Raw genomic sequence first — 54,877 nt, 5'->3', positions numbered from 1 at the left:
CACAATTACGCTGGATTCGAATTCCGGCCTGATCCGTCCGGATAGTGGAACAGCTACCTTTGTTGGTGACGTGGTCATCACCACGGCGGATGGGCTCAAGGTTACGACGGATCTGCTCAATACCTCGTTGGACGAAGTCCGGGGCGATACGCCGGGGCAGGTGAACGGAACCGGTCCGATCGGTAACTTTTCCGCGGGGCGTATGACCTTTGGCACTGAAAAAACGGACGGGCCGGTCCATATTGTTTTTACAGATGGTGTGAAGCTGGTATACGAGCCTGAAAAAGCAGAAAGATAACTTGTGTTCGATTTTCGATTTGTTCCTTTGTGCCTCGCCTTGATCGCGGGCGCCGCGCCCGTGACTGCGCAAGAGGCGCAGGTGGCTTTTGGGTCCGCGAATGCCGATCCGAGCCTGCCGGTCGAGGTGACATCGGAAACCCTGAACGTCAATCAAGAGGACGGATCGGCCGAGTTCATCGGGAATGTCATCGTCGTACAGGGTGAAATGCGCCTGACAGCCGAACGCGTGCTGGTTATCTACAATCAGGAACGCTCGGCGATCGAGCGAATGGAGGCGACCGAGAATGTGGTTCTGGTCAGCCCGCCGGATGCAGCGGAAGGCGACTGGGCTGAATACAAGATCGGCTCGGGTGAGATTGTCATGAAGGGCAATGTCCTGCTGACACAGGGCCCCAGCATCATCAGTGGCGATCAGATGAACGCCAACCTGACATCGGGCACTGCGACAATGACCGGGCGGGTCAAAACGATCTTGCAGCAGGGAAACAACTGATGGCGCGTCCCGACCTGAAACTGACCGAGGGCAGTTCCGGGCTGCGCATCGAGAAGCTGCGGAAGTCCTACAAAAAAAAGACGGTGATCCGCGATGTTTCGATGACGTTGGGCCGGTCCGAAGTGGTGGCGCTGCTGGGGCCGAACGGGTCTGGTAAAACCACAACGTTCTATTCAGTTGCGGGCCTTGTGTTCCCAGAGGCGGGAAAAGTCACGATAGACGGCCAGAATGTGACTACGTTGCCGATGTACCGGCGGGCACGGATGGGGATCGGCTATTTGCCGCAGGAGATGTCGATCTTTCGCGGCATGAGCGTCGAGGACAACATTGCTGCCGTTCTGGATATCACGGTCTCTCATGCGCATAAGCGCAAAGAGCGTTTGGAAGAGCTGTTGTCTGACTTCTCGATCGAACACTTGCGCCGGGCCCCGGCTCTGGCGTTGTCAGGCGGCGAGCGCCGCCGTGTTGAGATCGCGCGCTGTTTGGCCGCAGACCCCAAATACCTGCTGCTGGATGAACCGTTTGCAGGCGTTGACCCGATCAGTGTTGGGGATATTCGCCATCTGGTCGCGGATTTGAAAAAACGCGGTATTGGTGTGCTGATCACCGATCACAACGTCCGGGAAACGCTGGAAATTGTCGACCGGGCCTATATCCTGCATGACGGTCAGGTTTTGATGTCCGGCACACCTGATGAGGTTGTCGAAAACGAGAATGTGCGCCGCGTCTATCTGGGCGAGAATTTCCGCATTTCATAACCTTGCGCGGAGTTGTGCCAATTGCATGGCGGAAATCGCGTATATACACATCTGTTTTGATTGACTCTTCCCTCGTCTCTTGCCTCAATTGGCTTATGGCATTTACCCGGTTCCAGTCTGGATCTCGATGTCCCTTCTTCGAAGGGCTGGAAACAAGGCAACCGCGGAAAATGTCTCTACCCCCCACCCGATAAAAACAAGCTCGCCGCGTTTCGCGGCGTCAGAATGGGTGTGAATTGTGAAGGAGATCACATGCGTTACCAAATCAGCGGAAAACAGATCGACATCGGTGCGGCGTTGCAGACACACGTGCAGACCGAACTGAATGAGGTCGTGGGCAAGTATGCGCAGCGGCCTACGGATGCCAACGTCGTCTTTTCCCGTTCGGCGCATGAATATGTATGCGAAACAACGGTGCACCTGTCCACTGGCCTGACGGCGCAGGCCAAGGCCCATGCAACCGAGATCTACGCGGCATTTGAGGCATGCTGTGATAAAATGGAAAAACAGTTGCGTCGTTACAAGCGCCGCCTGAAGGACCACCACAAGGATCGGGCCGAACCGGTTGAACTCTTTGGGGCGTCCTCTTATATCCTCGCTTCTAATGAATCGGAGTCGGTCGAAGAACCCGAATCGCTTCAGCCAATGATTGTGGCTGAGATGGAAACAAAAATCCCATCTTTGAGCGTTGGAGAGGCCGTTATGCAAATGGAACTTGCCGGTGCGCCAGTACTGGTGTTCAGAAATGAAAACAAGGACGGATTGAATGTCGTTTATCGTCGCGAAGACGGTAATATCGGCTGGATTGATCCGTAACAGGCAAGGATACGGGGCTGCACCCGCTGATGCGGGTGCGTGCCATGGAGCGTGATCATGGAGCTTTCGAGCATACTGAAGCCTGAAGCGGTGCGTGTATTGTCCGCGGCTTCCAGCAAGAAGCGGCTGTTTCAGGAAATCGGTGACGTCGCCGCGGCGACGCTGGGCATCGATCCTCAGGAAGCAGTTGATTTCCTGCTGGAGCGGGAAAGCCTTGGACCGACCGGTGTCGGCCATGGTGTGGCGCTGCCGCATGCGCGCCTGCCCGATCTTGATTCGGTTTCAGGTGTTTTTGTCATGCTTGAGAAGCCCATCGATTTCGGTTCAGTTGATCGCCAGCCTGTGGACATCGCCTTCGCGCTGTTTGCACCGGAAGAGGCGGGTGTTGATCACCTCAAAGCTCTGGCGCTGGTGTCTCGCACATTGCGGGATACTTCGGTTTGCACCAAGCTCCGGGCGAACCCTGATCCGGTAAAGCTCTATGCGATCCTGACTGAGGCGCAGTCTATGCAAGCCGCCTGATTAACAAAAAAAGCCCCCGAAAACCGGGGGCTTTTTTCTTTTCATTTGACCGGATCAACCACCGGTTCCCATTTCCAGCGTCCACCAGATTTTACCACCGCCTTCCTGATGCCAGGCGAATCCCATTTGGGTGGCTTTGGCGTCCATGATGACAGACCTTGGTCCAGGTTCCTGCATCCATGCGGCAAGTGTTTCCGTCTCGGTCTCGTAGGTTTCGGAAATGGCTTCCCCAAGGAACGTTCCGAAATAGCCGACACGCGCTGCCCGGTCGATTGGTGATGAACCGTCTGACCCAAAATGCCAGGGCCGGTTCTGCCGCGACATATCCTTCGAATGTGTCGCTGCCGCTGCGTTCAGCTGCGCGTTCAGCTGTACGGGCTGCAACCCCTGAGCCTGACGCAAAGCATTGACCGAATCAAGCATGCGGAACTGCAGCTTTTCCGGATTGCCGCGGATCTTGTACACGGTCGGCAATGGGCGACCATCAGATCCCAGAGTGGTTGAGCCAGTGTTGGTACATGCCGCAAGTGCGACAAAGCAAATCAACAGTAAAGAAACGATGCGCGTCATGTTCGACCTGATTATTGTATCTCAACAGGGCATAGCGCGCCTGCTTGTTCTGAGCAAACGCGCAATGGCCACAACTTGCGTGATTCTGCCGGTTTGGTTTGCGACTGAAGCATTCTGGCAATAGAATGCCTCTGATTTCAGACCTCACCTAAACACAGGACCCGTCGTCATGGTCAAGAAGCGCATTCATTCGCCCACCCGCAGGGGGTTTCTGGCAGGGGCTACCGCCACTCTGGCTACACCGGCACTGGCGCAATATATCCCGGGCGACCCGCTGCGCCCTGCACCCGAAACCGAACCGGCGGTTCGCCGCAACGTATCCGGGTTCCGGGCATTGGATTGGCAACCGTATTTCTCGAACACCAGAAATGGCGCCATATTGGTCGACACCGTCTCAAGAGCGCTGCATTACTGGTCGGATGACCAAACAGTCTATAAATTGTACCCGTCGTCGGTTCCGCTGACCGAAGAACTCACCCGGCGCGGGCGCACCAGTGTGATCCGCAAGGTCGAAGGCCCAAGCTGGTCTCCGACGCCGTCGATGAAGAAGAGAAATCCGGAATGGCCGGACTACATTCCTCCGGGTCCTGATAACCCATTGGGAACACACGCTTTATACCTGAGCTGGAAGTATTATCGCATTCACGGGACGCACGATACACGCAAAATCGGCCGCAGATCTTCGAACGGCTGCATCGGCCTTTTCAACGAAGACATCGCCGAGCTGTTTTCGATGGCGAAGGTTGGCACGCAAGTGTTGCTAATTTGACGACATTTTCGTGTACGAACCCGCTCACCGGTCAAGTTGCAATTGCATTCCCGCTCTAATGCTGATTAGAAAAAACTACGAGGTAAGTCTTAGATGTGCGGCTCTGGATATTGGAGCCGTGCAAATTCTGGAGGTTAATATGAAGAAACTCGTTCTCGCCGCAGCTCTGACTGCAGCAGCTTCGACTGCATATGCTGGCAACCTGGAAGAGCCGGTTGTTGAAGCACCAGTTGTTGTTGAAGAAACTCAGGGTTCGTCGCAGGGCATTCTGCTGCCGCTGATCCTGCTGGTCGTTGTTGCTGCTGCTGTTGCTGCAAGCTAATCCGACACGGAATTCATGAAAAAGGCGGTGGAGCAATCCACCGCCTTTTTTAATTCCAACAGGTCTTCAAGCCTGTTGCGCGCCGGGGGGATACTGACAGGCCAGTATCAAGCCGAGCTTGACGTTCTCATAGGAAATGCGGGTTGCGTTCTAGAAACGCTTTACGCCAGCCACCCGCACAAATTATCTTCGATCACCTTTCCAAGTGCCGCGATATGGGCGTCGTCATCGTTAAGGCATGGAATATAGGTAAACGTCTCCCCGCCTGCTTCTTCGAAGCTTTCTTTTATTTCTTCGTTAATCTCTTCAAGCGTTTCGATGCAGTCCGCAGAAAACGCCGGGGCAATAACTGCAATGTTCTTTTTGCCTTGCTTCGCCAGGTCGGCCACGTGATCCACCGTGTAAGGTTTCAACCATTCTTCGGGGCCGAAGCGCGACTGGAAGGTCGATACCATTTGATCATCTGTCCAGCCCAGCCGCTCCTTTAACAGCCTCGTCGTTTTAGCGCATTGGCAGTGATAGGGATCGCCCTGCTGAAGATACCGCTCGGGCATCCCGTGATATGAGCAGACAAGAATGTCGGGCTTTGTCTCCATAGCCTCGTATGCGCGTTCAACAGACTGTGCCAGCGCATCGATATAGACGGGTTCATCGAAATAGGCCGGAACGGTTCGCGTCGCGGGCTGCCAGGCTTCGTCCATCAGTGCGCGAAAGAACTGGTCGTTGGCGGTGGCCGTCGTTGCGCCAGCGTATTGAGGGTAAAGCGGAAAAAACAAGATGCGATCGCACCCTGCGGCTACCATCGCGCGCACTTTGGATTTGGTCGACGGGTTGCCGTAACGCATACAGAAATCGACCATGACCTGATCACCGTATCGTGCGTGCATCGTCTGGCTTAGCTTGGCGGTCTGGTCCTTGGTGATGGTCATCAGCGGGCTTTCGCCCTTTTCCTGGTTCCAGATCGATTTGTAAGCCTCGCCGGAACTGAAAGGTCGCTTGGTCAGGATGATCGCCTGTAGAATCGGTTGCCATTTCCACTTTGGATAATCGATGACACGCTGGTCCGACAAAAACTCATTCAGATATCGGCGCATCGGCCAATATGTGTAGTCGTCCGGCGTGCCCAGATTGGCCAGCAATATGCCGACGCGCCCCATCCTGATCTTGGGGTGATCCGTAGGAGCGTGAGCGGGTCGCGTGGCATCAAACATATGAGGCTTCCTGAATTTCTTGCGTTAGGGCCTGAAATAAGGGGATTTGGTCGCGCGTCAATCGGGCAGTTTGCCCTCGTCCGTGCGCAAGGCGTCAGCCAAACGTGCTTGCGCCGACCCAGGACGCAGTGGTTTGGGTTGACTGTCGTGGGGGGACCATCCGGTCAGGCAGATCAGTTCGAACGTGGCTGCCAGACGTCCCGATACTGTGGTGAAATGAGACGCGTAGATGTTTTGCGCGGCCTCAAATACTGCGCGTTTGGTCGGGTGTTTCAGTCGCCCGGATAACGCATTGGCCTCACCCATATGCCGCAGATCGTGCATCAGGTGCCAGATGTCACGGTACTCAGCCGTGAGCGGCACCGAGTCTGCGACTGGCAAGGCCAGACCTGCCCGCTGCAACAAACCGCCCATGTCCCGCAGCTCGGCCATTGGAGCGATGCGGGGGCTGAGGCCACCGGTAACGTCAATCTCGGCCTGACCCAACGCCGCGCGCAATTCGTGCAGCGTTTCGCCGCCCAGACAAACAACCAGCAACAACCCGTCGGGTTTCAGCGCGCGGTGGCATTGGATCAACTGGCCCACCGGATCGTTTGCGCAGTGCAGTGTCATGGCGTGGATAACAAGGTCATGTACGCCGGGTTGCAGTGCCAGCACGTCGTCATCCGCAATGATCGAGGCTTCGGGAAACGCGTCCGTCCAAAGCTGCGGGTATGCGGTCACGATCGCTGCCGCCGTAAAGGTTTTGTTAACCATGGAGAGCCGATCCTGAACCTCGTCCATCGCGGCGCGGTGCAGAAAAAGGGCGTCATCCTGCACGCGGCTGCGATGACGCAGAATGGCGGCACGGTCAAAAAGTGAGGGTGCAGTGGGTTCGGGCAGTTTCATAGCTGGCAAGTATCGCATCGCGCAACGGATTCAAACCGCACTTGCGCTGATTTATCCACCACGTTGCATGGGGTGCGGCGACCTGACCGAGTCCGATTTTGGCCTGTGTGGCCCATGCTGGCGGGAAACGCCATTCATTGGCGGCACGGTCTGTGAAAGTTGCGGTCTGCCCCTGATCGGGGGGCAGGACGAGTTTCGGACCGAGTGCGATGATTGCCTGAAGACCGCGCGCCCCTGGAGGGCAGGCCGCGCCGCGCTTTTGTATGACGGCAAGGCGCGGTCACTGATCCTGGCGTTGAAACATGGTGATCGGCCCGAACTGGCCCGCCCTGCCGCGCAGTGGATGGTGCAGGCAGGGCGCCCATTGTTGCGACCGGATATGGTGATTGTTCCGGTTCCTTTGCATTGGTCTCGATTGCTGAAAAGGCGATACAACCAGTCAGCGCTGTTGGCGCAGAACCTGGCGCGCGAGACAGGATTGGAATGTGTGCCCGATCTGTTGATTCGCAAAAACAAGACGCCGGTACTGGACGGCAAAACAGCTGCCGAGCGGGCACAGATTTTGGGCGACGCGATATGCCTTCACCCCCGAAATGCCCGCCATCTGACGGGCCGGAACGTTTTGCTGGTGGACGATGTGATGACGTCCGGGGCAACACTGGCCGCATGCACTCGTGCCTGTCAGGCGGCGGGGGCAAATCATATTTTCGTGTTGGCTCTGGCGCGCGTTGCCAAGGATGCCTAATTCGCCCAAGATTGCGCGAAATCCGAAGGGAACGGCAAATGAAGTCGATAGAGATCTATACATCGCCACTGTGCGGGTATTGTCATGCAGCCAAACGCCTGCTGAAGCAGAAAGGTGTCGAGTTCAAGGAGATCGACGTGCTGATGCACCCCAAACGCAAACCTGAAATGATTCAACGTGCCGGAGGCAAACGCACGGTCCCCCAGATTTTCATCGGCGCCACGCATGTCGGCGGTTGCGATGATTTGTACGAGTTGGAGCGTCAGGGCAAGCTTGACCGTCTGCTCGCGGCCTGATGAAAACCGCGCTGCTGCAAATCACCTCGTCGGACGATCCGGCAGAAAACCTCGGGATGGTCCGAGGTATGATGGCCGAAGCGGCAGAACAGGGCGCCCGCTTTGTTCTGACGCCAGAGGTTACGAATTGCGTTTCGACCAGCACCACACGGCAGCGCGCGGTTTTACAACATGAAGAAGATGACATCACTTTGACGGGCCTGCGCGAACAGGCTGCTGATCTGGGTGTTTGGCTTCTGATCGGCTCGTTGGGGCTCAAGACTCATGACAATGACGGTCGTTTTGCCAATCGTTGCTTTATGATCGGACCGCAAGGTCAGATCGTGGCGCGGTATGACAAAATCCATATGTTCGATGTGCAGGTCACCGAGACCGAGACGTTCCGCGAATCAAAGAATTACCGCCCAGGCGAAAAAGCGGTTATCGCAGAAACGGATTTCGGCAAGGTTGGTCTGACCATCTGTTACGATATCCGCTTTCCATATTTGCACGCGGCACTGGCGCAGGCGGGCGCGCGCATTCTGACCGTCCCGGCCGCGTTCTCGCCGGTCACAGGTGCCGCGCATTGGGAAGCCTTGCTGCGCGCACGTGCAATCGAAACCGGGTGTTGGGTGCTGGCCCCGGCCCAAACAGGGGAACATCCAAAAACCGGCGGTAAAACACGCTATACTCACGGTCACAGCATGGTCGTCGACCCGTGGGGAAAGGTGCTGATCGACGCAGGGACCGATCCAGGCATTCACATTTTCGATTTGGATGATAGTTCTGTGACTGAGGCACGGCGACGTGTCCCTTCACTGCACCACCGCCGTTCCTTCGACGGACCCTGACAGAACGGAACAATGACAGACGACACCAATGCCCTTGCGGTCACGCTGTTCAGCGAGATCCTGACCGCCGACCAGCTATTGCGGAACCGGCTTAGCCGGGTGCTGCCCAAGGGCATGGAAATCTCGCATTTCTCGGTTCTGAACCACCTGGCTTTTGTCGCGGATGAGCGTAGCCCGGCGCAGCTGGCCAACACGTTCCACGTGACCCGAGGGGCGATGACCAACACCTTGGCCAAGCTGGAATGGGCTGGATACATCCACATCCGACCCGATTGGGACGATGCCCGCCGCAAGATGGTCGCGATCAGCCCCGCCGGTAAACGCGCGCGGGATCAGGCGATTTCCTCGATTGCTCCGTTGATCAACCGCGTAGTTGGAGAGTTGGGGGACGACCGTGTTCGGTCGACATTGCCAGTGCTGCGCGATCTGAGAAAACAGCTGGAAGGGGAATAACCCTCAGCCCGGCTTCACACTCGCCGTCACATAGTTCACGCTTAGATCCCGGTCCGAGATCGACCAACTCCAGAGGATCGGGTTGAAGACGAACCCCTTGCGGTCCACCGGGTCCATCCCCGCCTGACGCAGCAGGTCGAACAACTCATCAGGGGTGATGAACTTGTTCCACTCATGCGTGCCGCGCGGCAGCCAGCGCATGACGACCTCGGCCCCGAAAATGGCCATGGCATAGGATTTCGGGTTGCGGTTGATGGTTGAGCAGATCAGCAGCCCACCCGGCTTGAGCAATTGTTGCGAGGCGGTCAGGAAACCCTGTGGGTCGGCCACATGCTCGACCACTTCCATGTTCAGGACCACGTCGAACTGCTCACCTGCAGCGGCCATGTCTTCGGCTGTGGTGTGGCGATAGTCGATCTCCAAACCGGATTGCTCGGCATGGATACGCGCAACAGGCAGGTTGCCTCCGGCGGCATCGGCCCCGACGACCTCGGCCCCCAGACGCGCCATGGGTTCGCTCAGCAGCCCACCGCCACAACCGATATCCAGCAGGCGCAGGCCTTCGAACGGCATAGGCGACTTTAGGTCGCGATCGAATTCTCCGGCGATCTGCTGTGTGATATAATCCAAACGGCAAGGATTCAGCATGTGCAAGGGTTTGAATTTCCCATGAGGATCCCACCATTCTGCCGCCATCGCTTCGAATTTTGCGATCTCGGATGGATCCACCGTGTTCGGATGCGCTTGCATTCCTGTCTCCGTATGCTCTTTTACGCTTAAGGACTATATAGGGCCATAATGGACAAGTACCCGGACCAAAAGCGCGCAGTTCAATATCTGTACCCGCCGATCGATCCGTTCGACCAGCGTATGGTCGATATGGGCGACGGGCACCGTATCTATGTGGAACAATGCGGTAATCCCGAAGGCATTCCGGTGGTGATCCTGCATGGCGGTCCGGGTGGCGGTTGCAGCCCTGCAATGCGTCGCTACTTTGATCCGCATGCGTACAGGGTGATTCTATTTGATCAGCGTGGGTGTGGCCGGTCTCGCCCCACGGCTTCGGTTGAAAACAACACGACTTGGCATTTGGTGGCCGACATTGAACGGTTGCGCGAACTGTTCGAGATTGATGAATGGATAGCTTTTGGCGGCAGCTGGGGCGCGACGCTTGCGCTGATCTACGCGCAGTCGCATCCCGACAGGGTCAGCCGCTTGGTGCTGCGGGGTGTGTTTCTGGCAACTCAGGCTGAACTTGACTGGTTTTATGGCGGCGGAGTGGGGCGTTTCTGGCCGGAGCAGTGGCAGAAGTTCACCGCGCTTTTGCCCGAGGCCGAGCTGAAGGACACCATCACCGCCTACAATAAACGCCTGTTCTCGGGGGACCGCGCGACCGAGACCCTGTATGCGCGGGCATGGTCGCACTGGGAAAATGCGCTGGCGTCGATCCACACGAACGGATCAGTGGGCGAAAGCCCCGGCGAATACGCCCGTACATTTGCCCGGCTCGAGAATCACTATTTCTACAATAAGGCGTTCCTGGAAACGGATGGGCAGATCCTAGATCAAATGGACCGGATCGCTCATATCCCGGGACACATCGTGCAGGGGCGATACGACATGATTTGCCCGCCGCAGGCCGCCTGGTCGCTGAGCGAACGCTGGCCGAATGCCGAGATTAAGATGGTACGTCAGGCCGGTCATGCGCTTTCTGAACCCGGGATCAGCGCAGAACTGATCCGGATCATGGATCGCGTGGCGGAGGGTTTGGCATGACACGCATCGACCGCCGTGCCTTGTTTGCTTCGGGTGCCGCGGCCGCGCTGCTTGCTGCGACAGGCGCGTCCCTGGCGGACAGACCCGAGAAAGGCGGCACGCTGCGATTGGCCGTGCCGCGCGACGACAGTCTTGAGCAGGTGGCACGCGGTGCGGTTTTCGACACGCTGACCGAGATCGCCCCGGATGGCACTTTGCGGGGCGAGCTTGCGACCGGCTGGCAAACCGACGCCGATGCGAAGGTCTGGAGCTTTGATCTGCGCAATGATGCGGTGTTCCACGACGGCGCGCCTTTGGACATCTCAGACGTTGCGACCGTATTGGCCGAAGTCGGGTATACCGAGGCATTGACCGCCAACCGTTTGCGGCTGGAACTGGCCGAGGCAAATCCGGGCCTTCCATTCCTTTTGGCGGAAAGTCGTTTTGTCATTGCCCGCTATGGCGAAGGAGTCACGCCGCTACACAGGGCCAACGGTACGGGTTGCTACCGTGTCGAGCGCGCCGAAGACGGGCGACATTTCCTGGGTCGCCGTGTTTCGGGACATTACAAGGACGGTCAGGCCGGTTGGGTCGATGCATTCGAAGTGATCGTTATTCCCGATGCCCGTGTCCGCGCCGAGGCATTGCGCGATGGCTACGTCGATATTGCGGCTTTCCCAGATCCGTCCGAGATCCGCAGTACGCGCGGTTTTCGCTTCCATCCTTCCGAGACCGATATGGCACTGGCCGTTTCAGGGGCAGTGGGATTGCCGCGGCAGATTGCCGGACGCACGGTTCTGGACGACGGTCGTATCGCTGAACGGTGGTGGATCGCGTAATTCCGGGTGATACTTCTGTCGGGGGTTGCAGACTCGGATCATCCTGCGTATATGCAGTTTCAACAGCGGCGCGTTGGACTTCCGGTCCAAGGCTCCACCGGAAAATTCGACGGGCCGCGCGCCCGTTTTTTTGTGCCCGATTGACAGGGTAGAGAACCTGATGACAAACGACCTGATAGCCAAAGCTGCCATCGACCGGCGACTTGCCGAGATCATCACCCCGGTGATCGAAGACCTGGGGTATGAGCTGGTCCGTGTCCGGCTGATGAGTGGCAAGCAGACCACGCTGCAAATCATGGCTGACAAACCCGAAGGCGGCATCGAAGTGGATGACTGCGCCGAGATTTCGAATGCGGTCAGCGCCACCCTGGATGTGGAGGACCCGATCCTCGACGCCTATACGCTTGAGGTGTCCAGCCCCGGTATCGACCGCCCCCTGACGCGCCTCAAGGATTTTGAGACTTTTGAGGGGTATGAGGCCAAGATCGAAACCTCTGAACTGATCGATGGCCGCCGCCGGTTCAAAGGGGAACTGGCCGGGATCGAAGGAGAAGAGGTTCTGATCAATATTCCCGAAGGGTCCGAGACGATCACAATCGGCCTGCAATTCGACTGGCTGAGTGATGCCAAGCTGGTCCTGACCGATGATCTGATCAAAGAAATGCTGCGCCAGCGCAAAGATGCGGGCGCCCTGAACGAAAAAGCTTTCGACGAGATTGAGACCGAAGGGTCCGAAGAGGAGACGAACTGATGGCAATTACCTCAGCCAACCAGCTGGAGCTGCTGCAGACTGCCGAGGCCGTGGCCCGCGAAAAGATGATCGACCCCGGTCTGGTTGTCGAAGCGATGGAGGAATCGCTCGCCCGCGCTGCCAAGAGCCGCTACGGCGCCGAGATGGACATTCGCGTGTCGATCGACCGCAAGACCGGCAAGGCGACATTCACCCGTGTGCGCACCGTGGTCGAGGATGACGAGCTTGAGAACTATCAGGCCGAATTCACCGTCGAACAAGCCAAGCAGTACATGGAAGACCCGCAGGTCGGTGACGTTTTTGTTGAAGAAGTGCCGCCGGTCGAAATGGGCCGGATTGCGGCGCAGTCCGCCAAGCAAGTGATCCTGCAAAAGGTCCGCGAAGCCGAGCGTGATCGTCAGTATGAGGAATTCAAGGATCGTGCGGGCACCATCATCAACGGTGCCGTCAAGCGCGAAGAATTCGGCAATGTCATCGTCGATCTCGGCGGTGCCGAGGCTGTTCTGCGCCGCAATGACAAGATCGGTCGCGAAAGCTATCGCCCGAATGATCGTGTGCGCGCGTATATCAAGGAAGTCCGCCGCGAAGTGCGTGGCCACCAGATCTTCCTGTCGCGTACCGCGCCAGAGTTCATGGCCGAGCTGTTCAAGATGGAAGTGCCGGAAATCTATGACGGTATCATCGAGGTCAAGGCCGTGGCCCGTGACCCCGGTTCTCGCGCCAAAATCGCCGTGATCTCGTATGACGGCTCGATCGACCCTGTTGGCGCCTGCGTTGGTATGCGCGGCAGCCGCGTGCAGGCCGTTGTGAACGAACTGCAGGGTGAGAAGATTGACATCATCCCGTGGAACGAAGACCAACCGACCTTCCTGGTGAACGCGCTGCAACCTGCCGAGGTTTCGAAGGTTGTTCTGGACGAAGAAGCAGGCAAGATCGAGGTTGTCGTTCCGGAAGAGCAGTTGTCTCTTGCAATCGGTCGTCGCGGTCAGAACGTGCGTCTGGCAAGCCAACTGACCGGGCTGGATATCGACATCATGACCGAAGCTGAAGAATCGGCGCGTCGTCAGAAGGAATTCGAATCTCGTACCAAACTGTTCATGGACAGTCTGGATCTGGACGAGTTCTTTGCGCAACTGCTGGTTTCCGAAGGCTTCACCAACCTCGAAGAAGTTGCCTATGTCGAGATTGATGAACTTCTGGTCATTGACGGCGTCGACGAAGGCACTGCGCAGGAACTTCAGACCCGGGCGCGCGAGTTCCTGGAAGCCCAGGCCAAAGCCGCTCTGGATGCGGCGCGCGCACTGGGTGCCGAGGACAGCCTCATTGAATTCGAAGGCCTGACCCCCCAGATGGTAGAGGCGCTGGCCAAGGACGATGTGAAGACGCTGGAAGATTTCGCAACCTGTGCAGACTGGGAACTGGCCGGTGGCTGGACCACGGTCGACGGTGAACGCGTCAAGGATGATGGCGTGCTGGAGCCCTTTGGCGTCACGCTCGAAGAAGCACAAGACATGGTCATGACTGCGCGTATCCTGTTGGGTTGGGTTGATCCGGCCGAGTTGGAGCAGGCGGAAGAAGACATCGACGGCGACGCAGCAGACGAGGAGGTCGAGGCCTGATCTCAGGTCTCGGGTGGCGCGTATGGGTCGCGGTGGCGTCCATAAGGATCGGTCTGACGGACCCGAACGCAAGTGCATCGCCACAGGCGAGGTTCAGCCTAGATATGGCTTGATCCGCTTTGTGACGGGCCCGGACGGTCAGGTCTTTCCGGATGTCGCGGCAAAGTTGCCGGGACGGGGCGTTTATGTGGCGGCGGATCGTGCTGCGCTGGACAAGGCCATTGGTAAGAAACTGTTTGCGCGGGGGTTCAAGGCACAGGTGACTGTGCCTCAGAACCTCGCGACAGAAGTTGAAAAGCAGATCGCGCGCCGTGTGATTGAGTTGCTCAGTCTGGCGCGCAAGTCCGGCGACGCGGTTGCCGGGTATGAAAAGGTCAAGTCGTGGCTGGACCGGGAAGAGGCTCAGGTGCTGATTCAGGCCACTGATGGATCGGGGCGCGGCAAGTCGAAGCTCAGTACGCCGCACTTCGGAAAATACATCGGTTGGCTGACGGCAGACGAATTAGGGCAGGCATTTGGGCGCCAAACGGTGATTCATGCGGCCTTGGCCTCTGGCGGACTCGCCAAACGTGTTGTAGAGGAAGCGCAGCGCCTGCGTGGCTTGCGCGAAACGGATGACGGCGGCAAGGGCCGCGCGGAAGGGTAAGAAGCTTTATGAGCGATAGTGACGGCAAAAAGACATTGGGTCTTCGTGGCGGGGCACGCCCCGGAAATGTGAAACAGAGTTTCAGCCACGGACGCACCAAGAATGTCGTGGTGGAAACCAAACGCAAGCGCGTGGTGGTCCCCAAGCCGGGCGCGGCAAAGCCGGGTGGCGGTGCCGCCCCTTCGGGTGATCCGTCGCGTCGTCCCGCAGGTATTTCGGACGCGGAAATGGCGCGCCGTATGAAGGCTTTGCAGGCTGCCAAGGCCCGCGAGGTCGAAGAGGCCGCTGAACGCGAAGCCGCTGAAAAGGCACGCGAAGAAGAGCGCGTGCGCCGCCGCGCGGAACAGGAAGCGAAAGAACGCGAGCAGCGTGAAGCGGAAGAGCGCGCGCGTCAGAAAGCCGAAGATGAAGAGCGCAAGCGCGTGGAGGCTGAAGAAGAAGCCAAGCGTGCCGCTGTTGCTGCTGCCGCTTCGCCGGCCCCTGAAGAAGCCAAAGCTGCACGCAGCCCGGCCAGCAAACCTGCGCCTGTTGCCGCACCTCGCAAGCAGGATCGCGAACGCGAACAGCGCGGTCGTGGCAAGGGTCGTGAAGACAACCGTCGTTCGGGCAAACTGACACTGGGTCAGGCCACCGGTGACGAAGGCAGCCGCCAGCGGTCGATGGCAGCGATGAAGCGCAAGCAGGAACGCGCCCGTCAGAAAGCCATGGGCGGTTCGGTCGAGCGGGAAAAGGTGATCCGCGACGTACAACTGCCTGAGGCGATCATGGTCTCGGAACTGGCCAACCGTATGGCCGAGCGCGTGGCTGACGTGGTCAAATCACTTATGCAGATGGGCATGATGGTCACGCAGAACCAGACCATCGACGCTGATACTGCCGAGCTGATTATCGAAGAGTTTGGCCATAAGGTCACCCGCGTCTCTGATTCGGATGTTGAGGACGTCATCAAAGAGGTCGAAGACAGCGAAGCCGATCTGAAGCCTCGTCCGCCCGTCATCACCATCATGGGTCACGTCGACCACGGGAAAACATCGCTGCTGGATGCAATCCGCGATGCGCGTGTTGTGGCTGGTGAGGCCGGTGGCATCACCCAGCATATCGGCGCCTATCAGGTGAAAACCGATGGCGGCTCGACGCTGACCTTCCTGGATACACCCGGACACGCGGCCTTCACCTCGATGCGCTCGCGTGGTGCCCAGGTGACCGACATCGTGGTTCTGGTCGTCGCTGCCGATGACGCGGTCATGCCGCAGACAATTGAGGCGATCAATCACGCGAAGGCAGCCAAGGTGCCGATGATCGTGGCGATCAACAAGATCGACAAACATGATGCAAATCCGGACAAGGTGCGCACCGATCTGCTGCAACACGAAGTGATCGTCGAGAAAATGTCGGGTGAGGTTCAGGACGTAGAAGTGTCTGCCATCACCGGTCAAGGTCTGGACGAGTTGCTGGAAGCCATCGCATTGCAGGCCGAGATTCTGGAACTGAAAGCCAACCCTGATCGCGCTGCCCAAGGTGCCGTGATCGAGGCACAGCTGGACGTGGGCCGCGGCCCGGTCGCTACGGTTCTGGTTCAGAACGGTACATTGCGTCAGGGCGATATCTTTGTCGTGGGTGAGCAGTATGGTAAGGTCCGTGCTCTGATCAACGACAAGGGTGAGCGCGTCAAGGAAGCTGGACCGTCGGTTCCCGTTGAGGTTCTTGGTCTGAACGGTACGCCTGAAGCAGGCGATGTTCTGAACGTGACCGAGACCGAAGCACAAGCCCGTGAAATCGCCGCCTACCGTGAACAGGCTGCCAAGGACAAACGCGCTGCCGCTGGTGCCGCAACGACCCTTGAACAGTTGATGCAGAAGGCCAAGGAAGACGAAAACGTCACCGAGTTGCCCATTCTGATGAAAGCAGACGTTCAGGGTTCGGCGGAAGCCATCGTTCAGGCAATGGAGAAGATCGGCAACGAAGAAGTACGCGTGCGCGTTCTGCATTCGGGTGTTGGTGCCATTACTGAAACGGATGTCGGTCTGGCCGAAGCGTCGGGCGCTCCAATCTTTGGCTTCAACGTGCGGGCCAATGCCTCAGCGCGGAATACCGCAAACCAGAAGGGCGTCGAGATTCGCTATTACTCGGTGATCTATGACCTCGTAGACGACGTGAAAGCAGCCGCATCCGGCCTGTTGAGCGCCGAAATTCGCGAGAAGTTCATTGGCTACGCCGAGATTCGCGAAGTCTTCAAGGTTACCGGCGTTGGCAAGGTTGCTGGCTGTCTGGTCACCGAAGGCGTGGCGCGTCGTTCCGCCGGTGTCCGCTTGCTGCGCGACAACGTGGTGATTCACGAAGGAACGCTAAAGACGCTGAAGCGTTTCAAGGATGAAGTGGCCGAGGTTCAGTCGGGTCAGGAATGTGGTATGGCATTCGAGAACTACGATGACATTCGCGCAGGCGACGTGATCGAAATCTTCGAGCGCGAAGAAGTCACCCGCACGCTGGACTAACCCGGCAAAAGATGAAAACGAAAAACAGCGGCCCCCTCAGGCCGCTGTTTTCTTTTGACGAAGCTCTTATTTTGTCCGACGCAGAAATGTAGCTGAATGCATGATTATATCGAAATGATGCATTCCTTGCGCGAGCGTAAAACTAACCGGGTGTCCGGCCTTTCGCAGCCTTTCGGCATAGTCGCGGCTTTGGCGAATGAACTCACCCGTATCACGTTCGGCTACCGAAACATGATATCGAGGACCGGGCCGGGGCAGATTGCGGATGGGTGACAGATCGTTGACCTCGACCGGCGTCAATTGCAGTGGATCGTTCACCGACATCAGGCTGATCGGTTCCAGGTCGTATATTCCGCTGATCAGAATCACATCCCGCACCCGGAGCCCCGCTTTGGCAAGGGCATCTGATGAGGTTGCCATCACCATCGCCGCCAGATGCGCGCCTGCACTGTGACCTGACAGGGTGATCCGCGACGGATCGAACCCCAACTCCCCCGCCTTGGCCGCCAGCCACAACAACGCGTCACGGCATTCGTCGATCATGTCGCCAACCCGGGCATCGGGTGCCAGCGTGTAGTTTACAGTCGCAAAAGCTTGCCCGTGTTCTACCAGACCTGGTGCCATCAGAGACGATTCATTCTGGCTGAGCGCCTGCCAGTACCCGCCGTGAATGAAGACGTGCAGGGGTGCCTTGTCATCGCGAGCGGGAAAGAAATCAAGGACTTGTACGGGGCTGTCACCATAAGCCAGGTTTTCCCGTACCGGATAGTCGGCCCGCGCCTGAGCGCTTAGCGCCTTATAGCTGGCAAGATACGGGCTTAGGTCGCCGCCGATCATTGTGCTGGGGGAGTACTCCCGCTCCAGCTCGGATTGCGAAAATCCTCGATACAACATGTCTTAGGTCTGCCCGCTGTACATCAATTCGGTGCGCACGTCGTAAAGGTCGTGGAAAAACCGCAGCTCTAGCGCCTTTCGCAAAAAGGCCACGCCGCTTGAGCCACCAGTGCCGGGTTGCATCCCGATCACGCGCTCAACTGCGGTGGCATGATCAAAGCGCCAGCGTTGAAACAGGCTTTCCACATCCATCAGTTTTTCGGCCAAAGCATAAAGATCCCAGTATTTTTCAGTGTTGCGGAATACCTCGACCCAGATTTGTACCACGCGCGAATCGCCGCAATAGGGTTGGGCGTAATCGCGTTCGATCAGATCCTTGGGCACGTCGAACCCTTGACGGGCCAGCATGTGCAACACTTCGTCATAAAGCGACGGTTTGGTCAGAGCGGCATTCAGCATCTCCATCACCTCTGGGTCATGCGCATGGACCTTCAGTGTTGAGGCATCCTTGTTGCCAAGAATGAACTCAATCTGCCGGTAGCCGTAGCTCTGAAACCCTGACGAGTTGCCGAGAGCCTGCCGGAACGTCATATAGTCGGCAGGTGTCATGGTCAGCAGGGTTTCCCAAGCCGCAATCAACTGCCGTTGAATGGCCTTGATGCGGTCGAGGTTTTTCATGGCTGGGCCAAACTCGTCCTGTTGCAAAAAACGGCGCACCTCGACCAGTTGGTGGTGCATCAGTTTCAGCCACAGTTCGCTGACTTGATGGATGATAATGAACAGCATCTCGTCAGGCTGCGCGGGGTCCTGAAAAGTTTTTTGCAGATTCAGCAGTGTTTTGAGTTGCAGAAAATCTCCATAGCTTTTGCGATGTGTCTCGGCGAAATCAGTGACCAGAGTGTCTTCGACACCTCTTTGCAATAGACGATCGTCTTTGTTCTCGCCCATCTCATGCCTCCCTTGTGCGATCCTTGCACCTGTCTAGGCGTTGAGTTCGTAACTTTCCAGCGGGTTAAGTCCAGTCAAGGACAACCTTGCCAGATAGGCCGGATTTCATCGCGGCAAATCCATCCGCAAAATCATCAACCTCAAAGCGATGCGTGATCACGCGGGACACATCCAAACCGTTTTGCAGCATGGCGATCATCTTGTACCAGGTCTCGAACATCTCGCGACCATAGACACCCTTGATTGTGATCGCCTTGAAAACGATACGCGACCAGTCGACCGGAGATTTCCCCGGCGGTATCCCCAGCAGGGCGATTTTCCCACCCATCACAAGCGCCTCGACCATCTGGTCAAGCGCGGCTTGTGAGCCGGACATTTCAAGCCCCACATCAAAGCCTTCTTTCATTCCAAGCTGTGCGATGACATCGTGCAAATCTTGTTTGGAAACATCAACGGTCCGCACCGATGGCACCACATGTTCCGCCAGTTTCAACCGTTCGGCGTTAATGTCTGTAATCACAACATTGCGGGCACCTGCATGGCGGGCAACGGCGGCGGCCATGATGCCGATGGGTCCTGCGCCGGTGATCAGGACGTCCTCGCCCAGAAGGTCAAAGCTGAGCGCGGTGTGTACAGCATTGCCCAGCGGATCAAGGATTGCCCCGATCTCATCCGGGATATCGTCCGGCAGGGGAACAACGTTGAAGGCAGGCAATTTCAGGTATTGCGCAAACGCGCCCTGTTCATTCACCCCGATCCCGCGCGTACCGGGGTCGAGGTGAAATTTGCCTGCGCGGCTTTGACGGCTTTCAGTGCCGATCAGATGCCCTTCGCCGGAACAGCGCTGCCCAACGTCCAGGCCGGTGACGTTGCGCCCAATCTCGACGATTTCCCCGGCGAACTCATGACCAGTGATCATCGGAACCGGAACGGTGTGAGAGGCCCACTCATCCCAGTTCCAGATGTGAATGTCGGTACCGCAAATTCCGGTCTTGTTGATCTTGATCAGTACCTCATCAGGCCCGATTTCAGGGACCGGGGCCTGTACCATCCACAACCCTTCTTCAGGTTTCGACTTTTCCAGCGCTTTCATCGTGTTGGGTCGCATCAGATCACCCCCAGTTCCTTGCCGACCTTGCCAAAGGCCGCCAGCGCGCGGTCCAGTTCGTCCCGTGTCAGGGCGGCGTTCATCTGCGTTCTGATCCGCGCCTGTCCGCGGGGAACAACAGGAAAGAAGAAGCCCGAGACATACACGCCCTCATCAAACAGCTTGGCAGCCATCTCTTGCGCCAGCGTTGCATCGCCCAGCATGACAGGGATAATCGGATGTTCACCGGGCAACAGATCAAAACCAAGCTTTTCCAGACCGGCACGCCAGTACTTTGCGTTTCCGAACAACTGCGCGCGTAGAATGTCGCCCTCTTCGACCAGGCGGATTGCCTCAAGCCCTGCGGCGACGATGGATGGCGGCAGCGAATTCGAGAACAGATAGGGCCGCGCCCGCTGCCGCAGCAGGTCGATCACTGGCTGCGGCCCGGCGATGTAGCCGCCGATTGCCCCCCCAAGTGCCTTGCCCAAAGTTCCTGTCAGAATGTCGACATCAACACCAAAGTGATCCGGTGTTCCGGCGCCGCGCGGCCCCATGAAGCCTGTTGCATGGCAATCATCGACCATGACGATGGCATCGTATTTATCAGCCAGTTCGCGAATTTTCGGCAAGTTGGCCAAATAGCCATCCATCGAGAACACGCCATCGGTTGCGATCATGATATGACGCGCGCCATCCTCGCGCGCCTGCTTCAGCCACGCTTCAAGGTCATTCATGTCATTGTTCAGATAGCGATAGCGCTTGGCCTTGCACAGCCGCACCCCGTCAATGATAGAGGCGTGGTTCAGACTGTCCGAAATGATGGCATCTTCAGGCCCCAGCAACGGTTCGAACAGCCCGCCATTGGCATCAAAACAGGCCGCGAACAGGATCGCATCGTCCTTGTTCAGGAACTTGGCCAACCGCTGTTCCAGTTCACGGTGAATATCCTGCGTCCCGCAAATGAACCGGACCGAGGCCATGCCGAAACCCTTCGGACCCATCGCATTGGTTGCGGCCTCGATCAGCGCGGGGTGATCCGCAAGACCCAGATAGTTGTTGGCGCACAGGTTGATCACCCGTTTTCCGCCCACCGTAATCTCACCGCCCTGAGGCGAGGTGATCATTCGTTCGCGTTTATACAGCCCCTCGGATTCGATCTGTGCGAGTGTGTCCGTGATGTGGGACAGGAATGCATCTGCCATGGCGACCTCCGTTCAACTGAGTCGCACATCTAACATAGCGGATGAATTTCCCAAATAGGGGAATTTCAATATACAGGAAAATTTTCCGTGAAGGCGGAAATTTGCTGACGTCAGGCGTTCTTTACGATCAAAAACACCCGCGCTGGTTCTTTGGCTGAGATGGAATGCACGATATCCGCGGCATAGCGGGCGGTGTCCCCTTGGCTCAGATCCGACGCGGCACTGCCCGATTTAACTTTGACGGCTCCTTCCAGCACGGTCAGCTGCTCACGCGCGCCGCGCGCATGCGGCTGGCTGTTCAAGGCCCCGCCTTTGTCGAACTCGATATCATAAACCTCATGACCACCGGCCTCTTCCGGTGGGGACAGGATGCGAATGCGGCAGTTCTGCCCCATATTGTCGATGCTGGGCACTTCGGACGCGCGCAGCACCTCGATCTGATCACTGGCTTTTGATCCTTCCAGAAGACCGGCAAAATCCACCTGTAATGCACGGGTCAGGTTCCAGAGGGTCGAGATCGTCGGGCTGCTTTCACCGCGTTCGATCTGGCTTACCATGGACCTGGATACGCCGCTCAGGTTTGCGACTGCTTCCAGCGACAGTCCTTTGGCCCGGCGTGCTTCTTTCAGGCGAGCAGGCAAAAGGTTCAGGATATCGTCTGTGTTCTCCGTCATGACGGAATCCATGCGTGTTGGGACCCGGCTTGTCAATTCCATCCGTGACGGCACGTCCTATAGGACAGGATCATGCTGCATGTGCATACTGACGACGATTCCAAGAGGAGAAAGACATGACAGACATCGTATTGCTGGATGGTGCGCGCACCGCGATTGGAACTTTCGGTGGCGCGCTTGCGTCAACCGCCCCCATTGATCTGGCGACGGTGGTCACCGAAGCGGCCTTGGAACGGTCAGGGGTAGAAGGTGCGCAAATCGGGCATGTTGTGTTTGGCCACGTCATCAATACCGAGCCTCGGGACATGTACCTGTCGCGTGTTGCCGCGATGCAGGCCGGGATTCCGAACAGCACCCCTGCGATGAATGTAAACCGTCTGTGTGGCTCGGGCGCACAGGCGATCGTGTCGGCGATGCAGTCCTTGATGCTTGGCGATGCCGATTTCGCTGTGGCAGGTGGCGCAGAAAGCATGTCGCGCAGCCCTTACATTGTTCCACAGGCGCGCTGGGGCGCGAAAATGGGTGATGTCACTTCGCTGGACATGATGCTGGGTGCGTTGAACTGCCCCTTTGGCACAGGGCACATGGGTGTGACGGCCGAGAACGTTGCCGATGAACACCAGATCAGCCGTGAACAGATGGATGACTTCGCCCTGACCAGCCAGACCCGCGCGGCAGCCGCAATTGAAGCCGGATATTTCGAAAGCCAGATCGTGCCCGTTCAGGTGAAGGTTAAGCGCGACATGGTGGATTTCAAAGTTGATGAGCATCCCAAAGCGACAACCGCAGATGCGCTGGCCGGGTTGCGACCAGTGTTCAAGAAAGATGGGCGTGTGACGGCGGGCAATGCCTCGGGCATCAACGATGGCGCGGCGGCGATGGTGCTGGCAACGGCGGAAGCGGCGGAAAAGGCCGGGTTGAAGCCAAAAGCGCGCGTGATCGGATATGCACATGCTGGCGTGCGCCCCGAAGTCATGGGTATTGGCCCGGTACCGGCCGTGCAAAACCTGCTCAGGAAGACGGGTTTGTCGGCGGAAGACTTTGATGTGATCGAAAGCAACGAAGCATTTGCCGCGCAGGCGCTGGCAGTCAACCAGGAGCTTGGGTTGAATGCAGCGAAGGTGAACCCGAATGGAGGTGCGATTGCGCTGGGGCATCCTGTCGGTGCGACGGGCGCCATCATTACCATGAAGACGCTTTATGAGTTGGAGCGCACAGGCGGATCAAAAGGGTTGATCACCATGTGTATTGGTGGCGGTCAGGGGATTGCCATTGCCATCGAGCGGCTCTGATCCGGGTCTGGGCAAAGGGGGGCTGTCTGCCCCCCATCGCGCAAGGCGCGATTCCCCCCGAGGTTATTTTCAGCCAGATGAAGCTGCGGATCACAATCAACCGAGTGTGGCGATCAACAAAACAGCAGCTGCCCCGACAAAAGCGCCGATAGCGGCGGGCAATACTTTTTGCATCAGTCCGGGATTATCCGGCTCATCTTTGTGTGTTTGCGCAATCAATGCATCTTCGACCAGTGTCGGCAGTCGTGGGCCAAAGCGCGCCAGAACCAAAGCTGTTTTGGCAAAGTCACGAAGCGCGGCGCGCGGGCCGATGGATTGTTTGATGTAATCTTCGACCACGGGGCGGGCAACTTCCCAGATATTGATGTGGTCATCCAGAGACCGGGCTACGCCTTCAACCACGACCATCGTGCGCTGTAGAAGGATCAGCTCGGTTCGGGTTTCCATGCCAAAACGCTCTGTCACTTCGAACAGATAGCTTAGCAAACGGCCCATCGAAATATGCGAGGCATCCATACCGAAGATGGGTTCGCCAACCGCCCGCAGGGCGCGGGCGAATTCGTCGACGTCCTGATGTGCAGGAACGTAACCGGCTTCGAAATGCACTTCGGCCACGCGCTTATAGTCGCGGCGGATGAAACCGAACAGTATCTCGGCATAGACACGGCGCGTGTATTCGTCGATATGGCCCATGATACCGTAATCATAAGCGATGATATCACCGTTGGCGGCGACCTTGAGGTTGCCCTGATGCATATCGGCGTGGAAATAGCCGTCGCGCAGGGCGTGAAGAAGGAACAGGCGCAGCACACGTTCCGCCAGATCACGGCGGTTGTGGCCGGCGGCATCGAGCGCGTCGTTTTCTCCCAATGGAATACCGTCGGCCCAGCTGAGTGTCATCACGCGTCGTGCCGACAGTGACCACAATACGGGCGGCAGCCAGAACCCTGTGTCGTCTTTTGTGTTGGCCGCGTATTCCGAGGCAGCAGCGCTTTCCAGACGCAGGTCCAGTTCACCCCGTACAACGCCATCGAAATGTTCAATGACCTCCATCGGGCGCAATCGGCGGGCTCCGGGCGCAAACAAATCGACGATGCGGGCGGCGAAGTAGAACGCATCTACATCCTTGCGAAAGGCGCGTTCGATATTGGGACGCAGGACTTTGACGGCCACGTTTTCTCCGGTGCTCGCAAGCTTGGCCTTGTGGACCTGTGCGATCGAGGCGGCAGCTATGGGTTCACTGAATTCGCTGAATATCTCGGCAACAGGTTGCCCCAGTTCCCTTTCTACTTCGGCCAAAGCCTCGGCTTTTGAGAACGGCGGCAGTTTGTCTTGCAAAACACGAAGCTGCACAGCCAGTTCATCGCCTACAACATCTGGGCGTGTCGAAAGCACCTGACCAAATTTGATGTAGGCCGGGCCCAGGGCGGTGAGCGCACGTGTTGCAGGCGGCATCTTTGGGTCGCCCTTGTAACCCAGCCACCAAAACGGTTTGCCTAGAGCGTGGGCAAGAAATCGAATAGCCCGTGGCGCCTCGAACGCGTCGAGGACCACATTCATGGCACCGGTGCGCTCAAGCGTGGCGCCCGTTCGGATCAGGCGGATGATGTTGTGGGGACCACGCATGCGTCAGATCTTCCAGCCGGAATGCAGCGCGGCGATACCCATGCTGAGATTGCGGTATTTGGCGTTTTCGAAGCCAGCAGTTCGGACCATGTTCAGGAAGGTTTCCTGATCGGGGAACTTGCGGATCGACTCCACCAGATACTGATAGCTGTCGTAATCATTCGCGATCAGCTTTCCCATGCGTGGAATGACATTGAAGCTGTAGAGGTCATAGAGCTTCTGCAGCCCGTCATTGGGAAGCTGACTGAACTCCAGCACCATCAGGCGGCCACCGGGTTTCAGCACGCGAAAGGCTTCGTTCAGGGCCTCTTGCGGGCGGGTCACGTTCCGGATGCCGAACGAGATCGTGTAGACGTCAAAGGTGTTGTCCTCGAACGGCAGGGCCATGGCATCGCCCACCACCCAGTTCAGGCTGTCGGCCATCTGGTCGGCTTCGGCGCGTTGCCGGCCTTCGACCAGCATGGGTTCTGTCAGATCAAGAACCGTGGCATGGCCATAGCCTGCACGTTTCAGAAAGCGAAAGGAAATGTCACCGGTTCCGCCCGCAACATCCAGCAAACGCTGACCGGGACGCGGAGCTAGCCAGTCCATCATCGCGTCTTTCCAGACCCGGTGGATACCCATCGACATGACATCGTTCATCACGTCATATTTCGAGGCGACCGAGTTGAACACGCCCTGCACGCGCCCGGCCTTGTCAGCCTCGCGTACGGTTTCGAACCCGAAATGAGTGGTGTTGTCGCTGTTGTCGGACATAAGCCTTGCCGTTTGTCGAATTTCGCTTCTGTTATAGGGCTCTGGAAGCGGGGCACAATGCGGCCCTTTGGAATAGGAGCCCTGTAATGCCAGAATTGCCCGAGGTCGAGACCGTAAGACGCGGCCTGAGCCTTGCGATGGAGGGGGTCGAGATCGAACGCGCCGATGTGAATCGCCCGGATCTGCGCTGGCCATTTCCCGAACGCATGGCAGAACGGCTGACCGGGCAGCGCGTGGATCGGTTACGGCGGCGATCAAAATATATCCTGGCCGATCTCAGCAGCGGCGAGACATTGTTGATCCATCTGGGGATGTCCGGGCGAATGACGGTGTCAGGGGATCCACTAGGTCATTTCCTGCGCGAACATCCTGCCGCTGATAAACATGACCATGTTGTTTTTCACATGGCCAACGGGACGCGTATCACCTTTAACGACCCACGCCGGTTCGGGGCGATGGACCTACTGCCCACAGCCACGGCCGAAGATCACAAGCTTCTGGCGGTTCTGGGACCAGAGCCCTTGGGTAATGATTTCCATGAGCAACACCTGATTGAAGCATTCAAAGGCAGGAATACCCCTGTCAAATCAGCTCTGCTGGATCAGGGAATCGTTGCCGGATTGGGGAATATCTATGTTTGCGAGGCACTTTATCGCGGCAAGGTGTCGCCACGTCGCAAAGCAGGGCAAATATCTGCGGCACGTGTCGCATCGCTGGTTCCCATCATTCGGAGGGTGTTGCAGGACGCGATCGAAGCAGGCGGATCATCCCTGCGGGATTTCCGCCAAGCTGATGGAGAACTTGGATATTTTCAGCACAGCTTTGATGTCTACGGTCGCGAAGGAAAGCCCTGCCGCACCGAAGGTTGCACTGGTCTGATCCAGAGAATCACCCAGTCCGGTCGCTCATCCTTCTACTGTGCGCAATGCCAAAGATAGCTTGATCCAGAGAATTCGCGTGGTAAGGACTCGTAACTGAACGGAACAACCGGAAGCTTTTTTCTCATGGCTTTTGAGACGATCATCGTCGAAATCGAAGACCACGTCGCCTTAATCAAACTCGACAGACCGGATGCGTTGAATGCGCTGAACTCCCAGTTGCTGGGTGAGTTGTGTACCGCGCTGGAAGAGGCGGACAGCAACGACAAGGTGCGTTGCATCGTCATCACCGGATCGGACAAGGCCTTTGCCGCAGGCGCGGACATCAGGGAAATGTCCGAGATGAGCTTTGTCGATGTCTACACCACCAACCTTTTTGCTGATGCAAACAACCGGGTTTTGGCGATTCGCAAACCGATCATCGCCGCGGTTGCGGGCTATGCTCTGGGTGGGGGATGCGAGTTGGCAATGCTTTGCGATTTCATCATTGCGGCGGACACTGCAAAATTCGGCCAGCCTGAAATCAACCTTGGCGTCATAGCCGGGTTGGGCGGCACCCAGCGTTTGACGCGCTTTGTCGGCAAGTCCAAGGCGATGGACATGAACCTGACTGGTCGGTTTATGGACGCGGACGAAGCCGAGCGCGCTGGTTTGGTCAGCCGGGTCGTACCGGCCAAGAAGCTGATCGAGGAAGCCGTCGGTGCGGCGCAAAAAATAGCCGAGAAATCGGCACTGACGGCAGCGGCGGCAAAAGAAGCGGTCAATCGCAGTTACGAGCTTCCGCTGAGTGAAGGAATGCTGTTTGAGCGTCGCGTCTTCCATTCCATGTTTGCCACCGAGGACCAGAAAGAGGGCATGGCGGCGTTTCTTGAAAAGCGGGCTGCGCAGTTTCGCGACAAGTAAAACGCAAGAGACTAATGAAAGGCGGGCTATGCCCGCCTTTTCTTTACCCGATTTGTGAGCCCCAAGAATCGGCTTGGCAATCCTTGAAATGTTCGGTATTGAGCGCCGCAATACATGCGCGTGCGGCCCGCTTGGCCCGACTCACACTCGTGATTTCTGATCCGGTGCGGATATATCCGTGGCGCGCAACCCTTGATAACCGTACCGAACGAAGGTCAGAGACACATGGCAAATTCGCCCCAGGCAAAGAAACGCGCCCGTCAGAACGAAAAGCGTTTCGCTGTTAACAAAGCGCGTCGTTCGCGCATCCGCACCTATCTGCGTAAAGTCGAAGAAGCGATTGCATCCGGTGACAAAGATGCGGCAACCGCAGCACTGCGCGCCGCCCAGCCTGAGCTGATGCGCGGCGTCACCAAAGGCGTGTTCCACAAGAACACTGCCGCGCGTAAAATGTCGCGCCTGTCGGCCCGGGTCAAAGCTCTGGGCTAAAGCCTGAGGGTTACCTTAGGTCAAGTCAGCAAGGCTGAACTAATGTCAAAGGCGCTGCGCATTGCGGCGCTTTTTTCGTGTTGCCGGAATACCGCGCCTTCACGAAACCGAGAGATTCTTTCGACCAAAGACCCGAGTCAATATCAGAGTTTCGTTGCCGCGCCCCATTTCAAGTTGCTACCACTGATGTCAGCGATTCACTCGCTTGGGGGGACAGGCTGTTTACTCGATCGGACTGACGGGCATCAGATCGATCTGGAAACATTCGTCGACGACTGGCGCAAGCTGGGCTGCCGATCTGCCGCGAAGTCCGGGTTATCCGGGATTCTCGGCCCTGTCTGAAAATTGAGATTGTGACGTGCAGCCCGAGTTTCGGGACGCTCATCTATTTTTGAGCGTCGAAAATCCGGGTGCACCGAACTTTCAGGGGCAATCCCCGCCAAACCGTTAGGTTTGGCGACAGGTTCCCTTTGGGTGTGTGAATGCAAGACCGGGCAACCGGCTTCGTATGATAAGGCCGACAGGCCAATAAGAATGGGATGCGTGAGGCGCTGAATGACACAAGAGAAATGGGGACTACTGCGTAACAAATTGCTGAAGGCTGTCGGTCGGAATAATTACACCACATGGATCGAGCCTCTGGAATTTAAAGAGCTGCAGGATGGTGTGGCGGTTTTTTCCGTGCCAACGAACTTTATGGGGAACTACGTTAGCCAGAATTTTGCGGACCTCATCTTGTACGAGCTGAATACGGCTGGGGAAACCGTTCAGCGTCTGGACTTCCGTGTTGCTGCCAACTCGCCCGCGCGTCCCAAGCCCGCAGCCAAGGTGGTCACCGAAACTCAGCCAGAGCCGGTACCCTTAGCGGCGACGGATAGTGCGCAGAACGCTTTGGAGTCGTTGCAGGCCGCGCCGCTCGATTCACGTTTCACCTTTGACAGTTTTGTGGTGGGTAAACCCAACGAGCTGGCCCATGCTGCCGCGCGCCGTGTGTCCGAAGGCGGCCCGGTAACATTCAACCCGCTTGTTCTGTATGGTGGAGTGGGTCTGGGTAAGACCCACCTGATGCACGCAATTGCCTGGGAGCTGAAAACCAAGCATCCGGAACTGAATGTCCTGTACCTGTCAGCCGAACAGTTCATGTATCGCTTCGTGCAGGCCCTGCGGGAACGCCGGATGATGGATTTCAAACATTTGTTCCGTTCGGTCGATGTGTTGATGGTCGATGACGTGCAGTTCATTGCCGGAAAGGATTCTACTCAGGAAGAGTTTTTCCATACGTTCAATGCGCTGGTGGATCAGAACAAGCAGATCATCATCTCGGCCGACCGCGCCCCGGGCGAAATCAAGGATCTGGAAGATCGTGTAAAGTCCCGCCTTCAATGTGGTTTGGTCGTTGACCTGCATCCGACCGACTATGAATTGCGTCTGGGCATTCTTCAGAACAAGGTCCAGCAATATAGCAGTTCCTATCCCGACCTGACGATTGCAGATGGCGTCCTTGAATTTTTGGCTCATCGTATCTCGACCAATGTCCGCGTGCTGGAAGGTGCTCTGACACGTCTGTTTGCCTTTGCCTCGTTGGTTGGACGCGAGATCGACATGGAGCTGACGCAGGATTGTCTGGCAGATGTCCTGCGCGCATCCGAGCGTAAGATCACGGTTGAAGAGATTCAGCGGAAAGTATCCGAATACTACAACATCCGCATGTCCGATATCATCGGTCCCAAGCGCCTGCGATCCTACGCGCGCCCCCGTCAGGTGGCGATGTATCTGTGCAAGCAGCTGACCAGCCGGTCGCTGCCAGAGATCGGCCGCCGGTTCGGCGGGCGCGACCACACCACAGTCATGCATGGCGTCAAGCGCATTGAAGAGCTGAAACTGACTGATGGTCAGATCGCTGAAGACGTGGAAATGCTGCGCCGTTCTCTCGAAGCCTGAACCGGGCCAGTAGTGCTAAGAAACGCTCCGGACTTCTGTGCCGGAGTGTTTTTTGTGCGTAAGAATCCACGGTTGCACCAGAACTGAGGCGTGTGGGGCACGCCGCACTTGACGGTTGGTGCATTCCAACCCAGAAATCCGTAAAAAATCCTTGTGCCTCGGGGTGGAACCGCTAACGTGCCAGTCCCGCCCATGTCGGTACGCAAGTCAGAGGAATTGAGGGTATGAAGATCAGCATTGAACGCGGCACCCTTCTTAAAGCCGTTTCGCAGGCTCAGTCCGTTGTAGAACGTCGCAATACAATTCCTATACTTGCCAATGTCCTGATCGAGGCCGAAGGCGATCAGGTCCAGTTCCGTGCCACCGATCTGGATATCGAAGTGGTCGATAAGGCACCCGCACAGGTCGAAAAGGCGGGCGCGACGACCGTCGCGGCAACAACCCTGCATGAGATTGTGCGCAAACTGCCGGACGGTGCGCTGGTGACATTGACTGCTGACAGCGCCGCAGGACGGCTGACAGTTGAAGCGGGTCGGTCGAATTTTTCGCTGGCGACACTGCCAAAAGAAGATTTTCCGGTGATGGCGTCCTCGGAATATCAATCGAATTTCAGCGCGTCGGCAGCATTGCTGCGCCGGTTGTTCGACAAGTCAAAATTCGCCATCTCGACCGAAGAGACCCGGTACTATCTGAACGGTGTGTACATGCATGTGGCAGATGGGTCCGAGGGTGGAAAAGTGTTGCGTTGTGTGGCCACCGATGGCCACCGGCTTGCGAGAATTGACGCAGATTTGCCAGCTGGCGCGGCGGATATGCCCGGCGTGATCGTGCCTCGCAAAACAGTGGGCGAGTTGCGCAAGCTGTTGGATGACGACGAGATGGATATCGCCGTTTCGGTCAGTGAAACCAAGGTACGCTTTGCCACGCCGGATATCACGCTGACGTCGAAGGTTATTGACGGCACCTTCCCCGACTACACACGTGTTATCCCACAAGGAAATACCCGCAAGCTTGAAGTGGATGCTGCTGAATTCGCGCAGGCCGTAGATCGCGTGGCGACTGTTTCGTCGGAACGGTCGCGGGCAGTGAAGTTGCAATTGGAAGGCGACAAGCTGATCTTGTCGGTGAATGCTCCTGACAGCGGCGCCGCCGAGGAGGAATTGGCTGTCGCTTACGGGGATGAGCGGTTGGAGATCGGGTTCAACGCCAAATATCTGTTGGAGATTGCGTCTCAGGTGGATCGTGAGAATGCAGTTTTCCTGTTCAACTCGGCTGGTGACCCGACATTGATGCGTGAAGGCAACGATCTGAGCGCTGTATACGTCGTCATGCCGATGCGCGTCTGATCGCGCGGATGCGATGCCTCCGGCGGGAGTATTTTTGAAAAGATGAAGGGAGGGGTCATGGGATTGGCCCTGACCGAGCTAACGGTCTCGCATTTTCGATCTCATAAGCTGGCGCGGTTGTCTCTGGACGGCCGACCGGTTGCCATTCACGGGCCGAACGGGGCCGGGAAGACCAATATTCTTGAAGCGGTGTCGTTGTTTTCGCCCGGTCGCGGGATGCGGCGGGCGAGCGCGGCCGAGATGACCCGTCGGCCCGAGGCGTTGGGTTGGAAACTGTCCGGGTTGCTGGACGCTCAGGGGCAGCGGTTTGAAATCGAAACCTGGTCCGAGGGCAGCGCAGCGCGACAGGTGCGAATTGATGGCAAGTCGGCGACCCAGATCAATCTGGGGAAACTTGCACGGGTAGTCTGGCTGACCCCGTCCATGGACCGTCTGTGGATTGAAGGGGCTGAGGGACGCCGTCGGTTTCTGGACCGTATCGCGCTGAGTTTTGACCCGGCCCACGCCGAAACATCGCTGATTTATGAAAAAGCGATGCGCGAACGTAACCGTCTGCTGAAAGAGCAGATCAGGGACGCGCATTGGTACGCCGCGCTTGAAGGGCAGTTGGCCGAGACGGGGCACCGCATCCATACCGCGCGGTTGAGGTCGCTGGATCTTCTACGGGCGGCGCAGGACCGGGCGGAAACGGTCTTTCCTTCGGCCGAACTGGAGTTGGTGCAAACCGAAGGCGCAATGCCCGAGACAGCGGAAGATTTGCGAGACGCGTTGAGCGAGAGCCGGTTCAGGGATCTGGCAGCGGGCCGAACCCTGGTGGGGCCGCATCGGTCCGACCTGTACGGTGTGTTCGCGGCCAAGGGCGTGCCGGCACGGGAGTGTTCCACTGGTGAGCAGAAAGCGCTCTTGGTGTCGCTGATCCTGTCCAATGCGCGGGCGCTGGCGGCGATGCTGGGCGCACCTCCGATCGTTCTGCTGGATGAGGTGGCCGCGCATCTGGATGCTGGGCGGCGTGCAGCGCTTTATGACGAGATTTGCGCGCTGGGCGCTCAGGCCTGGATGACGGGTACCGGGCCTGAGCTGTTTGCGGAAATGGGCGACCGGGCCCAGACGCTGATCGTTACCGACAGCGATCAGGGCTCGGTCGTGACCGCTTAGGCCGGTTCGCTGACTTAGCGTTCCCACAGAAAGCCGCGCATAACCTCGTCCACCGGGGTTTTGGCCATGTGGTTGACGTAGTTCGACATGGTTTTCTGGGCCAGACCCAGCACGACATCCAGAACCGCGCGGTGTGAATAGCCCGCGTCAAAGAACGCCTGAAGCTGGTCTTCGGTCGGGTTGCCGCGGGTTTCCATCACTTGCAGGGTGAAGGTGCGCAGTGCTTCGAGTTTGGCTGAAGGCAACGGAGTTTCGTTACGCAGGGCGTCCGATATCTCGTCCGAGATCTTCATCATCTTGGCGATCCCGGTGTGGGCGGGCACGCAGTAGTGGCATTCGTTTTCCACATTGATGGTCTGCCAGACGACGGTTTTCTCATCATTGTCGAAATCAGTTTGCAGGAACAGGCCGTGCAGAACCTGATAGCCTTCCAGATGCTGAGGGCTTTCGGCCATGACCTTATGCAGGCCGGGCAAGCGACCAAAAGCGGCCTGAGACTTTTGCAGCAGCGGTTTGGACGCTTCAGGCGCGGTTTCGAGGTCGTGAGACGGGAAATTGGCCATGTCGGAACTCCTGTTTCTGGCGCGATGGGTCGTATTTAGGGTTTCTTGAGTGAACGCTCAAGTATATACTTGAGTGAACGTTCAAAAATTGGTGATGCTGATGCCCCGCAAACCCGCATACGATCGTGACGTGTTGATCGCGAAGGCGAAGGATATCTTCTGGCGTCAGGGCTGGGCTGGTACATCGCTGAAGGATCTGGAGCGGGAACTGAAGCTGAAGCCTGGCAGTTTTTATGCGGCGTTCGGGTCGAAAAATGCGCTCTATGCGCTGACGCTGGAGAGTTATACGCAAGAAGGTGTGGCGCGCTTAAAGGCCCTGGCAGAGAGACTGGGTCCGAAGGAGGCGCTGAAAGCGCAGCCCCGATTGGTGATCGAAGCGGTCGAGACCCCGGCAAAGGCCTGCATGTTGGCAAAGACATATGCCGAGTTGAAGGCGAAGGATCATGACCTTGCGGATCAGGCGGCGCATCACATGGCGGAAATGAAAGGCTGTTTCGCTGATCTGTTTCGCAGGGCTCAGGATGCCGGTGAAATCGGGGCGGGACATGATCCGGATCGTTTGGCGGCCAGGTATCAGTCAGACATTCTGGGGCTGCGCTTGTCCGCTGAACGCACAGACGTTGATGCGGCGCAAATTGCAGCGGATATCGCGTCTGATATCGATCGTTTGTGAGCCCCTCTCGGGGCGGCAAAAAACGATCCGGAAAACCACAAAATATTGGGGGATGGCGTGACAATCCCTACCAGAAAACGTATAAGTTACCAAAATAATATAGGTACTGACTGAATGTCCGAAGACGCACAGGCCCCTCAAGAATACGGCGCAGATTCTATCAAGGTTCTCAAAGGCTTGGAGGCAGTTCGCAAACGCCCCGGCATGTATATCGGGGACACGGATGATGGCTCGGGTCTGCACCATATGGTGTATGAGGTTGTCGACAACGGGATTGACGAGGCTCTGGCGGGTCATGCTGACCATGTGACGGTGAAAATTCACGCCGATTCCAGTGTTTCGGTCAGCGACAATGGGCGTGGTATTCCGGTGGACATCCACCCGGAAGAAGGCGTGTCGGCGGCCGAGGTCATCATGACCCAACTGCATGCCGGCGGAAAATTCGACAGCAACTCGTACAAGGTGTCAGGCGGCCTGCACGGTGTGGGTGTTTCCGTGGTGAACGCGCTTTCGGATTGGTTGGAACTGCGTGTCTGGCGCAATGGCAAAGAGCATGTCGCGCGGTTTGAAGGTGGCGAAACCGCTGAGCACCTGAAGGTTGTCGGTGAATGCGGAGACCGGACAGGAACAGAAGTGCGGTTTCTGGCTTCGACCGATACATTCTCGAACCTCGAATACTCATTCGAGACATTGGAAAAACGCCTGCGCGAACTGGCTTTCCTGAATTCGGGCGTGCGGATCATCCTGATTGACGAGCGTCCGGCGGAGCGGCTGGAAACCGAGTTGTTCTATGAAGGTGGGGTCAAGGAATTCGTCAAGTACCTCGACCGGTCCAAAACCCCCGCCATGTCCGAGCCGATCTATATCAAGGGCGAGCGCGACGATATCGGCGTGGAAATCGCAATGTGGTGGAATGACAGCTATCACGAATCTGTCCTGCCCTTTACCAACAATATACCTCAGCGCGATGGCGGTACCCATGTGGCGGGTTTCCGAGGTGCCCTGACCCGGACGATCAACAACTACGCGCAGTCCAGCGGGATCGCGAAAAAGGAAAAGGTCAGCTTTACCGGTGATGACGCGCGCGAAGGTCTGACCTGTGTGCTGTCAGTCAAAGTGCCTGATCCGAAATTCTCGTCACAGACGAAAGACAAGCTGGTCAGTTCCGAGGTTCGTCCGGCGGTCGAAGGTCTGATGAACGAAAAACTTGCCGAGTGGTTTGAAGAAAACCCGACCGAGGCCAAGGCGATCGTCGGCAAGATCATCGAGGCCGCGCTGGCACGCGAGGCCGCGCGAAAGGCGCGTGAACTGACCCGCCGCAAAACGGCGATGGATGTGAACTATCTGGCGGGCAAGCTGAAGGATTGTTCCGAAAAAGACCCCTCCAAAACCGAAGTCTTCCTTGTTGAGGGGGATTCAGCCGGAGGGTCGGCGCAAACGGGCCGTGACCGGCTGACTCAGGCGGTTCTGCCGCTGCGCGGTAAGATTCTGAACGTGGAACGCGCGCGGTTTGACCGGATGTTGTCCTCGCAAGAGATTGGCAATCTTGTCATGGCGCTGGGCACGGGTATTGGCCGCGATGAGTTCAACATCGAAAAGCTGCGTTACCACAAGATTGTCATCATGACTGACGCGGATGTGGACGGTGCGCACATCCGGACCCTGTTGCTGACGTTCTTCTACCGGCAAATGCCTGAACTGATCGAAGGTGGGTATCTCTATATTGCGCAACCGCCGCTTTATAAGGTTTCGCGCGGTAAATCAGAGGTTTATCTGAAAGATCAGGCGGCACTGGACGATTATCTCGTCAATCAGGGGATCGAGGGCGCCGTGCTGAAACTGGGTTCGGGTGAAGAGATCACCGGGCAGGACCTGGCCCGAGTGGTGGACGAAGCGCGCCAGTTGAAACGCGTTCTGGACGCCTTCCCGACGCACTACCCGCGCCACATTCTGGAACAGGCAGCCGTTGCCGGTGCCTTTGTGCCGGGTGCGGTGGACGCCGACCTGCAAGGGGTGGCTGACAAGGTTGCCGCCCGTCTTGATCTGATCGCGTTGGAGTATGAGCGTGGCTGGCAGGGCCGGATCACGCAGGATCACGGAATTCGCCTGGCCCGCATTCTGCGTGGTGTCGAAGAGGTTCGCACCTTGGACGGCCCGATGCTGCGGTCGGGGGAGGCCCGCAAAACAGGCAGCTTCACGCAAAGCCTGCAAGAGGTCTACAACACATCGGCCACGTTGATCCGCCGTGATCGTAGCCAATTGATCCACGGTCCGCTGGACCTGTTGCGCGCCATTCTGGAAGAAGGGGAAAAGGGCCTGTCCCTGCAGCGCTACAAAGGTCTGGGAGAGATGAACCCCGACCAGCTTTGGGAAACAACTTTGGACCCGGATGCACGCACGCTGCTTCAGGTGCGCGTAGACGATATGGTGGAAGCCGACGATCTGTTCACCAAGCTAATGGGTGATGTTGTCGAACCTCGTCGGGAATTTATCCAGAAAAACGCTTTGAGCGTCGAGAATCTGGATTTCTGACGGTGTAAAGACCAACGTGCTACCTGTTTGGGGCTGAAGTCGATCTGTGCAATTGCTGATCGAGCGATGTGCATCTTGGATGGCACTGGCCATGCTTCAGCGTGCGGGCTCTGACCTATCAGTCGACGTAACGAAACTGTGGTAAAGCCTGCTCGGTTGCTTCTAACCTTTGCCGGGCGAGGTAGCGGCAGGAATGGTTGCGGCGGATGTTCAGCAAAGTACTAAAAATGACCGGCAGTGCGGTGGTTCTGGGCGGGGTAGCTTTGATTGGCTACCTTTGGTTCGCACCCCCGGATCTTTTGAAGGTGGGAACCAACTACTCTGCCAAGATTGTCTGTTCGAACGTTTTCATTGCTGGACGGGATCCTGACGAAGTTCTGGCTGTGGACGTGCAAGCACCCGGCCACCCTCTGCTGGGGCAAATCTCAATAGAGGTGGATCGGGAAGCGCAGACTGTGAAAGCGCGGATCTTCCGGTTTTTTGCACCCGCGAGATCGCAGTTTCGTCAGGGGCTTGGCTGCACAAATGTTCATGAGGCTGATCTGAGCAACCAGACACTTTCCGCGCCTGATCCGCTGCCAGCAGGACTATGGCCAAACGGGAATGACGTTGCCTTGTCCCAAGACCCGAAGCTTCAGATTGTACTGTCGAATGACAGTTTGGTGGGCGAAGGATTTCGCGCAGTTGTGGTGGTTCGAAACGGGCGCATCATTGCTGAACGGTACGCAGCTGGGTTTGATGCGGATACCCCGTTACTGGGCTGGTCCATGACCAAGACAGTTACGGCCGGATTGATCGGCACCTTGATTGAAGCGGGTCAAATGAGATTGTCAGATACGTTTGTCGACAGCTTTCCCGATTGGGCCGACGACGCAAGGCGCAACATTACCGTGGCTGATATGCTGGCGATGACAAGCGGGCTGCAATGGGATGAAGAATACGGCGACGTTTCAGACGTAACACGCATGCTGTATCTTCGTGACGGTATGGCCGAATTTGCTGCCGGGCGCGTTGCTGAATCCAGTATTGGAACGGACTTCAACTATTCCTCGGGCACGTCCACGATGCTGTCTCGGGTTTGGCAGGACAAGTTGGGCGACGGTGGGCTGAGCTATCCGCACAACGCGCTATTTGCGCCGATTGGCATGACATCGGCGGTTATCGAGACGGATGTCAGCGATACCTTCATCGGGTCCAGTTATATGTATGCGACGGCGCGTGACTGGGCCCGGTACGGGCAGCTTTTGCTGCAAAAAGGGGTTTGGAAGGGCTCTCGGATATTACCAGAAGGTTATGTGAACTGGATGTTCGAGCCGGTTGATGCTTCGGATGGCAAATACGCCAAGGGCCACCTTTGGCTGGAAGCACCCGGAGATTTGCCACCTTTTGAAGATGCCGTCTGGTTGCAGGGGCATGATGGTCAGTCCATCGGTATTTTCCCCTCTCATGATATGGTGATTGTGCGATTGGGATTGACGCCGTCCCGGCTGGGTTACTCATCCTTGCCGCTGGCCAAGGAACTGATTTCCGCATCTGGAAGCTAGCGTGCCAGGGTGCAAAAACCTGTTGGCCGCGACAGACAGATCACGCCTGACTGGCAAGTATTTCGACAAATACATCCTCGATCAGGACACAGGGTCGCAGGAGAGTGTCTTGCAAGTTGTAGGCATTTAGTATACCGCGGCATACAAAATTAAGGCGCTGGTTTGTTACCCGCCAGCGCACCAGCTAAATGGTCGGAACCGTCATGAGCCTATATACAGAATACCTGAACGAGATTGAGACGCGCAAAGAGCAAGGTTTGCACCCCAAACCCATTGAAGACGGTGTGCTGCTTCAGGAAATCATCGAGCAAATCAAGGATGTTGAAAACGTTCACCGCGCCGAGTCTTTGACCTATTTCATCTATAACACGCTGCCGGGGACAACCAGCGCAGCTGGTGAAAAGGCACAGTTCCTGAAAGAGATCATATTGGGTGAAGCCTCGGTCGAAGAAATCTCGCAGGCCTTCGCGTTCGAGCTGCTGTCACATATGAAAGGCGGCCCCTCGGTCGAGGTTCTGCTGGATCTGGCGCTGGGCGATGATGCGTCGATCGCAAATCAGGCGGCAGAGGTGCTGAAAACGCAGGTGTTCCTGTACGATGCGGATACCCAGCGCCTCAAGTCTGCTTTTGAGGCCGGAAACGCGATCGCAAAGGACATTCTGGAAAGCTATGCCAAGGCCGAGTTCTTTACCCGGCTGCCTGACATTGAAGAGGAAATCAAGGTTGTGACCTATGTCGCGGCCGAAGGAGACATTTCCACCGACCTTCTGTCGCCCGGTAATCAGGCGCATTCTCGTGCGGATCGGGAACTGCATGGCAAATGCATGATCACACCGGCGGCACAGGCCGAGATTCAGGATTTGCAGAAACAACACCCGGACAAACGTGTCATGCTGGTCGCCGAAAAAGGGACCATGGGCGTCGGGTCGTCGCGCATGTCCGGCGTCAACAACGTCGCCTTGTGGACCGGAACGCAAGCCAGCCCTTATGTTCCCTTTGTGAACATCGCACCAGTTGTCGCGGGAACAAACGGAATCTCACCGATCTTTCTGACCACCGTTGGCGTGACCGGAGGTATCGGCATTGACCTGAAGAACTGGGTCAAAAAGCTGGATGACGACGGCAACCCGATTCTGAACAACGACGAAAGTCCTGTCCTTGAACAGAAATACTCGGTCGAAACCGGAACCGTTCTGACCATCAACACAAAGGACAAGAAGCTTTACAACGAAGCAGGCGATAAAGAGCTTGTCGATGTATCGTCGTCCTTCACGCCGCAAAAGGTCGAATTCATCAAGGCTGGCGGCTCTTACGCGATTGTCTTTGGGAAGAAGCTGCAGACATTTGCGGCAGAAACCCTTGGCGTTGCGCTGGAATCTGCATTTGCTCCGTCCAAGGAAATCTCGCACGAGGGTCAGGGCCTGACAGCTGTCGAGAAGATCTTCAACAAAAACGCGGTTGGCGTGGCTGACGGAAAGGTTCTGCACGCGGGTTCGGATGCTCGGGTTAAGGTCAATATCGTTGGGTCGCAAGACACCACTGGCCTGATGACCGCGCAGGAGCTGGAAGCTATGGCGGCGACCGTGATCTCGCCCATCGTTGATGGCGCATATCAGTCCGGGTGCCACACAGCGTCGGTTTGGGACGCAAAGGCGCAGGCGAACATTCCTAAACTGATGAAATTCATGAACAACTTTGGCCTGATCACTGCGCGTGATCCCAAGGGTGTTTACCATTCGATGACAGACGTAATCCACAAGGTGCTGAACGACATCACCGTGGACGACTGGGCCATCATCATTGGCGGCGACTCGCACACCCGCATGTCCAAGGGCGTAGCGTTTGGCGCGGATTCGGGCACCGTTGCGCTGGCGCTGGCCACCGGTGAAGCCACGATGCCGATCCCTGAATCGGTTAAGGTGACCTTCAAAGGCCAGATGGCAGGCCATATGGATTTCCGCGATGTGGTTCACGCCACCCAGTCGCAGATGTTAAAGACATTCGGTGACAATGTCTTCCAGGGCCGGATCATCGAAGTTCATATCGGCACCTTGCTGGCGGATCAGGCGTTTACCTTTACCGACTGGACGGCCGAGATGAAGGCCAAGGCGTCGATCTGTATTTCCGAAGATGACACGCTGATTGAATCTCTGGAAATCGCCAAAGGCCGCATCCAGATCATGATCGACAAGGGTATGGAAAACGAAGCCCAGACGCTGCAAGGTCTGATCGACAAGGCGAATGCGCGGATAGCGGAGATCAGGTCGGGTGAAAAGCCGGCCCTGAAACCCGATGAAAACGCCAAGTATTTTGCCGAGCTCGTCGTTGATCTGGATGAGATCGACGAACCGATGATAGCCGACCCGGATGTGAACAACGCTGACGTATCAAAGCGTTACACCCACGACACTATCCGCCCGGTTTCCTACTACAAGGGTGAAAAGAAGGTCGATCTGGGCTTTGTCGGGTCGTGCATGGTGCACAAAGGCGATCTGATTATCGTCTCGCAGATGCTTAAGAACCTTGAAGAGGAACAGGGCACTGTCGAATTCAAGGCCCCGCTGGTTGTCGCAGCACCGACCTACAACATCATCGATGAGCTGAAAGAAGAAGGCGAGTGGAGCATTCTTCAGAAATACTCGGGCTTTGAATTCGACGATCTGTTTCCGAAAAACAAGGCACGCACGGAATACGAAAATATCCTGTACCTTGAGCGGCCCGGCTGTAACCTTTGCATGGGGAACCAAGAAAAGGCTGCAAAAGGCGATACCGTTCTGGCGACATCCACGCGCCTGTTCCAGGGTCGTGTTGTTGAAGACTCGGATGAGAAAAAGGGTGAGTCCCTGCTTGCGTCGACACCGGTTGTCGTACTCTCGGCCATATTGGGCCGGACCCCAACCGCCGAGGAATACAAGTCGGCGGTAAAGGGGATCGACTTGACCAAGTTCGCGCCGCCGATGGAAAAGCCCGCGACCGCGAAATCGGCTCACTTCTGAAGACGTTTTGTAACTTGTAGGCCCGGTCGCCAATAAGCGGTGGCCGGGCTTTTCCAATTGAACGACACTCCCAGCCTTTCGACACCTCGTCTTAGCAAGGATGGGTTATGCACCTGACACATCCGCTCAGGTTCCGTTTCGTCGGACCCTGTCAAAGAATGGGTAAAGGGCCGCGGGTCTTGGTCTGGCGAAGCACAAAGTTGCTGCGGGTGTCGCGGACCAGCCCTGATTTCAACAGGCGCTGCATGATAAAGACTTCAAGATCCTCGGGGGTTTTGGCGTAAACCTTCAGGATAAAGTCGTGATCCCCGGTGATCGAGGCGCACTCGACGATTTGCGGCTCGGTCTCGACCAGACGAAGAAACGCCGAGATGCTGTTCTCCTGATGGTCCTTCAGCGCGACGTGGACATAGGCAATGGCATTCAGGCCAACAGCCTTGGCAGAAACCTGCGCGCGATACCCTGAAACCACCCCGGACGATTCAAGGTCACGGACGCGGCGCCAACATTGCGAGGTCGACAACCCGGTCCGGTCGGCCAGTTCCTGCATAGACAGGCGTCCACTGGCCTGAAGCTCTCGCAAAATATCAATGTCGGCAGGGTGAAGCATTTGACCCGCAAATGGCAATATCTCGGAATGTTTCGTTCATAATACGGGCGATACTCAGAATATCAAAACAAATTCTCCATGTGAGTTGAGGTATCCTGATCTCATGCAGGAGGATGCTGATGCCCAAATCGACGAAGTATGTCGCCAAACTGGCGGATGAACATGGCCACATTACCTACACAGACGAAGAGAATGCGGTCTGGGCTGATCTTTACGCGGCACAGGAAGAAAATGTTCGGCGCTATATGGCACCGGAATACCTAAGCGGTTTGGTGCGGCTGGACCTGCCGAAGACCAAAGTGCCATCTTGTGCGGAAATTTCGAAACGGTTGCTGGACCTGACCGGCTGGCGGGTGCAGCCGGTTCCGGCGCTGATCGGGTTCAAGACATTTTTCGGGATGCTTGCGGATCGGGTTTTTCCGGCCGCCTCTTTCATCCGCTCCCGGGAAGATTTCGACTATATCGAAGAGCCGGATATCTTTCATGAGATATTCGGACATACACCGTTGTTAAGTGATCCACGTTTTGCCGCGTTCAGCCACGCCATCGGGCTAGCCGGAAAGCAGGCAGATGACGCGGATTATGCCTGGTTGATCAGGCTCTACTGGTTTTCGATCGAGTTTGGCCTGCGCCGCCAGAACGGTCAGATCAAGGCGTTGGGTTCAGGGTTGGCGTCGTCGCCGACAGAACTGGTCTATGCCGTGACCAGCGACATACCCGATCGTGACCCGTTTGACGTTCTGACGATTCTACGAACACCCTACCGGATCGATATGCATCAGATGGGGTATTTTGTTCTGGATGACCCTGAAGAGTTGTTTGAGGCCGCCGAACGGAACCTGCTGGCAGATGTTCGTTGTGCGCGCCGCCTTGGGCTGTTGCCGAACAAGTTTCCCGAAAAGGTAACCGCCGCCGAGTAGCAGGGGCCGCGTCTTTTCAAGCGTCAAGGTTTTTGTACATATAGGTTGTGGACTCGAATTTTGGTTCAAATGGGTTCCGGCAGTAATTCGGTATTTCCCCCGCGATTTGAAACCCGAGGCTTTGATAAAGCAGCCGCGAGGGATCGGTGCTGCGCGTATCAAGTACGAGCATCGTGCGCCCCACCTCTCGCGCCCGAAGAACAAGCGCATTCATCAGGGATCGGCCTAATCCCCGCCGTCTGGCGTTGAGGTGGACCAGAAGTTTCGCCACGTCGGCGCGGTGGGGTTGGTTGGGCATTGCGGCCGGGATTAGTTGAACGGTGCCTGCAATGCGGGGACCGTCATACGAAACGAACAAGTCCAGCTTACCAGACCTGAGACTGGGCTGTACGTTTTGTTGCCAGTACGCACGCGCATCGTTCAGGGTAAACGGAAGTATGAAACCTATGCTGGCCCCATCATGAACACAGGCATGCAGGATTTCAGCCAGGTCATCCAGCGCGGCGTCAAAATCGTTCTCGGTCAGGCGCGTGATCATATAAGCACCAGCAGGTAACGTGCGCCACGCGACGCCCCTGTTTCAAACCGGGTCGGTCCCGACAGATGGTAGCGCAGGCAATCCCCGGCGTTCAGCGCGTGGGGAGTTCCATCAACCGTCAGAGTAAGCGCGCCGTCCATTAAGATCAGATGATGCTCTTGCCCCGATTTAGGTGGCACTTCGTAGGTAATGACCGTGTCCCGGGGCAGGTGGCATTCCAGAACCTCGGCGTTCAATCCATTTGCAAGTGGTGAAACAGCACGGCGGGTGAAGCCGGTTTCGGGGTCGCGCCACTCGGTCTGGCGTTCGAATGGAACCTTGGGGTCAAAGCTGTCTTCAACCATCATCAGCAGGCGTGAGATCGGCAGATCGTATACAGCGCACAGACGGCCTAGATTGTCGGCTGTTGGGCTGACATCCCCTTTTTCCATACGGGACAAGGTGGCGCGGCTGATCCTGCTGTGTTCGGCAAGGTAATCCAAAGACCAACCACGCCCGCGGCGCAGTTCGCTCAGGCGATTGGCGAGGCGGTTTGACAGGGTGTCAGGCATTACATCATATTGAAAAATTTTCTCATATACGAGAAAATATACAAATAAACATCACATATCAACGAAAAAGGATGCGGACAATCCGCATCCTATTCAAGAAGTCAGAGCCAAGAAGGATTACTTCCAGCCAACTTCGTTAAAGATCTTCTGCGCTTCGGGGATGTTCTTTGCAACGTCTGAAAGGTTCACGTCGTCTGCCTTGAATTCACCCAGCGCCTTGACCGACTCGGCCAGTTCGACATTTGGAACTGCCGGGAACTCGTCATTTCCCGCCGAGAAGTATTTCTGCGCCTGATCGCTGGCCAGATATTCAAGGAACAGGATCGCGTTTTCCTTGTTGGGTGCATGCGCGGCGACCCCACCACCGGATAGATTCATATGCGCGCCATAGCTGTCCTGGTTCGGGAAGACCCAGCCGATCATATCGCGGTCTGCGGACAAGCCTTTGACGTCTGTGCGAATGGAGCGCGCGAAATAGTAGGTGTTCGAAACCGCGATGTCACACTCGCCCGAAACGATGCCGCGCAACTGGTCGGTGTCACCGCCCTGCGGGTCACGCGCCATGTTGGCGACAACACCCTCGGCCCAGGACTTGGCGGCCTCAGTGCCTTCATGTGTGATGATCGATGCCAGCAGGGTCTGGTTGTAGGTGTTGGTCGAAGACCGGATACAGACCATTCCCTTGTATTCCGGTTTTGCCAGATCAGCGTAGGTGGCCGGCGGGTTGGTCACGTTTTCCTTGTCGAAAAAGATGATCCGACCGCGTTGCGAGAAACCAAACCACTGATTGTCGCTGTCCTGCAGATTGGCTGGAATGCGCTCTTCCAGTGTAGCGCTGTCGATTGATTGCAGGACACCTGCATTCTTGGCCCGCGCCAGACGCGACGTGTCCACGGTCAGCATCACGTCGGCAGGTGAGTTCGCGCCTTCCGCTTCCATCCGGGCAATCAGTTCATCCGCTTTGCCTTCGATCCTGTTGATCTTGATGCCGGTTGCGTCTTCAAAGTCGGTATACAGCCGTTCGTCGGTGTCATAGTGGCGCGACGAATAGAGGTTCAGTTCGCCCTCGGCGGCGGCAGAGGTTGCGATCAGAGCCGACAGTGCGGCGGCCAGGCAGGTCGTGGATTTCAGCATTGTGTGCCTCAACAATTGAATTTCGGGTCGGTCATTAATCCGACTGATTTTCTCAATTATACGATTCTGGGCGGGATGCAAGTAAATCCGACTGATTTACTTGGTCAAAAGGTCGCTGTGACGTTCAATATGCGATGCTCTGAAGGCATACGAGGGGGGAAGGTTGGTGGTAACGTGGTCGAGGGACTTGGTCCAAGCGCTTCTAGCGGATATTTTGGCAAGACAGATTGTCCGAGAAAAAGAACATGCCGTCTTATTCACTTAAAGGAAGAACGTGAGATATGCCCGAAACACTGGCTGAAAAATTGGAGAAATCTAACCTTGGCCATTGGATGTCGCGCTTTGAAGGGTTCATGGTTTTTGTTGGCGTGGTTGGTCCTTTTGCCACACTGCCACAGCTCGTGAAGCTGTATTTGACGCATTCGCACCATGCCTCGGGACAATCCTTGTTGTCTTGGTCGCTATATACCGCCTTGTCCCTGCTTTGGTTTGCTTACGGCTTGGTTGTTGGAAAGCTTCCAATCTATGTCGGCAACGGGATTTCGATGGTTCTGAACTTTCTTATGGTCGTTGGCATTCTGATCCATGCAGGGATTACATTTTAGGCGCGGGTGGAACAAAAAAAACCGCACTCGAAGGTGCGGTTTCTTTAAGCAGTGATGTGCCGTTCTTAGCCCTGACGAGCTTTGAACTTGCGCTGCGTCTTGTTGATCACGTAGACGCGGCCTTTGCGACGCACAATCCGGCAGTCGCGGTGCCGGTTCTTGAGCGAGCGGAGCGAGTTCTTGACCTTCATGGTCTGTCTCCAATCTGCGGCGCCTTCATCAAGGACGTGGCCAGCGCCTGGGTTACTCGGGTGCCCCGGAAAACCGGAACAGTGAAACGATGGTGGGCGGTACAAGGATCGAACTTGTGACCCCTTCGATGTCAACGAAGTGCTCTACCGCTGAGCTAACCGCCCACTTTCCCTTTGCGTGCCTTGCCCCATAACGAAATGGGGCGCGGATCCCCGCGCCGGTAGCGGGGTCTATAAAAGGAGTCGCAAAAGGGTTCAAGGGGTTTGGAAGAACAATTTTTCCGGTCTATGTTGATTACGAACACGGAGGGATCATGCAAAGCGCAGCCTATGTATTGGATATGCCCGAAAACCGCACCTCGTGCGTGGTTTTTTCATCGCCACACAGCGGGCGGGAGTATCCTGAGGCATTTCTGAACCGGTCCGTGTTGAACCGGAGCGTGATTCGATCCTCAGAAGACGCCTTTGTTGATCAGTTGTTCGCGCCGGCTGCGGAAAACGGTGCCCCTTTGATCAAGGCGGCCATGCCACGCGCCTATCTGGATTTGAACCGCAGTCTGGATGAGCTTGACCCGGCCTTGATCAGCGGTGCCCGCAGGCACGGGCATAATCCAAGGGTCGCGTCAGGGCTGGGGGTGATTCCCCGCGTAGTTGCCAACGGTCGGGCAATCTATCGCGGCAAACTTACCATGGACGAAGCGCGGCTGCGCATCGACACCTATTGGCGCCCTTATCATGCGCGGTTGAAATCCCTGCTGGCCGAATCACACGAGATGTTCGGACAGGCAATTCTGGTGGACTGCCACTCGATGCCGCACGAGGCGGTGGCCATGGCGGGCACTGCGCGCGCAAGGCGGCCCGAGATCGTGCTGGGCGACCGGTTTGGCGCGTCCGCGTCGTCAGAGGTCGTCGATATCATTGAAGCCGCTTTCGCGGCAGCGGGTCTCAACGTGGCACGCAATGCGCCTTTTGCCGGAGCATATGTGACGCAAACCTATGGTCGTCCCGGTCGCCAGCAGCACGCTGTACAGATCGAGATCGATCGCGCTTTGTACATGGACGAAGAAAAAATCGCGCCCAATGCCAATTTCATGGCGTTCTCGAAGCTGCTCAGGCAGGTGGTTCGCGAGATTTCCAGCCTGGGTGCGAGCCCAGAGCGTCTGGCGGCGGAGTAGCTTCAGCGCAGCGCACGGCCCTTCATGATTGCTTCGGCCCCGAACCGCTGGCGAATCTCGTCCGTGGCCCGTTCGGCCTTGGATCTGCGGGCAGCATCCGGATCCAGCAAGTCGCCGGAAATATCCGCCTGATCAGCCGGGCAAAGGTCGGACAAACCACAGCCCAACAATCGATATGGCCCCTGATCGCCAACCTGATCGAACAGGCCCCGGGCCGTGCGGTAAATCCGGTCGGCAATCTGTGTCGCATCCCGCAAGGCTACGCGCCGCGTCAGGATCTTGTGATTGGCTTTCTTCAGTTTCAACGTGACAACCCGACCAGCCAGATCCTTTGCCTTGGCGCGGTCCGACACTTTCAAGGCCATCCGCCACAAATGACCGTCCAGAATATCAAGGCTCGACGTATCTTCGAAAAATGTCGTCTCGTTGCTGATGGATTTCATCGGCTCATGCGCCGATACGCGTCGCTTGTCCTGACCCCGAGCCAAGTGCCACAGGCGATATCCCATTGAGCCGAACCGCGCGGTCAGCGCTTCCTGATCCCAACGCAGCAAATCACTGAAAGTTCTGATCCCTGCCTTGTCCAGCGCTTCTTGCGCAGCCGGGCCAATGCCCCAGATCAACCGTACGGGTTTGTCATTCAGAAACTCTGCCGTTTCCGCCTTGCCAATCACTGAAAATCCGCGCGGTTTGTCGAGATCCGAAGCGACCTTGGCCAAAAATTTGTTGTGACTTAATCCGATAGAGCCGGTGACACCGATTTCATCCTTCATGCGCTTGACCAGACGCGCCAGCATGACGGCCGGCGGCGCGCCATGCAGACGTTCGGTTCCCGACAGGTCCATGAAGGCTTCGTCCAGCGACAGGGGTTCGACCACGGGTGTCAATTCATCCATCATCGCGCGGATGTCGCGCGACACCTCAGCGTAGACGGACATGCGGGGCTTGATCACGACGGCTTCGGGGCAGAGTTGCAGGGCCTTGAACATGGGCATAGCCGACCGGACGCCGCGAATACGGGCAACGTAGCAGGCAGTTGAAACAACGCCGCGCTTGCCGCCGCCAATGATAACCGGTTTGTCCGCCAGTTCCGGGTTGTCACGTTTTTCAACCGAGGCATAGAAGGCGTCACAATCCATATGGGCAATCGACAAGTCAAACAGTTCCGGGTGTGTCTTTACCCGCGGACTGCCACAGGCAGTACAGCGTTGTTCGTTTGACAATGTGGTCAGGCAATCTCGGCAAAGACCGGGCATCTGCGTCCTCATGCGTTCCGCAGTTGGCTTGGACGTTCTTTATATCACCTGTGATCCTGGATCAAAGGCCCTGCTGACATGGGGTGATTTGGAAAGAAGACCCCCCGCACATCGCGGGGGGAAGTAACGAACCTCAGGAAGAAGCGGTTCGTTGGGGAGTATTTCCCCTTCAGAATCTCTGAAAATCCTTGGTTTCGATAGGATGAAGGTTGTGCCGAGAAAACTCGGGTTTTGAATGTGTGTTTTCTGGCACAGAGACGATTTGGCGCGGTTTTGTCAAAAAGTGACCTAAGGTCAACTTGTTGCGCGGAAAACCCAACGCAAAACCCACCTGAAAAGGCCAAGTGGTCTTAGCACACCTTGAGAGAATTTAGTTCGGAAAGAACGGTCTCAGCAGCGGCTTTTGGGTCTATTGCCTGATAAATCGGGCGGCCGACAACGATATGATCAGCGCCATCCTGAATAGCGCTTGCAGGGGATGCTACACGTTTCTGGTCACCAAGCGCTGCGCCAGCCGGGCGCACACCAGGGGTTACGATCAGACGCCCTTCAGCCTGTGGCAGAGCCCGGATCAGGGCGGCCTCTTGCGGGCTGGCGATAACGCCATCAGCCCCGGCTTCAAAGGCCTTGGCCGCGCGTTCGACAACCAAATCCTGCACATCACCAGGTTTCAAAAGACTTGCGTCCAGATCGTCGCGGTTCAGCGAGGTCAGGATGGTTACGGCGAGGATCTTCAGGTCTTTACCCGCAGCACCTTCTTTGGCGGCGCGCACCACATGAGGGTCACCATGCACGGTCAGAAAATCCAGATCGAATTGCGCCAATCCCCGCACGGCATTCTCAACTGTATTGCCAATGTCGAACAACTTCATGTCCAGGAAGATGCGCTTGCCGTGATCTTGTTTCAGTTCGTTGGCCAATGCCAGCCCGCCACCGGTCAGCATACCCAGCCCGATCTTATAGAAAGAAACACTGTCCCCCAAACGTTCTGCCATGGCCAACCCTTGCAGAGCGTTGGGAACATCAAGGGCTACGATCAGGCGGTCATCAGACATGGGGGGCGCTCCTTTTTGGCAAACGTCTGCGTCCTAGCGGCTTCGGGCCGCTCTGTCCATCTGCTAAGCCGCGCAGGCAGCTTCAAATCGTGTTATCGTGCTCTGTATTGAAAACTCGAATTCAAAATAAGGGGCGACAAATGAAAAAGCTGGTTTTGTTGGGCGCGTTGATTGCACTGGCCGCATGTAATGAAACGCCGCCCGAGGAGACGGATACAGGGGCTGCACCTGTGCCGACCAATGACGATTTGCGTTTGGTTGGTGGTTACAGGTCCGAGGATGATTGGTGTCAACTTACTGGTGAAACGGCGTTTACCGGCAATTTCCTGGACCATACGGCAGATCTGGTTTCTTGCCCGACGGGAAGTGCGGCAGCCCAATCTTTGGTGAATGATCTGGGTGCCGTTCAGGTCGCCGAGACCGGTGGTTATTCAGTCTATACCATCCAGCGCGAATAGGTCGATTTCTGTGTTTTAGCCTCTTGAACCACCGAAGATATTTCCCAGATTGAATGTGAGGCTTCGACCGACATGTGCTGCCAGGCGGGCATGTCAAAACGGGGCGCTTGGAAAAGGAGAATATCATGGACTTGAACAAGTTCACCGAGCGGGCACGGGGATTCGTGCAGGCAGCGCAAACCATTGCGCTGCGCGAGGGGCACCAGAGGCTGGAGCCTACGCATATACTCAAAGCACTGATGGATGACGATCAGGAGTTGGCTAGCAACCTGATCACGCGCGCGGGTGGGGCCCCGAACCGCGTGGTTGAAGCGCTGGACACCGCGATGGGGAAAATCCCCAAGGTCAGCGGCGACGCGAGCCAGATCTACATGGACGGCCAGACCGCCAAAGTACTGGACGAGGCTGCAAAGTTGGCATCAAAGGCGGGCGACAGTTTCGTGCCGGTCGAACGCGTGTTGATGGCGCTGTGCATGGTGAAGTCCAAGGCCAAGGATGCATTGGACGCCGGAGCCGTATCAGCGCAAAAGCTGAATGAGGCGATCAACGACATTCGCAAGGGTCGCACCGCTGACAGCGCGTCGGCGGAAGAAGGTTATGACGCGCTCAAGAAATACGCACGTGACCTGACCGAGGCTGCGGCCGAAGGCAAAATTGATCCGATCATCGGTCGGGATGAAGAAATCCGCCGCTCGATGCAGGTTCTGTCGCGTCGCACCAAGAACAACCCGGTTCTGATCGGTGAACCCGGCGTCGGTAAGACCGCGATTGCCGAGGGCATGGCCCTGCGCATCGTTAACGGCGATGTGCCGGAATCGCTGAAGGACAAGAAGCTGCTGGCGCTCGACATGGGCGCGTTGATTGCTGGTGCGAAATACCGTGGTGAGTTCGAAGAACGCCTCAAGGCCGTTCTGACCGAAGTGACTGAAGCTGCGGGTGAAATCATCCTGTTCATCGACGAGATGCACACGTTGGTCGGTGCCGGGAAGTCTGATGGTGCAATGGATGCGGCCAACCTGATCAAGCCTGCGCTTGCCCGGGGCGAGTTGCATTGTATTGGTGCGACCACGCTGGATGAGTATCGCAAATACGTGGAAAAAGACGCTGCCCTTGCGCGCCGGTTCCAGCCTGTAATGGTACAGGAGCCGACAGTCGAAGATACGATCAGCATCCTGCGCGGCATCAAGGAAAAGTACGAACTGCACCACGGTGTGCGCATCTCGGATTCAGCGCTTGTTTCAGCGGCGACCCTGTCGCACCGCTATATCACTGACCGCTTTCTGCCCGACAAAGCGATCGACCTTGTCGACGAGGCGGCATCGCGTTTGCGGATGGAGGTCGACAGCAAGCCCGAAGAACTCGATCAACTCGACCGGAACATCCTGCAGATGCAGATCGAGGAAGAGGCACTGAAGCTTGAAGATGACGCGGCCTCGAAAGATCGTCTGGAAACCTTGCAAAAGGACCTGGCCGATTTGCAGGAACGATCCGCCGAGATGACAGCGCAATGGCAGGCCGAACGCGACAAGCTGGCGGGGGCCCGTGACCTGAAGGAACAACTCGACAAGGCGCGCGCTGATCTTGAGATCGCCAAGCGTGAAGGCAACCTCGCCAAAGCGGGGGAACTGTCCTATGGCGTCATCCCCGAGCTTGAGAAAAAGCTGACCGAGGCCGAGAACGCCGAAAGCAATGGTATGATGGCCGAGGAAACGGTGCGCCCTGAACAGATTGCTTCTGTCGTGGAACGCTGGACCGGTATCCCGACCTCGAAAATGCTGGAAGGTGAGCGCGAGAAGCTGTTGCGGATGGAAGACGCTCTGCATTCCCGCGTGATTGGTCAGGATGCAGCAGTGACTGCTGTCGCCAACGCCGTGCGCCGTGCGCGAGCGGGTCTGAATGACGAAGGCCGCCCACTGGGATCGTTCCTGTTCCTCGGACCGACCGGCGTGGGTAAGACCGAGCTGACCAAGGCCGTGGCGAACTTCCTGTTCGACGACGACAACGCGATGGTGCGCATCGACATGTCCGAGTTTATGGAGAAACACGCGGTTGCCCGTCTGATCGGTGCCCCTCCGGGCTATGTCGGTTATGACGAAGGCGGTGTGCTGACCGAAGCCGTGCGGCGCAGGCCCTATCAGGTCGTGCTGTTTGACGAGGTCGAAAAGGCCCACCCGGATGTGTTCAACGTGCTGTTGCAGGTTCTGGATGACGGTGTGCTGACCGATGGTCAGGGCCGCACCGTGGACTTCAAGCAGACGCTGATCATTCTGACGTCGAACCTCGGCTCTCAGGCGCTCAGCCAGTTGCCCGATGGCGCGGACAGCGCGCAGGCCCGCCGTGACGTGATGGATGCGGTGCGGGCACATTTCCGGCCCGAATTCCTGAACCGTCTGGACGAAACAATCATCTTTGACCGGCTCAAGCGGGCCGATATGGATGGCATCGTCGATATCCAGATGGCGCGTCTGCAAAAGCGCCTGGCGGCCCGCAAGATCGAACTGGCCCTGGACGATGGTGCCAAGGAATGGCTGGCCAATGAAGGCTATGACCCTGTCTTCGGAGCCCGCCCGCTGAAACGCGTGATTCAGCGCGCCCTGCAGAACCCGCTGGCCGAAGCGCTGTTGGCCGGTGAGATCAAGGATGGTGAGGTTGTCCCGGTCACCGCCGGGGCTGATGGCTTGATCATCGGTGACCGGTTGGGGACGTCAGAACGGCCCCGCCCGGATGATGCAGTGGTGCATTGATTTAGGCACAAACGGAAGACCCGCCGCATTGGCGGGTCTTTTTTGTCTGCATCTACGCTCTTCGACGCGCCAAAATTCCCCGGCTTGTCCGGGATGGTGGGCCTGCGGGGAATGAGTACTCGCTTTCGCATTCAAAGCCAGCTTTGTGCAATAGTCCCAGAATTTCTTCTCTGCCGAATGTGCGATGGCGCCATTGCAGCCAGATGATTGCATTGCACCAATGCGGCTTTGACACCACCAGATACAAACGACCGCCAGGGCGCATCATATCGTGAATCTTCTCAAGTGCGCGCAACGGATCGGGGCAATGTTCGATGACATGCGCAGCCAGTGCCACATTAGCAGGTTCCAGAACGACAGACCCTAACAATCCCTGCACAAGTCTTGGCTCGACACCCCGCGCCTGTAACGCGCTTTGACCCTGTTTCAACATGGCTTGACTGGGTTCGAGAAGGGTTATTTCGACGGGTGACCCGTGAATAGCGACCCAGGCTTCTGCAAACGAGGCCGTCCCGGCACCGATATCAACAACCCGACTGTTATGCTCTGTCGCGAGCTGACTTGCTGACAGAAAACCAAGATACGCATCGTAATAACCAAGAGCACGCATCTTATCCCGCCATTTTGGTGCAGCGGTATCATAGCGCCGTGTGGTGTCAGACTTGGTCTTGCCCATTGGCTGGCTTGCTCTCAGTGCCTACCACTCATGGAATGCGCAGATGGAAACTGACCCACTGAAGAAAGCGGGCCAGTTTCGCCGTACGTCAGTTAGGTCAGATCAGCGCAAGTATCCGCGCCGGACCTCCGGTGCCGCCAGCGTGTTTCGGTGCGCCAATAACAAGTGTCGCGCCCGTCGCGGGTACCCGGTCCAGATTGGCCAGGCATTCGATCCCGAACCGGCCAGAAGGCAACCAGGCATAATGGGTGGCGAAATCCGCAGACATGCCGTGATCCAGTGACAAGGTGTCAACGGCAATTGACCGCGCCCCAGTTTCCTCCATCAGCATCTGCGCAGCTTCAACGTGAAAGCCCGGGTAATGCTGCGCTTCGCCGTCGAAATTGCGGAACGCGTCCGTAGCGGTTTTGCCGGCCCATCCCGAGTGCATGGCGACGCAGGCCCCGTCGGGGATGTCACCGTTGGCGGCTATCCAGGCTCTCAAATCATCCGGGGTTAAACGCGTATCGGCGTCTTCTGCTGCGCGGGCTGCGATATCGACCACGCAAAGTGGTGCAACCAGATCTGAGACCGGGATTTCATCGACTGAAGCTCCATCCGCAGAAAAGTGCAGTGGGGCATCTATATGCGTGCCCGTATGCTCATTAATCGACAAATTGAACAGATTGAATCCGTGTTCCGCGAAATTGAATGCCTGTTCAGCCGAGATGCCCGGCTCTCCGCCCCAGGTCGGGAACTCCGGGCTGAGCGTGTGGGTCATGTCTTGGACACCGCCATGCCCCGCGGCCAGTGCGGCCGGTGCCATTGCTCCGGTTGCGGCAGCCGCAACACCCGATGCCGCAGCAGCTTTGAAGAACCCGCGCCGGGACAGCATCCTGTCTTTTACGGCGTTCATTACACAGATATCACACATTTTTCGTCCTCCCATTGCGGCCACGCGGCTGCAAAAACAGGCCCGCCACACTGTTGATCGCGTATGGTGCCTGTCTGACAGAGTGCAGTTTTGGACCCGCAGTTGTAAAGACTGCAGGCAGACAACCCGGCTGTTGTCCTCCGTTCAGAGCCAGCTCTGAGTGAACTGTATATCCCCAACGAAATGTTCGAGCACTGAGAGTTGGCTCAGGTCGTGACAACCGCTGAAAGCGGGCAGAGCGCGGCACAATCCGCCTGTCTGGGCCTGTCGCCACTCGGAACGTTACAATCACGTCGCTCAAACGTGACGCCTGTTTCCATGGGTCTGTGCTATCAGCACCCTAAGTCTGTTATGACAAACAAATACGACGGAGACCTAGATGGCGCATCGCTGGACCAATACATTGACACATGCCGACGTAACGCCACGGGCGGCGTTCCTGAGCCGGCGGCAGGTCATGGCCGGGATGGCGGGTGTTGGTGTGGCGGCAATGGGCCAACCAGCGGCGGCGCAGGATGCGCTGGAGCCGAACACCTGGGATGAGATCACGAGTTACAACAATTATTATGAGTTCGGGACCGGAAAAGACGATCCGGCGAAATATGCGCATACGCTGGTGACCGAACCCTGGAGCGTCCAGATTGACGGTCTGGTCGATCGTCCCGGTGAGTATGATTTCAAGGACATCCTGTCCGAGATGACGATCGAAGAACGCATCTATCGGTTCCGTTGCGTTGAAGCCTGGTCGATGGTCATTCCATGGATCGGATTCGAACTGGCCGATCTTCTGAACATGGCGGGGGTGAAAGAGGGCGCGAAATACGTGGCGTTCGAAACGGCCCACCGCCCGGATGAGATGCCAGGAACGCGCTATCCCATTCTGGAATGGCCCTATCGCGAGGGTTTGCGCCTGGACGAGGCGATGCATCCGCTGACGATCATGGCCACTGGTATCTATGACAAGCCGATTCCAAATCAGAACGGCGCGCCATTGCGTCTGGTCGTGCCGTGGAAATACGGGTTCAAATCGATCAAGTCGATTGTTCGGATCACGCTTACTGAAGAAGAGCCGCCCACCAGTTGGAATATGGCCAATTCGCGAGAATACGGGTTTTATAGTAATGTAAACCCGAACGTGGATCATCCGCGCTGGTCGCAAGCCTCCGAACGTGAAATCGGCGGCGGCCTGTTTGCCTCGCGCAAACCGACGCTGATGTTCAACGGTTATGAAGAAGAGGTCGCCAGCCTTTATGAAGGTATGGATCTGGCCAGGAATTACTAGAATCATGCAGGCCATCAATCAGACACTCCGGCGTATTCCGGTATGGGCCGTTTATCTGATGGGCGCGCTGCCCGCGCCCTGGCTGTTCTATCTTGGCCTGACTGGCGGTTTGGGAATCGAACCGATTGAGGCGCTGGAACACCGCTATGGCGAACTGGCTTTACAGTTGCTGATTGCCGGGCTGGCCATCACATCCTTGCGCCGATTTGTGGGCTTGAACCTGATGAAGTTCCGTCGGGCCATTGGGGT

General features: G+C 57.0%; 56 protein-coding genes and 1 tRNA gene (2 of these 57 cut by a window edge). 35 read left to right on the top strand and 22 right to left on the bottom strand.

What is annotated here, in order from left to right; genetic code table 11:
- The 5 genes from lptC to ACR0DY_RS08685 form a co-directional block, all read left to right on the top strand.
- Positions 1-298, top strand: partial view of an LPS export ABC transporter periplasmic protein LptC gene (gene lptC, locus ACR0DY_RS08705; protein ID WP_267363092.1) — the final stretch only. It extends 302 nt beyond the left edge of the window; only the last 298 of its 600 coding nucleotides appear in the window; its start codon lies off the left edge, out of view; the stop codon is at positions 296-298.
- Between the two features lie 3 nt (positions 299-301).
- Entirely contained in the window at positions 302-793 is a 492-nt protein-coding gene (locus tag ACR0DY_RS08700; RefSeq protein WP_480483925.1) for an LptA/OstA family protein, read from the top strand.
- Positions 793-1,551 (top strand): LPS export ABC transporter ATP-binding protein, encoded by a 759-nt coding sequence (gene lptB / locus ACR0DY_RS08695; protein WP_480474775.1) that lies wholly within the window; start codon positions 793-795, stop codon positions 1,549-1,551. Before ACR0DY_RS08700 ends, lptB begins: the two co-directional genes overlap by 1 nt.
- Before the next feature lie 252 nt (positions 1,552-1,803).
- Positions 1,804-2,367, top strand: coding sequence for a ribosome hibernation-promoting factor, HPF/YfiA family (gene hpf / locus ACR0DY_RS08690; RefSeq protein WP_480483926.1), 564 nt, complete (start codon positions 1,804-1,806; stop codon positions 2,365-2,367).
- Between the two features lie 57 nt (positions 2,368-2,424).
- Positions 2,425-2,889, top strand: a complete 465-nt coding sequence (locus ACR0DY_RS08685) for a PTS sugar transporter subunit IIA (RefSeq protein ID WP_267363095.1) — start codon at positions 2,425-2,427, stop codon at positions 2,887-2,889.
- Positions 2,890-2,943: 54 nt separating this feature from the next.
- On the opposite strand, the gene dalA is transcribed toward ACR0DY_RS08685, so the two are convergent.
- Positions 2,944-3,459 (bottom strand): divisome-associated lipoprotein DalA, encoded by a 516-nt coding sequence (gene dalA, locus ACR0DY_RS08680; RefSeq protein ID WP_267363096.1) that lies wholly within the window; start codon positions 3,457-3,459, stop codon positions 2,944-2,946.
- A 169-nt stretch (positions 3,460-3,628) separates the two neighbouring features.
- Between dalA and ACR0DY_RS08675 the strand changes: the two genes are divergently transcribed.
- Together ACR0DY_RS08675 and ACR0DY_RS08670 are read left to right on the top strand one after the other, a co-directional pair.
- A complete protein-coding gene (locus ACR0DY_RS08675; protein ID WP_267363097.1) occupies positions 3,629-4,228 on the top strand; it encodes a L,D-transpeptidase in 600 nt (199 codons plus the stop codon).
- 139 nt (positions 4,229-4,367) lie between these two features.
- Positions 4,368-4,550 carry a hypothetical protein gene (locus ACR0DY_RS08670; RefSeq protein WP_117870963.1) on the top strand — a complete coding sequence of 61 codons (183 nt, stop codon included), beginning with the start codon at positions 4,368-4,370 and terminating at the stop codon, positions 4,548-4,550.
- Positions 4,551-4,711: 161 nt separating this feature from the next.
- On the opposite strand, the gene hemH is transcribed toward ACR0DY_RS08670, so the two are convergent.
- Complete coding sequence (hemH, locus tag ACR0DY_RS08665; protein ID WP_480483927.1) at positions 4,712-5,761, bottom strand: ferrochelatase; 1,050 nt, start codon at positions 5,759-5,761, stop codon at positions 4,712-4,714.
- A 57-nt stretch (positions 5,762-5,818) separates the two neighbouring features.
- Positions 5,819-6,649 (bottom strand): methyltransferase domain-containing protein, encoded by an 831-nt coding sequence (locus ACR0DY_RS08660; RefSeq protein WP_480483928.1) that lies wholly within the window; start codon positions 6,647-6,649, stop codon positions 5,819-5,821.
- Here ACR0DY_RS08660 and ACR0DY_RS08655 point away from each other — a divergent pair.
- From ACR0DY_RS08655 to ACR0DY_RS08640, 4 genes are read left to right on the top strand one after another with little or no spacing between them, the layout of a single operon-like run.
- A complete protein-coding gene (locus ACR0DY_RS08655) occupies positions 6,630-7,394 on the top strand; it encodes a double zinc ribbon domain-containing protein (protein WP_480546228.1) in 765 nt (254 codons plus the stop codon). The two genes, ACR0DY_RS08660 and ACR0DY_RS08655, sit on opposite strands and share 20 nt — an antisense overlap.
- A gap of 38 nt (positions 7,395-7,432) precedes the next feature.
- Positions 7,433-7,690, top strand: a complete 258-nt coding sequence (gene grxC, locus ACR0DY_RS08650) for a glutaredoxin 3 (RefSeq protein ID WP_480546226.1) — start codon at positions 7,433-7,435, stop codon at positions 7,688-7,690.
- Positions 7,690-8,520, top strand: coding sequence for a carbon-nitrogen hydrolase family protein (locus ACR0DY_RS08645; RefSeq protein ID WP_480546224.1), 831 nt, complete (start codon positions 7,690-7,692; stop codon positions 8,518-8,520). The genes grxC and ACR0DY_RS08645 overlap by 1 nt, the downstream gene beginning before the upstream one ends.
- Before the next feature lie 12 nt (positions 8,521-8,532).
- On the top strand, positions 8,533-8,973 hold the full coding sequence (locus ACR0DY_RS08640; protein ID WP_267363106.1) for a MarR family winged helix-turn-helix transcriptional regulator: 441 nt from the start codon (positions 8,533-8,535) through the stop codon (positions 8,971-8,973).
- Positions 8,974-8,976: 3 nt separating this feature from the next.
- Here the strand turns inward: ACR0DY_RS08640 and ubiG are convergent, their stop codons facing one another.
- On the bottom strand, positions 8,977-9,723 hold the full coding sequence (ubiG, locus tag ACR0DY_RS08635; RefSeq protein ID WP_480546222.1) for a bifunctional 2-polyprenyl-6-hydroxyphenol methylase/3-demethylubiquinol 3-O-methyltransferase UbiG: 747 nt from the start codon (positions 9,721-9,723) through the stop codon (positions 8,977-8,979).
- Between the two features lie 48 nt (positions 9,724-9,771).
- On the opposite strand from ubiG, the gene pip reads away from it, so the two are divergent.
- The 6 genes from pip (at position 9,772) to infB (ending at position 17,078) form a co-directional block, all read left to right on the top strand.
- Complete coding sequence (gene pip, locus ACR0DY_RS08630; RefSeq protein ID WP_480546220.1) at positions 9,772-10,749, top strand: prolyl aminopeptidase; 978 nt, start codon at positions 9,772-9,774, stop codon at positions 10,747-10,749.
- A complete protein-coding gene (locus ACR0DY_RS08625; RefSeq protein WP_480483934.1) occupies positions 10,746-11,567 on the top strand; it encodes an ABC transporter substrate-binding protein in 822 nt (273 codons plus the stop codon). Before pip ends, ACR0DY_RS08625 begins: the two co-directional genes overlap by 4 nt.
- Before the next feature lie 160 nt (positions 11,568-11,727).
- The gene (gene rimP / locus ACR0DY_RS08620) at positions 11,728-12,318 is read left to right on the top strand and encodes a ribosome maturation factor RimP (RefSeq protein WP_480474795.1); all 591 of its coding nucleotides are present in this window, start codon (positions 11,728-11,730) and stop codon (positions 12,316-12,318) included.
- Positions 12,318-13,937 carry a transcription termination factor NusA gene (gene nusA / locus ACR0DY_RS08615; RefSeq protein WP_480474797.1) on the top strand — a complete coding sequence of 540 codons (1,620 nt, stop codon included), beginning with the start codon at positions 12,318-12,320 and terminating at the stop codon, positions 13,935-13,937. Before rimP ends, nusA begins: the two co-directional genes overlap by 1 nt.
- Before the next feature lie 22 nt (positions 13,938-13,959).
- A complete protein-coding gene (locus ACR0DY_RS08610; protein WP_480483935.1) occupies positions 13,960-14,583 on the top strand; it encodes an RNA-binding protein in 624 nt (207 codons plus the stop codon).
- Positions 14,584-14,591: 8 nt separating this feature from the next.
- Complete coding sequence (gene infB, locus ACR0DY_RS08605) at positions 14,592-17,078, top strand: translation initiation factor IF-2 (protein WP_480483936.1); 2,487 nt, start codon at positions 14,592-14,594, stop codon at positions 17,076-17,078.
- 66 nt (positions 17,079-17,144) lie between these two features.
- Here infB and ACR0DY_RS08600 read toward each other — a convergent pair whose 3' ends face one another.
- The 5 genes from ACR0DY_RS08600 to ACR0DY_RS08580 form a co-directional block, all read right to left on the bottom strand.
- Positions 17,145-17,972, bottom strand: coding sequence for an alpha/beta hydrolase (locus tag ACR0DY_RS08600; protein ID WP_480483937.1), 828 nt, complete (start codon positions 17,970-17,972; stop codon positions 17,145-17,147).
- A gap of 3 nt (positions 17,973-17,975) precedes the next feature.
- Positions 17,976-18,860 carry a tryptophan 2,3-dioxygenase gene (locus ACR0DY_RS08595; RefSeq protein WP_480898117.1) on the bottom strand — a complete coding sequence of 295 codons (885 nt, stop codon included), beginning with the start codon at positions 18,858-18,860 and terminating at the stop codon, positions 17,976-17,978.
- Between the two features lie 64 nt (positions 18,861-18,924).
- Positions 18,925-19,953, bottom strand: coding sequence for an L-threonine 3-dehydrogenase (gene tdh, locus ACR0DY_RS08590; protein ID WP_480870617.1), 1,029 nt, complete (start codon positions 19,951-19,953; stop codon positions 18,925-18,927).
- 14 nt (positions 19,954-19,967) lie between these two features.
- The gene (locus tag ACR0DY_RS08585; protein ID WP_480832896.1) at positions 19,968-21,152 is read right to left on the bottom strand and encodes a glycine C-acetyltransferase; all 1,185 of its coding nucleotides are present in this window, start codon (positions 21,150-21,152) and stop codon (positions 19,968-19,970) included.
- Positions 21,153-21,262: 110 nt separating this feature from the next.
- The gene (locus ACR0DY_RS08580) at positions 21,263-21,826 is read right to left on the bottom strand and encodes a helix-turn-helix domain-containing protein (protein WP_480483940.1); all 564 of its coding nucleotides are present in this window, start codon (positions 21,824-21,826) and stop codon (positions 21,263-21,265) included.
- 116 nt (positions 21,827-21,942) lie between these two features.
- Here ACR0DY_RS08580 and ACR0DY_RS08575 point away from each other — a divergent pair, with 116 nt between their 5' ends.
- A complete protein-coding gene (locus ACR0DY_RS08575; RefSeq protein WP_480483941.1) occupies positions 21,943-23,118 on the top strand; it encodes an acetyl-CoA C-acyltransferase family protein in 1,176 nt (391 codons plus the stop codon).
- Between the two features lie 96 nt (positions 23,119-23,214).
- On the opposite strand, the gene ubiB is transcribed toward ACR0DY_RS08575, so the two are convergent.
- Positions 23,215-24,744, bottom strand: coding sequence for a 2-polyprenylphenol 6-hydroxylase (gene ubiB / locus ACR0DY_RS08570; protein ID WP_480546218.1), 1,530 nt, complete (start codon positions 24,742-24,744; stop codon positions 23,215-23,217).
- 3 nt (positions 24,745-24,747) lie between these two features.
- A complete protein-coding gene (gene ubiE / locus ACR0DY_RS08565) occupies positions 24,748-25,500 on the bottom strand; it encodes a bifunctional demethylmenaquinone methyltransferase/2-methoxy-6-polyprenyl-1,4-benzoquinol methylase UbiE (RefSeq protein ID WP_480474807.1) in 753 nt (250 codons plus the stop codon).
- Positions 25,501-25,586: 86 nt separating this feature from the next.
- Here ubiE and mutM point away from each other — a divergent pair, with 86 nt between their 5' ends.
- The 6 genes from mutM (at position 25,587) to recF (ending at position 32,212) form a co-directional block, all read left to right on the top strand.
- Positions 25,587-26,438 carry a bifunctional DNA-formamidopyrimidine glycosylase/DNA-(apurinic or apyrimidinic site) lyase gene (gene mutM, locus ACR0DY_RS08560; protein ID WP_480546216.1) on the top strand — a complete coding sequence of 284 codons (852 nt, stop codon included), beginning with the start codon at positions 25,587-25,589 and terminating at the stop codon, positions 26,436-26,438.
- 66 nt (positions 26,439-26,504) lie between these two features.
- Positions 26,505-27,281 carry an enoyl-CoA hydratase gene (locus tag ACR0DY_RS08555; RefSeq protein ID WP_267363125.1) on the top strand — a complete coding sequence of 259 codons (777 nt, stop codon included), beginning with the start codon at positions 26,505-26,507 and terminating at the stop codon, positions 27,279-27,281.
- Positions 27,282-27,506: 225 nt separating this feature from the next.
- The gene (gene rpsT / locus ACR0DY_RS08550; RefSeq protein WP_039541017.1) at positions 27,507-27,770 is read left to right on the top strand and encodes a 30S ribosomal protein S20; all 264 of its coding nucleotides are present in this window, start codon (positions 27,507-27,509) and stop codon (positions 27,768-27,770) included.
- Between the two features lie 555 nt (positions 27,771-28,325).
- Positions 28,326-29,711 carry a chromosomal replication initiator protein DnaA gene (dnaA, locus tag ACR0DY_RS08545; protein WP_480488104.1) on the top strand — a complete coding sequence of 462 codons (1,386 nt, stop codon included), beginning with the start codon at positions 28,326-28,328 and terminating at the stop codon, positions 29,709-29,711.
- 224 nt (positions 29,712-29,935) lie between these two features.
- Entirely contained in the window at positions 29,936-31,057 is a 1,122-nt protein-coding gene (dnaN, locus tag ACR0DY_RS08540) for a DNA polymerase III subunit beta (RefSeq protein WP_480519984.1), read from the top strand.
- Between the two features lie 57 nt (positions 31,058-31,114).
- Positions 31,115-32,212 carry a DNA replication/repair protein RecF gene (gene recF, locus ACR0DY_RS08535; RefSeq protein ID WP_480519982.1) on the top strand — a complete coding sequence of 366 codons (1,098 nt, stop codon included), beginning with the start codon at positions 31,115-31,117 and terminating at the stop codon, positions 32,210-32,212.
- A gap of 14 nt (positions 32,213-32,226) precedes the next feature.
- On the opposite strand, the gene ACR0DY_RS08530 is transcribed toward recF, so the two are convergent.
- Positions 32,227-32,775: a carboxymuconolactone decarboxylase family protein gene (locus ACR0DY_RS08530; RefSeq protein WP_480483946.1), complete on the bottom strand. Its 549-nt coding sequence runs from the start codon at positions 32,773-32,775 to the stop codon at positions 32,227-32,229.
- Positions 32,776-32,875: 100 nt separating this feature from the next.
- On the opposite strand from ACR0DY_RS08530, the gene ACR0DY_RS08525 reads away from it, so the two are divergent.
- The 4 genes from ACR0DY_RS08525 (at position 32,876) to ACR0DY_RS08510 (ending at position 40,520) form a co-directional block, all read left to right on the top strand.
- Entirely contained in the window at positions 32,876-33,448 is a 573-nt protein-coding gene (locus ACR0DY_RS08525; protein WP_480483947.1) for a TetR/AcrR family transcriptional regulator, read from the top strand.
- A gap of 114 nt (positions 33,449-33,562) precedes the next feature.
- Positions 33,563-35,980 (top strand): DNA topoisomerase (ATP-hydrolyzing) subunit B, encoded by a 2,418-nt coding sequence (gene gyrB, locus ACR0DY_RS08520; protein ID WP_480483948.1) that lies wholly within the window; start codon positions 33,563-33,565, stop codon positions 35,978-35,980.
- Between the two features lie 227 nt (positions 35,981-36,207).
- Entirely contained in the window at positions 36,208-37,524 is a 1,317-nt protein-coding gene (locus tag ACR0DY_RS08515; RefSeq protein ID WP_480483949.1) for a serine hydrolase domain-containing protein, read from the top strand.
- Positions 37,525-37,727: 203 nt separating this feature from the next.
- Positions 37,728-40,520 (top strand): bifunctional aconitate hydratase 2/2-methylisocitrate dehydratase, encoded by a 2,793-nt coding sequence (locus ACR0DY_RS08510; protein WP_480483950.1) that lies wholly within the window; start codon positions 37,728-37,730, stop codon positions 40,518-40,520.
- 151 nt (positions 40,521-40,671) lie between these two features.
- On the opposite strand, the gene ACR0DY_RS08505 is transcribed toward ACR0DY_RS08510, so the two are convergent.
- Entirely contained in the window at positions 40,672-41,130 is a 459-nt protein-coding gene (locus ACR0DY_RS08505) for an Lrp/AsnC family transcriptional regulator (RefSeq protein ID WP_480483951.1), read from the bottom strand.
- Between the two features lie 119 nt (positions 41,131-41,249).
- Between ACR0DY_RS08505 and ACR0DY_RS08500 the strand changes: the two genes are divergently transcribed.
- Complete coding sequence (locus tag ACR0DY_RS08500) at positions 41,250-42,050, top strand: phenylalanine 4-monooxygenase (RefSeq protein ID WP_480483952.1); 801 nt, start codon at positions 41,250-41,252, stop codon at positions 42,048-42,050.
- A 16-nt stretch (positions 42,051-42,066) separates the two neighbouring features.
- Here ACR0DY_RS08500 and ACR0DY_RS08495 read toward each other — a convergent pair whose 3' ends face one another.
- The 3 genes from ACR0DY_RS08495 to ACR0DY_RS08485 all read right to left on the bottom strand — a co-directional run bounded on the left by ACR0DY_RS08495 (position 42,067) and on the right by ACR0DY_RS08485 (position 44,273).
- Entirely contained in the window at positions 42,067-42,588 is a 522-nt protein-coding gene (locus ACR0DY_RS08495; RefSeq protein WP_480483953.1) for an N-acetyltransferase family protein, read from the bottom strand.
- Positions 42,585-43,139 (bottom strand): helix-turn-helix domain-containing protein, encoded by a 555-nt coding sequence (locus tag ACR0DY_RS08490; RefSeq protein WP_480483954.1) that lies wholly within the window; start codon positions 43,137-43,139, stop codon positions 42,585-42,587. The genes ACR0DY_RS08495 and ACR0DY_RS08490 overlap by 4 nt, the downstream gene beginning before the upstream one ends.
- A gap of 117 nt (positions 43,140-43,256) precedes the next feature.
- Positions 43,257-44,273, bottom strand: coding sequence for a Fe(3+) ABC transporter substrate-binding protein (locus ACR0DY_RS08485; RefSeq protein ID WP_480483955.1), 1,017 nt, complete (start codon positions 44,271-44,273; stop codon positions 43,257-43,259).
- A 281-nt stretch (positions 44,274-44,554) separates the two neighbouring features.
- On the opposite strand from ACR0DY_RS08485, the gene ACR0DY_RS08480 reads away from it, so the two are divergent.
- Positions 44,555-44,878, top strand: a complete 324-nt coding sequence (locus tag ACR0DY_RS08480; protein ID WP_480474865.1) for a SemiSWEET transporter — start codon at positions 44,555-44,557, stop codon at positions 44,876-44,878.
- A gap of 65 nt (positions 44,879-44,943) precedes the next feature.
- Here the strand turns inward: ACR0DY_RS08480 and ykgO are convergent, their stop codons facing one another.
- Both ykgO and ACR0DY_RS08470 read right to left on the bottom strand, forming a co-directional pair.
- Positions 44,944-45,069 carry a type B 50S ribosomal protein L36 gene (gene ykgO / locus ACR0DY_RS08475; protein WP_008755722.1) on the bottom strand — a complete coding sequence of 42 codons (126 nt, stop codon included), beginning with the start codon at positions 45,067-45,069 and terminating at the stop codon, positions 44,944-44,946.
- Positions 45,070-45,159: 90 nt separating this feature from the next.
- A tRNA-Val gene (locus tag ACR0DY_RS08470) sits at positions 45,160-45,234 on the bottom strand.
- 149 nt (positions 45,235-45,383) lie between these two features.
- On the opposite strand from ACR0DY_RS08470, the gene ACR0DY_RS08465 reads away from it, so the two are divergent.
- Positions 45,384-46,244, top strand: coding sequence for an N-formylglutamate amidohydrolase (locus ACR0DY_RS08465; RefSeq protein ID WP_480898113.1), 861 nt, complete (start codon positions 45,384-45,386; stop codon positions 46,242-46,244).
- Positions 46,245-46,246: 2 nt separating this feature from the next.
- Here ACR0DY_RS08465 and ACR0DY_RS08460 read toward each other — a convergent pair whose 3' ends face one another.
- Positions 46,247-47,500, bottom strand: a complete 1,254-nt coding sequence (locus ACR0DY_RS08460; RefSeq protein ID WP_480483956.1) for a DNA polymerase IV — start codon at positions 47,498-47,500, stop codon at positions 46,247-46,249.
- Between the two features lie 350 nt (positions 47,501-47,850).
- Positions 47,851-48,555 (bottom strand): orotidine-5'-phosphate decarboxylase, encoded by a 705-nt coding sequence (gene pyrF / locus ACR0DY_RS08455; RefSeq protein WP_480483957.1) that lies wholly within the window; start codon positions 48,553-48,555, stop codon positions 47,851-47,853.
- A 140-nt stretch (positions 48,556-48,695) separates the two neighbouring features.
- Between pyrF and ACR0DY_RS08450 the strand changes: the two genes are divergently transcribed.
- The gene (locus ACR0DY_RS08450) at positions 48,696-49,013 is read left to right on the top strand and encodes a hypothetical protein (protein ID WP_209599181.1); all 318 of its coding nucleotides are present in this window, start codon (positions 48,696-48,698) and stop codon (positions 49,011-49,013) included.
- 125 nt (positions 49,014-49,138) lie between these two features.
- Positions 49,139-51,757 (top strand): ATP-dependent chaperone ClpB, encoded by a 2,619-nt coding sequence (clpB, locus tag ACR0DY_RS08445; RefSeq protein WP_480546215.1) that lies wholly within the window; start codon positions 49,139-49,141, stop codon positions 51,755-51,757.
- 52 nt (positions 51,758-51,809) lie between these two features.
- Here the strand turns inward: clpB and ACR0DY_RS08440 are convergent, their stop codons facing one another.
- Positions 51,810-52,433, bottom strand: coding sequence for a class I SAM-dependent methyltransferase (locus ACR0DY_RS08440; RefSeq protein ID WP_480488071.1), 624 nt, complete (start codon positions 52,431-52,433; stop codon positions 51,810-51,812).
- 97 nt (positions 52,434-52,530) lie between these two features.
- The gene (locus ACR0DY_RS08435; protein WP_480546214.1) at positions 52,531-53,346 is read right to left on the bottom strand and encodes a cyclase family protein; all 816 of its coding nucleotides are present in this window, start codon (positions 53,344-53,346) and stop codon (positions 52,531-52,533) included.
- A gap of 379 nt (positions 53,347-53,725) precedes the next feature.
- On the opposite strand from ACR0DY_RS08435, the gene msrP reads away from it, so the two are divergent.
- Positions 53,726-54,628: a protein-methionine-sulfoxide reductase catalytic subunit MsrP gene (msrP, locus tag ACR0DY_RS08430; RefSeq protein ID WP_480546213.1), complete on the top strand. Its 903-nt coding sequence runs from the start codon at positions 53,726-53,728 to the stop codon at positions 54,626-54,628.
- A 4-nt stretch (positions 54,629-54,632) separates the two neighbouring features.
- A protein-coding gene (gene msrQ, locus ACR0DY_RS08425) for a protein-methionine-sulfoxide reductase heme-binding subunit MsrQ (protein WP_480483962.1) crosses the window boundary here: on the top strand, positions 54,633-54,877 show its 5' portion. Its footprint extends 370 nt past the window's final position; 245 of the gene's 615 nt are visible here — the first part of the coding sequence; it begins with the start codon at positions 54,633-54,635; its stop codon lies beyond the right edge, outside the window.

Source organism: Ruegeria sp. O6 (genome assembly GCF_056535045.1).
Note: the sequence above shows the minus strand (reverse complement) of the source record. Positions and strands in the feature narration are given on the sequence as shown.

Excerpts from the sequence above, each read along its gene's own strand:
- lptB (WP_480474775.1), top strand. The coding sequence starts at position 793 with ATGGCGCGTCCCGACCTGAAACTGACCGAGGGCAGTTCCGGGCTGCGC.
- hpf (WP_480483926.1), top strand. The coding sequence starts at position 1,804 with ATGCGTTACCAAATCAGCGGAAAACAGATCGACATCGGTGCGGCGTTG.
- ACR0DY_RS08685 (WP_267363095.1), top strand. The coding sequence starts at position 2,425 with ATGGAGCTTTCGAGCATACTGAAGCCTGAAGCGGTGCGTGTATTGTCC.
- dalA (WP_267363096.1), bottom strand. The coding sequence starts at position 3,459 with ATGACGCGCATCGTTTCTTTACTGTTGATTTGCTTTGTCGCACTTGCG.
- ACR0DY_RS08675 (WP_267363097.1), top strand. The coding sequence starts at position 3,629 with ATGGTCAAGAAGCGCATTCATTCGCCCACCCGCAGGGGGTTTCTGGCA.
- ACR0DY_RS08670 (WP_117870963.1), top strand. The coding sequence starts at position 4,368 with ATGAAGAAACTCGTTCTCGCCGCAGCTCTGACTGCAGCAGCTTCGACT.
- hemH (WP_480483927.1), bottom strand. The coding sequence starts at position 5,761 with ATGTTTGATGCCACGCGACCCGCTCACGCTCCTACGGATCACCCCAAG.
- ACR0DY_RS08660 (WP_480483928.1), bottom strand. The coding sequence starts at position 6,649 with ATGAAACTGCCCGAACCCACTGCACCCTCACTTTTTGACCGTGCCGCC.
- grxC (WP_480546226.1), top strand. The coding sequence starts at position 7,433 with ATGAAGTCGATAGAGATCTATACATCGCCACTGTGCGGGTATTGTCAT.
- ACR0DY_RS08645 (WP_480546224.1), top strand. The coding sequence starts at position 7,690 with ATGAAAACCGCGCTGCTGCAAATCACCTCGTCGGACGATCCGGCAGAA.
- ACR0DY_RS08640 (WP_267363106.1), top strand. The coding sequence starts at position 8,533 with ATGACAGACGACACCAATGCCCTTGCGGTCACGCTGTTCAGCGAGATC.
- ubiG (WP_480546222.1), bottom strand. The coding sequence starts at position 9,723 with ATGCAAGCGCATCCGAACACGGTGGATCCATCCGAGATCGCAAAATTC.
- pip (WP_480546220.1), top strand. The coding sequence starts at position 9,772 with ATGGACAAGTACCCGGACCAAAAGCGCGCAGTTCAATATCTGTACCCG.
- ACR0DY_RS08625 (WP_480483934.1), top strand. The coding sequence starts at position 10,746 with ATGACACGCATCGACCGCCGTGCCTTGTTTGCTTCGGGTGCCGCGGCC.
- rimP (WP_480474795.1), top strand. The coding sequence starts at position 11,728 with ATGACAAACGACCTGATAGCCAAAGCTGCCATCGACCGGCGACTTGCC.
- nusA (WP_480474797.1), top strand. The coding sequence starts at position 12,318 with ATGGCAATTACCTCAGCCAACCAGCTGGAGCTGCTGCAGACTGCCGAG.
- ACR0DY_RS08610 (WP_480483935.1), top strand. The coding sequence starts at position 13,960 with ATGGGTCGCGGTGGCGTCCATAAGGATCGGTCTGACGGACCCGAACGC.
- infB (WP_480483936.1), top strand. The coding sequence starts at position 14,592 with ATGAGCGATAGTGACGGCAAAAAGACATTGGGTCTTCGTGGCGGGGCA.
- ACR0DY_RS08600 (WP_480483937.1), bottom strand. The coding sequence starts at position 17,972 with ATGTTGTATCGAGGATTTTCGCAATCCGAGCTGGAGCGGGAGTACTCC.
- ACR0DY_RS08595 (WP_480898117.1), bottom strand. The coding sequence starts at position 18,860 with ATGGGCGAGAACAAAGACGATCGTCTATTGCAAAGAGGTGTCGAAGAC.
- tdh (WP_480870617.1), bottom strand. The coding sequence starts at position 19,953 with ATGAAAGCGCTGGAAAAGTCGAAACCTGAAGAAGGGTTGTGGATGGTA.
- ACR0DY_RS08585 (WP_480832896.1), bottom strand. The coding sequence starts at position 21,152 with ATGGCAGATGCATTCCTGTCCCACATCACGGACACACTCGCACAGATC.
- ACR0DY_RS08580 (WP_480483940.1), bottom strand. The coding sequence starts at position 21,826 with ATGACGGAGAACACAGACGATATCCTGAACCTTTTGCCTGCTCGCCTG.
- ACR0DY_RS08575 (WP_480483941.1), top strand. The coding sequence starts at position 21,943 with ATGACAGACATCGTATTGCTGGATGGTGCGCGCACCGCGATTGGAACT.
- ubiB (WP_480546218.1), bottom strand. The coding sequence starts at position 24,744 with ATGCGTGGTCCCCACAACATCATCCGCCTGATCCGAACGGGCGCCACG.
- ubiE (WP_480474807.1), bottom strand. The coding sequence starts at position 25,500 with ATGTCCGACAACAGCGACAACACCACTCATTTCGGGTTCGAAACCGTA.
- mutM (WP_480546216.1), top strand. The coding sequence starts at position 25,587 with ATGCCAGAATTGCCCGAGGTCGAGACCGTAAGACGCGGCCTGAGCCTT.
- ACR0DY_RS08555 (WP_267363125.1), top strand. The coding sequence starts at position 26,505 with ATGGCTTTTGAGACGATCATCGTCGAAATCGAAGACCACGTCGCCTTA.
- rpsT (WP_039541017.1), top strand. The coding sequence starts at position 27,507 with ATGGCAAATTCGCCCCAGGCAAAGAAACGCGCCCGTCAGAACGAAAAG.
- dnaA (WP_480488104.1), top strand. The coding sequence starts at position 28,326 with ATGACACAAGAGAAATGGGGACTACTGCGTAACAAATTGCTGAAGGCT.
- dnaN (WP_480519984.1), top strand. The coding sequence starts at position 29,936 with ATGAAGATCAGCATTGAACGCGGCACCCTTCTTAAAGCCGTTTCGCAG.
- recF (WP_480519982.1), top strand. The coding sequence starts at position 31,115 with ATGGGATTGGCCCTGACCGAGCTAACGGTCTCGCATTTTCGATCTCAT.
- ACR0DY_RS08530 (WP_480483946.1), bottom strand. The coding sequence starts at position 32,775 with ATGGCCAATTTCCCGTCTCACGACCTCGAAACCGCGCCTGAAGCGTCC.
- ACR0DY_RS08525 (WP_480483947.1), top strand. The coding sequence starts at position 32,876 with ATGCCCCGCAAACCCGCATACGATCGTGACGTGTTGATCGCGAAGGCG.
- gyrB (WP_480483948.1), top strand. The coding sequence starts at position 33,563 with ATGTCCGAAGACGCACAGGCCCCTCAAGAATACGGCGCAGATTCTATC.
- ACR0DY_RS08515 (WP_480483949.1), top strand. The coding sequence starts at position 36,208 with ATGACCGGCAGTGCGGTGGTTCTGGGCGGGGTAGCTTTGATTGGCTAC.
- ACR0DY_RS08510 (WP_480483950.1), top strand. The coding sequence starts at position 37,728 with ATGAGCCTATATACAGAATACCTGAACGAGATTGAGACGCGCAAAGAG.
- ACR0DY_RS08505 (WP_480483951.1), bottom strand. The coding sequence starts at position 41,130 with ATGCTTCACCCTGCCGACATTGATATTTTGCGAGAGCTTCAGGCCAGT.
- ACR0DY_RS08500 (WP_480483952.1), top strand. The coding sequence starts at position 41,250 with ATGCCCAAATCGACGAAGTATGTCGCCAAACTGGCGGATGAACATGGC.
- ACR0DY_RS08495 (WP_480483953.1), bottom strand. The coding sequence starts at position 42,588 with ATGATCACGCGCCTGACCGAGAACGATTTTGACGCCGCGCTGGATGAC.
- ACR0DY_RS08490 (WP_480483954.1), bottom strand. The coding sequence starts at position 43,139 with ATGCCTGACACCCTGTCAAACCGCCTCGCCAATCGCCTGAGCGAACTG.
- ACR0DY_RS08485 (WP_480483955.1), bottom strand. The coding sequence starts at position 44,273 with ATGCTGAAATCCACGACCTGCCTGGCCGCCGCACTGTCGGCTCTGATC.
- ACR0DY_RS08480 (WP_480474865.1), top strand. The coding sequence starts at position 44,555 with ATGCCCGAAACACTGGCTGAAAAATTGGAGAAATCTAACCTTGGCCAT.
- ykgO (WP_008755722.1), bottom strand. The coding sequence starts at position 45,069 with ATGAAGGTCAAGAACTCGCTCCGCTCGCTCAAGAACCGGCACCGCGAC.
- ACR0DY_RS08465 (WP_480898113.1), top strand. The coding sequence starts at position 45,384 with ATGCAAAGCGCAGCCTATGTATTGGATATGCCCGAAAACCGCACCTCG.
- ACR0DY_RS08460 (WP_480483956.1), bottom strand. The coding sequence starts at position 47,500 with ATGCCCGGTCTTTGCCGAGATTGCCTGACCACATTGTCAAACGAACAA.
- pyrF (WP_480483957.1), bottom strand. The coding sequence starts at position 48,555 with ATGTCTGATGACCGCCTGATCGTAGCCCTTGATGTTCCCAACGCTCTG.
- ACR0DY_RS08450 (WP_209599181.1), top strand. The coding sequence starts at position 48,696 with ATGAAAAAGCTGGTTTTGTTGGGCGCGTTGATTGCACTGGCCGCATGT.
- clpB (WP_480546215.1), top strand. The coding sequence starts at position 49,139 with ATGGACTTGAACAAGTTCACCGAGCGGGCACGGGGATTCGTGCAGGCA.
- ACR0DY_RS08440 (WP_480488071.1), bottom strand. The coding sequence starts at position 52,433 with ATGGGCAAGACCAAGTCTGACACCACACGGCGCTATGATACCGCTGCA.
- ACR0DY_RS08435 (WP_480546214.1), bottom strand. The coding sequence starts at position 53,346 with ATGTGTGATATCTGTGTAATGAACGCCGTAAAAGACAGGATGCTGTCC.
- msrP (WP_480546213.1), top strand. The coding sequence starts at position 53,726 with ATGGCGCATCGCTGGACCAATACATTGACACATGCCGACGTAACGCCA.